We start from the raw sequence: 57,671 nt of genomic DNA on the forward strand, positions 1-57,671 counted from the left end.
TCGAGGTCCTCGACGAGGCGGTGATCCTCCCCGAACTCGCCGCCGCCTAGACTAGAACCACTGACCCGCATGGTGTTGAGAAATTCCACCACTCAGCGGGACGTGACCGCACCTGGTCACGTCCCGCTGAGTGGTGGAGTTTCTCGACACCGTGCAGGTCAGTTGTTTTAGTTTAAGCGGCAGCGAGTTCGGGGAGTATCACCGCCTCGTCGACGGCATCGGTTGGGTTGTTCATCGTGGTCAGCTCGTGCATCGAGGCTTCGGAGAAGTAGCGACGCTCGCCGGCTTCCCACTCGTCGTGCTGCTCGATCAGGAATGACCCTGCAAGGCGCAGTAGAGCGGCGGAGTTGGGGAAGACGCCGACGACGTCGGTGCGGCGTTTGATCTCCTTGTTGACCCGTTCCAACGGGTTTGTCGACCAGATCTGTCGCCAGTGACGCCGTGGGAACGCGGCGAAAGCGAGCGGATCGGGCTGGGCATCGGTGAGCATCGCCGCGACTTTGGGGTGGGATCGGCTGAGCATGGTGGTGACCTCACGAAACTGCTTCTCGATGTGCTCTCGGTCGGGCTGGGCGAAGATGGTGCGGATGATCGAGGCGACCATCTCCTGCGATCCTTTCGGCACGACGGCGAGGACGTTGCGCATGAAGTGGACCCGGCATCTCTGCCAGCCGGCGCCCTGGAACACGGTCCCGATGGCTTTCTTCAGTCCGGTGTGGGCGTCAGACATGACCAGCTTCACCCCATCCAGACCTCGAGTCTTCAACGACCGCAGGAAGCTGGTCCAGAAGCCTTCGTTCTCGCTGTCGCCGACGTCGAACCCGAGGACTTCCCGGCGGCCGTCGGCGGCGACACCGATCGCGACGACGACGGCCTGGGACACGATCCGGTGCCTGACGCGCGCTTTGCAGTACGTGGCGTCGAGGAACACATACGGGTAGTCCTGCGCGGCGAGGGTCCGGTCGCGGAAATCGGCCACTTCCGCGTCGAGGCCGGCGCAGATTCGGGACACTTCCGACTTGGAGATCCCCGTGTCAGCGCCGAGAGCTTTGACTTGGTCGTCGACTTTCCGGGTCGAGACGCCGTGAACGTAGGCCTCCATCACGACCGCGAACAGGGCTTGGTCCACCCGGCGGCGCCGCTCCAGCAGCGCGGGGAAGAACGACTCGGCGCGCAGCTTCGGGATCTTCAGATCGAGGTCCCCGGCGGTTGTCGACAAGGTCCTCGAGCGGGTGCCGTTTCGGTGCGTGGTGCGGTCGCTGGAGCGTTCGAACGGGGCGGCGCCGATGAAGGCGCTCGCTTCCGCATCGATCAGTTCTTGATACAGGGTTTCGGTCGCGACGCGGATGCGGTCGGTGACATCGGTGAGTTTGAGTTCTCCCAGCAGGTTGAGCAGGGCAGACTGGTTTAGAGCCATCGTGTGGTGTCCTTCGTGAGTTGCTTTAGTCGGTACTCACTGACCATCGCACGATGGCTCCTCACGTCGGCAAAGCAACGCTCAAAGCGGGGAAACCACACCACTCAATGGGACGTGACCCGCGTGGCTCACGCATCAATGTTGCCTAGCGATGCTGTTTGGCCCAGAAGGTGGAAAGATTTTCTTCGAGAACGAAGACGTCAGTATTGTCGGACTTACTAGCTGACGGGTCGCGTTTGGTTCGGCACACGGCAGTATCGGCGACTGAACGGTGTTTACCGCGTCGGCTGAGAATTTCGGCGAAGGGTCAGCCGATGCGGATGAGTTTCTTGTTCACGAATTCGCTTGTGCCGTAGCGTCCGAGTTCGCGTCCGAAGCCGCTTCTTTTCACGCCGCCGAACGGGAGCTCTGCGCTGCCTGCGGCGACGAGGTTGACGTAGACCATGCCGGCTTCGATACGGTCGGCGACTCGCAATGCCTGCTCGGGATCGGTCGTGAAGAGGTAGGAACCAAGCCCGAAGGGAGTGTCATTCGCGAGGGTGACGGCGTCATCCTCGGAGGCTGCTCGGTAGACGAATGCTACGGGTCCGAAGAACTCCTCGTGGTAGGTGTCGTTGTCCCGCGTGACATCGGTGAGCACGGTAGGCGGGTAGAAGGTGCCAGAGCGTGTGCCCGTAGTTGCCAGGGTGGCTCCTTGCGCGACTGCGCGTTCTACCTGCTCCTGGAGATTCTCGGCCGCGCCGAGGGACGAAAGGGGGCCGTAGTCTGCGCCGTGAACGGTCGGGTCACTGGGGGACATTGCCAGAATGGCGGCGGTGAACTTCTCCGTGAACTCATCGTAAAGTTCATCGATCACGATGAAGCGCTTAGCCGCGTCGCAGGCCTGCCCACCGTTGCGTAGACGGCCGGCGACAGCGGCGCTCACTGTCGCGGCCATGTCGTCGGTACTCAGCAGGATGAACGGGTCTGACCCACCAAGTTCCAGCACGACTTTTTTGAGGTGGCGACCGGCCACCTCAGCAACGGCCGCGCCGGCGCCCTCCGAACCGGTAAGAGAGACGCCTTGCACCCTTGGGTCGGCGATGACCGTGGCGACCTGCTCGCTGTCGGCATACACGTTCGTGTAGGCGCCGGCAGGGAATCCTGCATCATGGAAGATTTGCTCTATTGCCGCCGCCGATTCCGGGCACTGCGACGCATGCTTGAGAATGATCGTGTTCCCTGTCATGAGGTTCGGACCGGCGAAGCGCGCAACCTGGTAGTACGGGAAATTCCACGGCATGACGCCAATGAGCACCCCCAGTGAGGTGGAGCGCATGAACGCGGAACCCCCTCCGCCGCGCAGGGTGATTGGTTCGTCCTTCAGAAATTCCTGCGCGTTGTCGGCGTAGTACCGGTAAATGTTGGCGGCATAGTCGACCTCGCCGAGCGCTTCATCGACGGGCTTACCCATCTCGCGTACGATTACGGCCGCCAGCTCCTCGCGGCGTTCTTCATGCAAATCGCCGACCTTCCGAAGGAGTGCAGCTCGCTCGTCGGTCGAAGAGTTCCGAGACCAGCCTTGGTGGGCCTCATCAGCCGATGCGATGACCTGCTGGAGTTGATCATCGGAAATTTGGGGGTATGTTTTGATGGTCTCGCCGGTGGCGGGGTTGATCACGGCAGGGTGGCTCACGAGCCACCTCCTTTCACGGTCGAAATACTGTGCCGGAAATTGTCACGTAATACGAGCCAATCATGTTCGCTGAATTTGTCAAGACGAATCAGACCAGCGGTGTCGTTACGGGCCTTAAATGCACCGACCCACCAGCCCCGCGATGCATCGTTGATGCCGATTTCGCGGGCCACGGTCACTATCGCCCTGCCAGTGTTGATCACGAGCATTACGGCCTCGTCTTTGCACCCAGGAGTGAACTCCCTGCGTGTCCTTCCCATGTGAACATTCTCTCTTGTGAGGTGTCCACTCAATGGGGGCAGGGCCAACTGATCGGCCACGCGCGCGCATCGACGCGTCAGCAATCCACCGACCGACAGCAAGTCGATATCCTCGCCGCTGGCGTCTGGCGTCCGGCGTCTGGCGTCTGGCGTCTGGCGTCTGGCGTCTGGCGTCCGGCGTGATGACGTCTACGTCGACCATGGGTTCTCAGGAGCTCGCACATCACGGCCCTTCTTCGATCGTGCGCTTGACGCCCTCAAGGCGGGCGATACTCTCGTCATCACGGCTCTGGACCGGCTCGGGTGATCGACGCAGAACATGCTCGCTTTCGCCGAAGAGCTCTGCGCCCGCGGTGGCGGCCTGAGGGTGCTCAACCCGGGCGGCGACGACGTCGATACCGCGACACCGATGGGGTCCATGCTATTCACGATCATGGCGGCGCTCGGGCAAATGGAACACGAAATCAAGTGAGAGCGCGTAGTCGACTCGATCAACAAGCGCCGCGACGCCGGAAAAAATCTGGGCGGGCGACCTCGACTTATTACCGACAGTCAAATCCGAAACGCCCACCGGCTCATAAAAGGTGGAGAGACAGCGGCGCAGGTCGCGGTCGATCTTGGAATGTCCAGAGCGACCTTCTACCGCCGGGCGCGCGTCCTCGGGTTACTGCCAGATCAACCTACTGACGACACTCTGACACCTGCCCGCACTTGCGTTCTCTTGATCGTTTCGCATGGCCGGTAACAGGTGATGACAGAGTCTGACCTCCACGACATTCTGGATAAAACACAGTGGTCAGAGAGCGAGCAAGGGGTACGTTCGCACTAGCAGATCGAAAACTGCTGTGGGCGTACGGCCCGCCGGCGCTGAATGAAATGGAGCAGCACATGGCAACAATTCTCTGGATCATTGCGGTAGTCCTCGTTATTGCAGGCATTGTCGCGTTATTTCGACGCCAGATTCTCTGGGGTATTGTGCTCATCGTCTTGGGACTGTTGATTGGTCCAGGTGGCGTGAGCCTCTTCACCTGAGACTGCGGGTCGAGGAGCCGTTTCGGGGCGTGGCGGAACTCCGGAACGCTTTCGGCGTGAATGATCCACTGACGCTCTTTGCTGTCTGAGGGCTGCATAACGTCGAGGAGGCCAAAGCTTTTCCTGACACTTGCGATCGTCTCGCGGAACGGACCGGCATAGACGGGTCTAATCGAGCCTTCACCACACCCGGGGCTCGACAAAGCCAGATGGACGCGCGGGCGGGAGGGACTGCACCTTTACGAAATCAGAACCCCACTCACGACTTGAAGAAATCCATAGCACCCCCCCCTCAGGTCACAAAGATTTTTAGCGTTGCCCGAGACCCTGCTAGCGGACTCACTCACCACGTCTAGGAAGTGCCTTGTCTACACTTGTCATTCGATCATCCGGGACCGCACCATGACCGCTGCCGAGGCGGGGCCGCGTTCCCTGGGGGACAGTATCGGCGATCATCTGGTTCTCGAACGAGTGGCCACAGGTGACGCACTCGCCCTCAGCACCTTGTATGACGCCTTCACCGCCGAAACCTATGCAATCTGTTGGTTCAAGTTCGTGATGCCATCGTCGGCCGACAGAGCCGTGGTCTGAACGTGGATCTTCATATGGACCCACGCCGCCGCACTCAACAAACAAGCCGGCTCAACGAAATCCATCATCCTGTCCACTACGTGGGCCGTCACCTCGCAGCGCCGCAGAAACCTCTTTCAGATGATTACGCGTAGTGCCTGCTAGTCGACGTGTTCGGGCCGACCATACGCTTCGAGCAGGCGCAGCCAGACCTCGCTGAGTGTCGGATAGCTCGGCACCGCGTGCCATAGCCGGTCGATCGGGACCTCAGCAACGACCGCGATCGTCGCCGAATGCAGGAGCTCGGCGACGTCCTGGCCCACGAAGGTTGCGCCGATCAGCACCTCCCGATCGACATCGACAATCGCCCGGGCGTGACCCACGTAGTCGTCGGCGAGCACCGTGGAACCGCCGAGCGAACTGAGGTCGTAGTCGAGGATGCGCACCCGATACCCTGCCTTCACTGCCGCGGCAGCGGTCAGGCCGACGGATGCGACCTCCGGGTCGGTGAAGGTGACCTGCGGCACCGCGTTGTGGTCGGCTGTGGCAACGTGTGAGCCCCATGGCTTGTCGTCGACCGGGGTGCCTGCTGCGCGAGCGACGATCACGTCACCTACGGCCCGGGCCTGGTACTTGCCCTGGTGGGTGAGCAAGGCCCGGTGGTTGACATCGCCGGCCGCATACAGCCATCCACTGTCTGGTCGCTCGGTGCCGAGTGCGGAGACGGATGCGGGGGACTCACCGACTACCCGCAGGGTGTCGTCGACCGTGAGCCAGTCTCCGTCAATGAGCCCCACGGTGGCAAGCCCGAGACCGCCAGTGTTGGGGACCCGGCCGGTGGCCACCAAAACCTCGTTCGCGATCACGGTGCCGCCGCTGGCGAGGGTCAGCTCCACGTCGCCGGCATCGGTGCGGCGGGCGGCCGTGGGGGAGTCATTAAGGAGCAGTGTCGCGCCGGAATCGCGCAGCGCGGTCGCGACCAGTTCGCCGACGAACGGCTCCGAGCCGCCGAGCAGTCCGCTGCGGGCGATGAGGGTGACGTGTGAGCCGAGAGCCGTATACGCGGTGGCCATCTCGGCGGCAACGACTCCACCGGCGATGATGGCCAAGCTCGTCGGGATCTCCGTTACCGAGGTCGCTTCACGGCTGGTCCACGGTGCGACCTCGGCGAGGCCCGGAACCTCGGGCAGCAGGGCCGCTGACCCGGTGCTGATAACGACGGCGTGGCTCGCGGTCAGCACTCGCGCGCTGCCGTCGGCTGCGGTGACGGTGACCTCGCGCGGGGCGGTCAGGGTGCCGTGCCCGCGCACCAAGTCGATTCCCGCCGATTCGAGCCAGTTCGCCTGACCGGTGTCGGAGTAGTCGTTGACGATGGTGTCGCGGCGCTTCAGGGTCGCTCGCGGGTCGACTCCCGAGGTGACAGCTTCGGCGGCTCCGGGAACGCGCCGGGCGGCGGCGAGGGCGGCGCCGCTGCGCAGCAGCGCTTTCGACGGCATGCATGCCCAGTAGGAGCATTCACCGCCGATCAGGGATCTCTCGACGATCACCGTGCGCAGGCCGCCCTGAGCCGTTCGGTCTGCCACGTTCTCACCAACGGCGCCGGCCCCCAGTACGATGACGTCCCAGGTGTTTGCGTCGGTGGAAGGTGCGGGGGCCTGAATCGTCATCGAATCTCCAGCCGGGTCGGGATCCATGCCAACGGCACGGTTCGAGCAACCTATCCCGAGCGTTCCACAACTGCCACAGCCCGGCGATCAGCCGGCCATTGATCGGTCAAGAATCGAAAGTTAGGCCGCTCGTTTTTTTGAGGCGAACAAACGCGCGGTGAAACGAAACGCACGACGTTGGTAGCGGCAGTGAATCTGCCTACGCGCAAGCGCTGACAGACCGGCTACGCGAGCAAGTACACCAAGTACAGCCTTGCCTGCGTGCCAAGTACGCGATCACGGCACTCTCGCACCGCACAGTATTTTAAATACGTGGGTTGACACTGCCTCCACTAATTGAAACGCCAGTAATCGCGAATTACGGCGCCAAACCGAGCTGTTCGAGCATGCCCTGTTGGTCGCTGCTACCCCAACGCTCGATAAGTTTCCCGTTCTCAAACCGGCTAATTTGCATGCCACGAACCGACATCGTTTTGCCGCTGGCAGCGTGGCCCATCAAAGGTCCTTGATGGGTGCCGGTGAGGATATAAGCGAATGCGACGTCGGTATCGTTGGCCACGAGACGCTCAACTGTGATGTGCAGGTCTGGAAAAGCGGCAATCATCTCGCCAAAGAACGCTTTGTAGCCCTCAGGGCCAGGGCCTTGCCCAGGGGCAGGGTCGTTATCGACTGCATCTTTTGCTACGAGGTTGTCGAGAAGGTCGAGTTTTCCGCTGTTCACGACGTCACCAAACTTCTGCTGGGCTGCGATATTCATTTCTTGACTCATGTGTTTACTCGCTTCCTAAACATTTACCGCGGATGGGTTTGTATTGGCCACGGGTGATCATATGTCTGCAATTCTTAGAATGAAAAAGGCCGAACTGACCGCGTCCGATATCGAACACATGTCTGGGGTGGTTAGCTACGTGAAGCGGCACAGGGCACGGGGCACAGATTTCGACGCCGAGCACTCACGATGGCGATACTCGTGATGAACTAGGGGAATGACCCACTAAAAACGTAGCGGCAGGGGAACTGCGCGGTCTAGTTCTCCTGCCGCGCACGCCGTAATTTGGACCACAGAAGCTAGGTCACATGGGCCGCTAGGTGTGGCCTATTCGGGCTTGAGGATAACCTTGGTCCACCCGTCGGTGCGGTCGCCGAAGTTCTTGTAGGCATCCGCGGCGTCGCTGAGGGGAATCTCGTGGGAAACGATCCATGATGGCTTGGCTTTGCCCACGGCTATCAAGTCGCGCAATTGCCGATTATATTTTTTCACCGGGCATTGCCCACCGCCAATGTTTTGGCCCTTGAGCCACTGCATGCCATAGTCGATAGCAATCTTGCCCTGCTTGGCATTCTCGTCGAAGCCGCCAGGATCTGCGGGCAGGAAAACACCGACCACACCAATTCCCCCGGTGATGCGCACGGACTGAATCAGCCGATTCAGAGTCATGGCGGGATCTTCGGTGCCCTGTGCGTCGTGGGCCTGATAGCCCACGCATTCACAACCCCGGTCCGCGCCAATACCCTTGGTCTGGTCCAAAACGAACTGAACCGGGTCAGTCTTCGAGTCATCAACGGCGATTGCACCGATCTGCTCGGCGAGGGCAAGCCGGTCTGGGCGGCGATCCACAACCCAGATTTTACTTGCGCCTTTAATCGACGCGGACAGGGCTGCCATCAGCCCGACCGGACCCGCACCGTAAATCACTACTGTGTCACCGGGTATGACGCCAGCCATCTCCGTAGCGTGATAGCCCGTAGGGAAGATGTCCGACAGCATCACGTAATCGTTTTGCTTTTCTACGGCGTCTTCACCCAGGCGCAAGCAGTTGTTATCGCCGTAGGGCACACGCAGCATTTGGGCCTGCCCTCCAGGATACGGTCCCATTCCCGCGAAGCCGTAGGCGGCGCCCGCGCCGAGCGGGTCTGGCTGTGTCGTCATGCAATAGTTGGTGAAACCGCGTTCGCAATTCTTGCAAAACCCGCAAGAAATATTGAACGGCAGCACGACGCGTTCGCCGACTTTTACCTTGTCGACGCCGTTACCGATCTCGATGACCTCGCCCATATTTTCGTGGCCGAACGTGCGTCCAGTCTCAAAATTGGTGCGTCCCTCGTACATGTGTAAATCTGAACCGCAAATATTCGTGGCCGTGATGCGCACGAGAACGTCAGTGGGACGTTCAATCGTGGCATCCGGAACTTCTTCGACGTTGACCTCATTGGGGCCCTTATAAACGACTGCCTTCATTTCTTTTCACTCCCTGATTTTCATGACCGTAAACATGAACGGTCCGTCTTCTTTCGGAGGTGTACAAATTTCAGTGCCGGGGCAACCTCAAGCTGCCCGCAGATTGTACCTGGTTTGTGTCTATCACCGTTCCATGTGCACCACCTCACCGCCACAATGATCGCGACGCCCATACCGGACATCACAGGCCAGTGTCCGTCTCGTACGAACCGACCAGCAGTGTGCAGGCCGGATCAGAAGAAATTGACTGAGCCGAAAATCCTCATCACAAAAAAGCAAAAGCGCAGGGGGCATTACATTCCCAGCTGCTGCGTGCTGGGGAGAGTCAGAAACACGTTCTTCAGAGACGGACATTCTCCAGCGTCAAGGACCACCGCACCCGCACCGAAATTCTGACAAACGTGCTCGTTTGAACAGACTGTGCGGTTCACTTTCACAGAACATGTGCTCGCGATGGCCAACGGACTTGGAGTTTATGTCGCGACCGAGAGAGCCAGTATTTCCCAAACGGTTACCACGTGTTGTGATGTCACGCACCCGGCCGGCGCTGTGGCGAACTTCGGTGTGCGGTGTCCGGACCATTACAAGTCGTAAGCCGGTCTTCCAGCAGCGTCAGGCCTGCACATCTCCGCGCCATCCGACATCGTCGGATCCTTTCGCCTCGATGAACTCCTTAAAGTTCGTGAGGTCTTTCTTGATGGCGTGGTCATCCAGGCTGAGGGCGGCTCCAGCTTTCTCAAACAGCCCTTTGGCCTCCCAATCAAGCTGCACCGTCATACGCGTCTCATTCGCGGCCAACTTATGGAACGTGACAACTCCCGCGTGGTCGACCTGGCCGCCAGTGCTGTTCCAGGCAACACGCTCGTCGGGGTGCTGCTCAGTTATCCGAGCCTCAAACGTGCGCTCCACTCCGCCGATTTTAACCGTCCACTCGGTGAGAGTGTCGGTTACTTGCGTGATGGATTCAACAAAACTCAAAAACTTTGGAAACTCCTCGAATTTTGTCCATTGGTTGTACGCGACGGTAACGGGAACGTTCACATCGACAGTCTCGATGGCGTTGGGCATAATGACCTCCTAATGCGAATTCAACAGATGAAATAGCTTCTGCAACCCCCCTCACCGTACCGAAGGCTAATCCAAGGTCAACTCGGGTAGGGAAAAACTCGCAGGAACGTGCAGGTACCTGTGCGCGGAACCTCAGCAGCGTAAATAAGCGACGGGGCGGGCTAACCGACGGGCGTGGGAGACCCTTCAGAATCTCTCTCGGTCCCCGGGCGAAGGGCGACCAAAATGCGCTGTAGATCGATGACGATCGCGGCCGTGGGGCTGAGCGATGTCGCCTCGGCACCCAACTCTTGCATGCCGTGCAGAATCGCCTCGACTGCTGCTATGGCGGCATCAAAAGGTGCGCCATCATGCGGGCCGTCGTCCGTGGCGCGCAAAGTTACCGCTACCGCGTGCAGGGCATCGCTTAGAACCGGCCGCAGTTCGGGCGGCAGCTCAAGGGGAATCGGTTTACCCCAGATCATGCCCGCAAAAACCTCTGTCAGGTTGCGCACGTGAAAGGTGACGTTCTCCAGAGCCGCAAGGTCCTCATAGTCAACAACAAAATTTCTGCGATTGAACCGAGCGCGGGGGTTACCCTTACGACTCTCGTCGGCGTATTGCACAGCCGACCTGACGTCTCGTGCCGCGTCGGTGAGTGCGGTGCCCCTGGTCGCCCAGAGTTCACGCTCTGGAGGCCAACTCTCGACCAAGGCCACGCCAATATCGCTGAGATGTGTGGCGAGGGTGCCTCGAAAACTGGTCAACCGATCGACAGCCGTGCCGATGGCAAGCGGCGGAAAAATTAGCAGGTTGACTAAAAGCCCGACCACAATTCCCAGACAGACTTGAGCGAGATAACCGACCGAGTAGTCATCGGCCTCCGGGCCGCCGATGATGAGAACGAAAAGAGCAGTCAGGGGTACTTGTTCTCCGCCCACACCCAGCCATCGCATTCCTCCAATAAGAGAGCCGAGACCGATGACCAGCGAGATCGTCCACACGGTGGGCTCGCTCAAGATGAGCACGGCCCCGGCGAGGGCGATTCCTACAGCGAGCCCAGCAAGAGTTTGCAAAGCGCTACGGAGCGAACGCATAAGCGTGGGGTGCATGCTCAGAAGAGCGCCCAACGGCGCGTAATACCGCAATTCCTGAGCATCTCCGGGGAGCAAAGGGGACAGCGTCCAGGCAATCGCCACAGCAACAGCGATCTTGGTGACCTGGAGGAATCGCAGAGGTTGAAGACGACGGCGAACCGACGCCAACCGTGATGCGTTCCACGGAAAAATCGTTCTCGGCATCGTCTGATTCTCTCCTAAAGCAACGGAGAGTTGGAATCCGCTCGCCCGCAGGTTAAGCGCGGATGCTGGCGAGGCGATGGGAAACATCCGACAAGAGAAACACTCCCGCAGCAGGCCGGTACGGAGCTGTGGGATGTTCGGATGAGGTGTCCACTTTTGTTCATGCCGTGTCCGACGCTGCAGCCGTCGCGCGTCTTTCCCCTGGTGTCTTTTTGGGCCGCAACAACGCTGAGATCTCATTTGGTTCATCCGCGGCATTCGTGCAGCGCCGGTCAGTGAGCTGCCGCGGGCATTTTGGACAGCGGAATAAGCAGACTCTTTCAGGCTTTCGCGCGGAGATAGACGTAAACGGTTTCGCGGCTGATCCCAAACTCCCGAGCAAGCACAGACTTCGGCACACCCGCGGCAGCCTTCTCGCGCAGCTCAGCCGCGCGGACCGTGTCCAGCGACGCGGTACGACCGCGGTAGACGCCACGCTTCTTCGCCAGGGCAATTCCCTCGCGCTGGCGTTCACGGATCAAAGACCGCTCAAACTCAGCAAACGCCCCCATAACGTTCAAAAGCAGGTTCGCCATCGCGTTGTCATCGCCCGTGAAGGTGAGCTGCTCTTTCACGAACTCAACCCGGACCTTTTTCGCCGTGAGCCGGCGCACGATCAAGCGAAGGTCATCGAGGTTGCGGGCCAACCGGTCCATGGAGTGCACGAGAACGGTATCGCCGTCGCGAACGAACTTGATCATCTCCTCCAGCTCGGGCCGGTTCTGATTCTTCCCCGACGCCTTATCCTCAAACACCCGATCAACTTCGACGCCAGCAAGCTGACGGATGGTGTTCTGATCTAAAGCGCTCACTCGCACATATCCAACTCGCTGACCCGCCATGAGAATCTCTTACCTGTTCTGTCAGGTTAAAGTCTAAAACCCGGCCACGAGTAGTGTCAACCAATCAGAATTGGACCCTATCCTGACAACATTTGTGGAATTTGGCGCTGTTTGGCGGTGTTCTGCGATCGCTTCGTGTCGCTAGTTGGCGCTGGCCGAGATGCTCTTCCTTCGGGCGGCAATCGCGCGAATAAGAATCGGCACGACCGAAAGGATGACGATCCCGATCAGAACGACGTCGATGTACTTAGCGGCGAAGTCGGTGACGCCGGGAATGTGCGCCAGGCCGAAGCCGAGCAGGATCACCAGAGTCGACCAGATGACACCGCCCAGGACGTTGAAGGTGGTGAACAACCGCCTTGGCATCTTCCCCACTCCCGCTGCCACGGGCGCGAAGGTACGTACGACCGGAACAAAGCGGGCGACTGTCACTGCAGCTGGCCCGAACCTGTCGAAGAAACCCTGAGTTCGCTCCACACTCTTGATGCTGAAGAGCCCGGATTCTCGGCGTTCGAAAATTCGCGGACCGGACTTTCGCCCGATGAAATATCCCATCTGGTCGCCGAGCACTGCAGAGAGCACAATCGCCGGGATGACGAGCCAGAGCGGTTGGCTGATCACGCCGCTGAACGCGAGGACTCCGGTGAAGAAGAGAAGTGTGTCACCGGGGAGGAAGAACCCGATGAGCAGCCCGGTCTCGGCAAAGACGATCGCGCAGACGACGACAAGTCCCCACGCTCCTGCGCCGGCGATAACTGACTGAGGGTCGAGCAAGCCCGACATGGAGAAGGCTGAATGCAACATGATTCCCATGCTCGCCGCCGCACTCTAAGGAAGAGCAAAGAAACTGCCGCGCTTCTGTGAAGAGTCTTAGACAGCTACGTGTTCGCTAGTGCCGACCACTCTTACAGAAGGAGCTCAGCCCATGAACCAGACTGCTCTCGGTGTCGAGCCGATCACACGCCGCATGCTCAATAAAGTGCCCGAGGTCACTCTCATCTTTTGGGTGATCAAGGTCCTCGCCACGACCGTCGGCGAGACCGCCGCAGACTTCCTCAACGTCGACCTCGGACTCGGACTCGCAGTGACGTCGATCATCATGGCCGTGCTGCTCGTCGCCGCGCTGATCGCACAGTTCGAGCTGCGTCGGTATGTACCCGCGGTCTACTGGCTCTCCGTCGTGCTCATCAGCGTCGTCGGCACCCTCATCACCGATAATCTGACCGACAACCTCGGCGTACCGCTGTGGATCACCACCGTTGTGTTCGCCGTGGCGCTCGCCATCACCTTCGTCGTCTGGTTCACCTCGGAGAAGACCCTGTCGATCCACTCGATCTTCACCACCCGACGCGAGACTTTCTACTGGCTCGCAGTGCTGTTCACCTTCGCCCTAGGTACCGCCGCCGAAGACCTGGTCGTCGAGAGCCTGAACCTCGGGTTCCTCGTCGCTCTGCTCGTATTCGCCGGAGCGATCGCGCTCGTCGCCGTGGCCTATTTCGTCTTCCACCTCAACGCAGTCCTGGCGTTCTGGATCGCCTACATCCTCACCCGTCCGCTCGGCGCATCAACCGGCGACCTTCTCTCGCAGCCAACTGCAGACGGCGGCCTCGGCCTCGGCACGACCGGCACGAGCGCACTGTTCCTCGCGGTCATTCTCGCGCTGGTCATCGTGCTGTCGGTCCGGAACAAGAGGTCAGATGATGCGGTCGTAACGAGCGCGTAGTCGGTGGAGAGTGTCCGGGCTACGTTCGTTGCGTGCGGACACTACCCGACTGTGCCGGGCAGCACGTATTCCTGGATCTCGCTGCGGTGTGTACCGTACTCGGCGACCGCCATGTAACCGAGCGTCTCGAGGGCGAGCGCGTCGGCGTCGTGTGCGCCGGCGGGACCGGCGTACTCGACGAGCCATACCCGTTCGACACCGTCGAGCCTGCCGTGGGCGGCGGCGTCGTGCACGTCGTAGGCGGTGTCGTACCAGCTGGTTCCTGCGTCGTAGGCGAAGTCGAGCGTGACGTCTCGCAGACCGGCGAAATCGGCGGGGTAGAGGTGCATCGCGAGCCGAGGGCGCCTAGACGGACGCACTGACTCGTCGAACGCGATCGCGTCGCCCGGCGAAGCATGGGCAGCGATCGTGGCACCAATATCGGCGAAGTCGCTGTTGTTCTTGGCATTCGACCCGCGTTGAGAGATCCAGACCGGAGCCGCGCAGAGCACAACGGCGAGCAGTAGGGCGGCCAGCGGCCTTGTGCGTCCGCGCACTGCCCGGTCGAGTCCGATAGCCATTAGGATCGCTGCCGCGGGGGCGGAGCAGGAGAGGTAGCGGGCCGCGTAGACGGGTACGACCGGGTTGCTGCCGATGAGGATGACGGCGGGGACGATCAGCCAGGATGCGGCGACGACGTCGAGCCGCGGCTTCCGGAATTGTCCTTTCAAGCCGGCCAGTGTGTTGGAGCGCCAGACGACGACTGCTGCGGCGAGGGCGCAGCCGATGAGTGCCCACGCGGCCGTAGCGAAGAGGGGCTGCCCGAACCAGAGCGACACGGCGAGCTTCGGGAACGTGATTTCGTCGCGGTGGCCCAGGAAGGCAATTTGTTTGCGCTCGAGCAACGCCCAGATGAAGACTGGTGTGGCGGCGATGAGCGCGGCCGCCACGCTCCCGACCCAGCGTGTCAGGAAAGCCTTGTCGGTGCGGACGGTCAGAAGGATCACGGCATGAGCGACCACGATCAAGGCCACGTAGAGAAACAGATATATGCCGACCGCGAGAAGAGCGGCATACGCGATCCACCAGCGCCGGCCCGGGTTGTGACGGTGCACGAGGTCGAGAAGAAGTGCGGTGAGCCAGGCCACGACCGCTGCGGCGAAGGCCGACGAACGGGCTTCGGCACCCATGTAGGTGACGCGGGGGACGACCGCGCAGATGATCCCGGCGGCGATCGCGATGCGAGTGGAGGCTAGCCTTCGGGCGATCAGCATGACCGCGGCGACCGTGGCTCCGACGGCGAGTGCGCTCGGCAGCCGCACTGAGAACGGTGAGGCGCCGAACAGGCCGAGCCAGAAGTGCAGGCCGACGTAGTAGGTGCCGTGCACGGCATCGACAGTGCCGAGCATGGCGATCAGGCTGGGCAGGCTGCGTGTGGCGGACATGACGCTCGCCGCCTCGTCGCCCCAGAGCGATGGAATCCAGGATCCCGCGAGGGAGACGATCGCAGCGGCGGACGCGACGAGAGCGACGACCCGCACGAACCCGTGGGATTGCGGCGCGGGCGTCCCGATGACGGGGCGGGACGTGGGCAGTTGCTTCGCCATGGGACCAGCCCACATCCACCGCTCTCAGATGCGGCTAAGAATCGGCGCTGTCTCACCCGCGGGACGGTGAACGAAATCGCTGTGCCGGCGTCAGAGCTGTCGACGACGTCGACCGACCCGCCGTAGCGCACAGCGATTTCGCGCACGAGTGCCAAGCCGATTCCGAAACCCGTCTTCGCATCGCCGCCTCCGTCGACGGCCGCCCCAGAATGGGCGAACCGGTCGAACACGTGGGCGGGATCGATGCCCTGGATTCCGGGCCCGTGATCGCGAACCACGACCGTGACGCTTTTGTGAGTCGCCACGACCTGAACGGACACCGTGGATCCGGGCGGTGAGAACCGGAGGGCATTATCGACCAGCGCCACCGTGCACCGAGTGATGCTGGAAGGGGGCACGTAGGAGTGCGCGGAGGCGGGCGCGTCGAGTTCGACCGAGATCTGCTTCGCGGAGGCGATGAGCGACATCCGGTGCACCGCCAGGTCGACCGCGGCGACGACGTCGGCGGACTGGTCCTCGGTCGGCGCGATCCCGCCGACTTCGGCCGACTCCAGCAGGTCGTTGACGATCTGGATCAACGACTTCGCATCCTGCCGCAGTTCAGCCACGAGTTGCGTCGACGGGTCATTTTCGGGAAGCGCCCGTTGCAGGATTTGGATTCTCGCGTCGAGGACAGCGAGCGGTGTTCTCAGTTCGTGGCTCGCGTCGGCGACGAACGCCCGTTGGATCCGCAGCGCCTCGCCAAGAGGCTGCACGGCCCGGCGGGTGACGAGCCAACTCATCACGCCAGCGAGCACGATCAGCACGACCCCGAGAGCGGACGCCGCACGCAGAAGATCCACGGCATAACTCGACAAGGCTCTCCTCTCGGCCGACCGGACCGGCGATCAGCTCGTCGTGACTAAACTCGACCGGCTCGGCAGGTCGCTGGAAAACCTCATCGATCTATCGAACACCCTCCAGGAGCGCGGCGTTGATCTGGTGGTCTTGGATCAGGGCATCGACACGTCCAGCATCACCGGGCGGATGTTCTTCCAGATCCTTGGCTCGATTGCCGAGTTTGAACATGCCCTGATGTCTGAACGCACCCGCGATGGGCTGGCCGCGGCCCGTGCCCGGGGACGGACCGGCGGGCAGAAACCCAAGCTCGGGCCTCGCCAGGTCAGACTGGCCCGCGACATGTATGAGGAGAAAGACGCCGACGGCAAACGGGCCCACACCGTCCAGCACATCGCCGAGGAATTCGGAGTCACTCGCCCCACGATCTACCGGCACCTGGCCAAGCCATGAGCCTCGAACGTCCGATGCGGCACGAGTTAGCAGCTCATCAATCTTGAGCAGCGACATGCCCGTTGGGGCGTAGTTCTTCCTGCGTTGTCAACCGCTTCTGCTCAAGGACGTTGAGATGTTGTGCAGAGGAGTATGAAAAACCAGTGTTCACACTCGCCTGCACAACCTTGAAATCTCAAGGGCTGGTGTGCAGACGACTTCGAAAAATGACAGGAACCCGCCGCGGTGAGAATGCTTATCTCGATGTCAGGGGCGCGGGCGCGTCCCCATTGGGGCTCGTCGATCACCGGTGGTGATCTGGCGGTTCGGCGGGGGAGGGACGATGATGGGCGGACGGGCCCTGGGGGAGGGTGATGGGTTTCCTCGTGATGCGGCTGTGTGTGATCAACTCTTTGTAGGCCGTTTCAGCACAGGAAACCGGCCAAGTTAGCGGCAGGTTTCCTGCCAAAAGAGCGATAAAAATCAGGCCAGGCAATCCCCCCTCCACGACGGTGGTTTTTGGGGATGGCGCAGAGATTGAGATCACCGGTGGCCGCGGCCCTCTTCAGCGAGCTGGAGACAGGGGCCCGCCACCCCAGATAGGTTCCTAAAAGGCGTGTCTACTGCCAAGCGGTCGCGCCGGAAGGAACCAGGAAGCAGATGACGGTACCCATGTCCGTGCAAGAAAATATCAGAACACTCGATGCCCACGGAATCGCGGCCCGGGAAATCGCCCGCCGGTTGGGGATCAACCGCGACGCGGTGGTCAAGTACACCAAGCAACAGGATTTTTCGCCAAAGCCACCGGCGCGCGTGTCCCGGCCCGCTGGTTCGGTCTTGACCGGGTTCGAAGACACCATTGAGCTGTGGCTGGGCGAGGACCAGCGCCGGCCGCGCAAGCAACGCCACACCGCCAAACGGGTCTTTGACCGCCTCGTCGTCGAGGAGCGCTACACCGGCAGCTACTCCCCGGTGCAACGCTTCGTCAGGAAATGGAATGCCCAACACCGCCAGGCCGGGGAAGGCTTCACCGAACTGGTCTGGCCGGCCGGGACCGCGCAGGTCGATTTCGGCCAGGCCGAGGCCATCATCGCCGGGGTCCGGCAGATCCTGCACATCTTCGTCGTCACGTTCCCGTTCTCGAACATGCGCTTCGTGCAGGCCTACCGCGGCGAAACGGCCGAGTGTGTCTGCCACGGCTTGCGCACAGTGTTCGACCTCATCGGCGCAGCTCCCCGGCATCTGGTGACCGAATATGTTCCGCGGAACATATTCGGGCAGGACGTAGGTCGGGGCGCCCTCGATGATGCGGAACGTGCGTTCCAACGCGGCGAACACCGTTGGAGCCGTTCGGTCCCGCAACGCGATCACGACCCGAAACCGGGACCAGGCCAACCAGGCGATGAACAACACCGTCTTCTTCCCCTCGATGACGGGGCCGTCGCCGAAGTCGTGCTGCAACCACATGCCTGGTTCCGTGATCCACGGCCGGTGCACCCGCACCCGGCCGAACCGATACGCGACCCGCACCTGCGCGACCGCGCGCCGCGTCGAGCGTTCCGCGCCCGTGTAACCCAGCCCGCGGAGCTTGTCGTGCGCGATATCGGCGCGGATCTTCCCGAGGGACTTCTCCATCCATTCCTCGATCTTGGGCAGGAACGCGTCGGTGACGCGGCCCCGATACGTCGGGTCCGCGACCGGTTTACCCGCGTCGCGCGCGGCGACATGCCGGGCGACGGTGTGGTGCGAGCAGCCGGTGAGCTCGGCCGTGGCGCGCAATGACTCGGTCAGATCGTAAGCAGCGAGTATTTCCACGATTTCTCCGTCAAACTTCATTCAGGGCCTCTTCCTGGGCGAATTGATGCGTCTTAGACACCGCAATCAAACCCCAGGAGGAGGCTCGCGCCGCTTAAGCGGTCGGGTTCAGAAAAGGAAGTGGGCAGATCTCATGGCCACCAACGGGCAGTTCTGCTGGCCGTCAGTGGGCAGTTCCATGGCCGCTTGGGTTCTAGTGATCGTCGCAACACTCACCATTCTGAGAGTTGCAACGCCCATGCTCGAGACCCCGAACCCGCCGTTACCGCGCAGGACCTACCGCGAAGCCGAGAGGACCGCGTTCCTCGACGCGTTCGAACGCCTCGGCAAGGTCAGCCTCGCAGCCCGAGAGGTCGGGCTTCATCCCGCCAGCTGTTACAAGTGGCTTGTCGATGCCGGCTTTGACGCTAAGAAACACAGCCGGGCCCGACGCGCGGAGTACTTCCGACTCCGTCAGCCCGGCACCGCCCGCGCCGACGCAGCCCGACAGACCGGGCTGAACATTCGCACCGCGATCGACTGGGACCAGGGAATCGAACACGCCAGCAACCGTCGGGTGTACCCCGACGGCCGCGTCGTCGACTACAACAAGGAAGTGCCTGTTCTCAGCGAAGCCCGTCAACGTCTGCTGCTTCCCCTGGTCGAGAGGCAGCTGGACCCGCGGTACCTGTCGCTCGTCGACCGGGAAAAGATCCGCGACCTCGCGGCCACCGGGGCATCGATCCGATCCATCGCACAGAGCATGCTCAGGGCGCCTTCGACGATCAGTCGGGAGCTGCGCCGTAACCGCACCGACACGGGCAGCTACGAGCCCTACGCAGCCCACCGCGCGGCCGCTGAGCGCCGAACCCGCCCCAAGGACATCAAGCTGGTCGAAGGCTCACGATTGCGCGACTGCGTGCAGAAAAAAAGCTACAGACCCGCTGGTCTCCCGAGCAAATCTGCCACGCTTTGATCAAGGAGTATCCCGATGATCAGGAGATGCGAGTGTCACCCGAGACGGTCTACCAAGCCCTATACCTGCAATCCCGGGGCGGGCTGAAGAAGGAAGTCCAGGCTGCGCTGCGCACCGGACGCACCCGCCGGAAAGCGCAGAACACCGGACAAGCCCGCAGGAATAGATTCGCCGATCCCATGATCATGATCGCTGACCGGCCACCCGAAATTGAAGACCGCGCCGTTCCCGGCCACTGGGAAGGAGACCTCATCACCGGCATGCTGAACCAGTCCGCGATCGGCACCCTGGTCGAGCGGACCACCCGGTATGTGATGCTGGTGCACCTGCCCGACAACCACGCCGCCGAAGCCGTCAGAGACGGCCTCGTGGCCGCCATCGGCACCCTCCCGGAACACCTCCGCGGCTCGCTGACCTGGGACCAAGGATCCGAGATGGCGACCCACAGATCGTTCACCACAGCCACGGACATGCCCGTGTATTTCTGCGACCCGGCGAGCCCCTGGCAACGCGGCTCCAACGAAAACGCCAACGGTCTACTCCGGCAATATTTCCCGAAAAGCACCGACCTCTCCGCCTACGGACTGGAAGATCTGGAGCACGTAGCCCAGGAACTCAACAGTCGTCCTCGCAAAACACTCGCTTGGGACACCCCAGCCGAGCGAATCCGTGATCTACTAATCCCGGCCTAATCCACCGCAGTGTTGCAACGACTGCTAGAAACCGCCCCCGGAGTGGGGAATTTCAGTGAGCAGAACTGAGGAATTTCAGTGAGCGCCGTCACGGCGGTGACGTCGACACGGCAACGCCTATGGGTTCCATGCTGTTCACGATCATGGCCGCACTCGGTCAGATGGAACATGAAATCAAGCGAGAACGTGTAATCGACTCGATCGTCAAACGCCGGGACGCCGGGAAGAACCTAGGCGGCCGTCCGCGCTCCATCACCGACAGCCAAATCCGCCACGCCCGCAGCCTCATAGGGCACGGTGAGATAGCGGCCGAGGTCGCGCGCAATCTCGGCATGTCTAGAGCGACCTTCTATCGCCGGGCGCGCGCCCTGGGTCTCCTGCCGGATTAGGAAGCGCCTGACGCTCGATAGCGCCAACCGGCCCGCGTGGACGTCGATCAGGGCCGCTCAGGCTCCAATCGAGACAGGCCGGCCTGGCCCGCGCTCTCGCTGCGTCACTCGATCGCGGAACTAGCAGAGCTGTTCACGGTCGGTCGAGCGACGGTCTACCGGGCGATTAAGCGTAGGGCTGCCGTTGACGTTTCGCGAGGCGCATAACCCCCGGCTATGTACGCTGAGCGCGTCAGGAACGGCTGGGATGGCCATGACCCACCCTCAACCTCGAGACCCCAGCCAACCGGCTGAACCAACTGCTACTCGCAGCATAAAACCCCGCGTTGCCCCGACCGCTTGACTTTGCCGCCTGGCTACTCCTGCCAAGTCTCAGCGAGGGCGGATGCGGGCACGGGTCGTCCGAGGAAATAGCCCTGGACCTGGTCGCATCCGAGGCGTCGAAGGTGCTCGAGCTGCTCGGCGGTCTCCACTCCCTCGGCGACGCAGGTCATATCTAGTGCGTGCGCGAGTGCGATAACTGCCGAGACAAGGACTTCGTCACGGGCATTCGTTGTGAGACCGGCAACGAAGGATCGGTCGATTTTGAGCTCTTTTGCCGGAAGATAGCGAAGATAGGCCAGGGACGAATAGCCGGTTCCAAAATCGTCGATGGACAGCCCGACTCCGGCGGCAGCAAGTCCTTTAACTGTGGCTTGCATGCGCGACTCGTCCGCCATGAATGCCGTTTCGGTCATCTCCAGCAGGAGATCGGACGGCGCGAGATGATGTTTGGTCAGAAGCTGTCGCACGAGACCGACGAGGTTTGGGTTAGCCAGCTGGAAGGGTGAAACGTTGACGGAGACGGTGAGCTTGGCAGGAAACCGGTTCGATTGCCTCCATTCACTTAATTGCCGCAATGCCTCGTCTATCACCCAGTCTCCGATTCGGAGTATCAGTCCCGTGCTTTCGGCAGCCGGAATGAACTCATCCGGGGGGACCATTCCGCGACCAGGTCGGTTCCACCGAACGAGGGCTTCGAATCCATGGAGGGCGCCGTCGAAGGCGTTGTAGATAGGTTGGAAATTGAGTATAAATTCCTCACGATCCAGAGCCTTGCGCAGAGCCTGCTCCAATTCGAGGAAGTGCAATGCCCGGCTGCTGTATCCCTGCTCGAAGAGGGAGGCTTGGTTCCCTCCCTGGCTCTTTGCGCGCTGCATGGCGGAGTCGACTTCGTGCATTATGTCGATCGAGTTCTGCCGGCGGGTGACGCTGGTGATGCCTACGGAAACGGACAACTGCAGCTCGACCCCGTTCAGGACGGCGGGTCTGTCGAAGGACTGCACGATGCGGTCGCCGATCGCGATGGCGCTTTGGGCATCGTTTGCATCCATGCACAGGATAAGGAATTCATCGCTGCCCACCCTGGCGGCGGTGTCTTCGGGCTGAAGGGCCGCGGTGATTTGCTGCGCTGCATACCGTAAGACCTCATCTCCGACGTCATGGCCCAGGGAGTTGTTCACGACGCTGAATCGGTCCAGATCGACGAGGAGCAAGGCTGACTCGTGCCCGATTTCTTGCCGATAAAACAGCTCTTCAGCGCGCTTCATGAACTGGGAGCTGTTTAACAGCCCCGTCACAGAATCGTTCACCAGGAAGGCTGAGGCGTTAGCGCCGTGTCGGGCAGCATCGTTGCCCATTATTGGGTGCCCATCAGATTTGGTTCCGTTTCGTCTACGGGGGCCTTGTCCTGGTGGCGGCGGGATGGGGTTTGCTTCGTCCAGTGGTAGACGGTTTCTCGAGTGTCGCGATTCAGCCACATTCCGGCGACGGCCGTGCCGCTGTCGTCAAGTGGGTCGACGAGCAGGACGGGGAGTTCACCGGTCTGGTTCAGTCGCAGCGTGATGCGTTCGACGGCCGCGGAATCTGCGGGATGCAATTCAACCTGAATCAGTTTGCTGGAATTCATCGATTGCCTTCAATCTTCAATGTAGGGATGCACCGGCCTTTTTGGTGCTTCAGCATCTAGCGCCGGCGTTGGCGTCGCGCCCACATCATCGTGACAAACGTGAGGAAGACGAGGATGCCTAGCGAGACGACCACGACTGGCCACATGTTGAGACCGTTTCCGGTCGCGAGAGTGACTGTTTGGCCGGCCCGGGGGAAGGTGATTTCGGCAGTCGCTTCATGCTCGATCAACCCGCTTTGGAGTGTGAGCACGGCCTGCCAGGGCCCTGCCGGGAAGCCTTCCTCAAGTGTCACCACCACCTGTCCTTGATCCCCCGGTGCCAAGGTCGTGGCGTTCTCAGTTGGAAACGGGCCCGCTGAGAGACCGCTTGGGCCCTCGGTTAGGGTAAGCGAGCCGACGACGTCCAGGGCGCGTCCGCCAGTGTTTGTCAGTGTCGCGGTGACTTGTGGCAGCCCCTCCGGTGTCCGGCTTGCTTCCACAGTCCCAATCGAGAAGTCTGTGGCTTCACCATTGCCGGCGCCGACGGAGACGTACATGCGAATGCCGACTCGACTAGCGTTGATGATGGTGGTGTCTTCGTCGCTGGGGGCACGTACTTCAGCCCACACGGCCGCGTATCTCTCACCGCTTGAGGCATCGCCGGGGACCGCCACGGTTATCGTCACATCCGCTGTGGCGCGGGCCTGAAGCGTGAGTTGGGATTCGCTAAGTGTGGTCCAGGTCGTCAGCTCGTTGACGGTATCTCCTTCATCGCCGATGAAGGAACCGGATTCGATGCGGGCAGATCCGGCATACACCGTCACGGATAGCGGGGAAGCTGAGTGGTTAGCCAGCTGTGCTCGACGATCGATGGTGGTTCCGGGGGGCAGGTTGTCGACTATGTATGAACGGGCACGCGGGTCGTTCTGGGCGGCCTTGGGAACATCGAGCAGTCGGATCCCGATGCCCTCGTCAGCCGTGGCTGTCCGTTCCTGGGTTGTGAAGCCACTTGTCGAGCCCGCGGCGGGCACCGAGGTTGCCGCAAAAATATTCAACAGAACGATCGTGAATACTGTGAGTAATAGACGCAATGTGACATGCCTCTTTCGTGGTTCCACGGACAGAGCGCCCGTCGTCGATTCGCAAAGCGAAGCGAAGGGGCGGCGCGCACGCCACCCCTTCGAGACAACCTAGAGAAGCGAGTGAGTCAGAGTGCCTGTGTAGTCACCAGCAAGGGCGTTCGCCGGGATGGTCAGGGCGACCTCGGCGGTCCACGTCGCGGCGTTGTTTCCCGCGGCAGTTGCGGTTTGCACGGTTGAGGACGCGCCGCCCGTCACCGTACCAGATCCAGTCACTACGCCTTGGCCGGCTCCAGTCGGTGTCGCTGCGCTGGCCGTGTAGCTGAATGCTGTGGCAGGAATCACCGGCGAATTTGCAACCAGGGACGTGAAGTCAGAGACGGTGATGCTGGCAGTCCAGCCGACGGTGCTTGCTGTGGCGTCTGTCACGGTGACCGTTCCCAGAGACCCGGTTGCTGGTGCGCCTGGGCCGGTCGAGTTGAGAGTCAGCGCTGCGGGCACATCGAGGGTAAGGTCGCCTCCCTGAACGGTCACGGTTGCGTCGGTGTCCTTGGGAGGGTCCGTGGCGGCGGTAGCTGAGAGGGCGGTGGTTCCGGTCAATGCAATGGCGCCGATAAGGGCGATGGAGGCACGGGTGATCGTACGCATGATGAGTGGGGTTCTCTCGGTTCGGTAGCCCGGCTAACCCTGAGGGGGTCCCGTAGCTTTGCGTCCCCGGCTTGCACCGAGTTTGCCTTTTTCGATGAGGCCTGCCGCGAATGCGGGAGCGAGAAAATCTCGCTTGTACCTCAACCCCAGTGTGGGGATTTTTGTGTTGATCTGCTAATCCACTCCACCCCCAGTTAGGGGGGCTTATGTGCTTGTCAAGCGGCGAGTTGGTGGTCGGCTTGGTAGAGGGTGCCGTCGCGGAGCATGGCGTAGAGGACGTCGCGGCACCTGCGGGCGAGGGTGACGAGGGCTTGATTGTGGCGTTTGCCTTGGGCGATTTTGCGGTCGTAGTAGGCGCGTGAGGTGGGAACGGGGAGCGCTGCGAAGGCCGAGAGGAACAGCGCTCGTTTGAGAATCTTGGTTCCGCGTCGGGACGGGTGTTCACTGCGGATGGAGCTGCCCGAGTGGCGGGTTCCAGCCCGCTAAACTGAGCGCAGCCACTTCGGCGTGACGTCTTCGAGTCACACGCAGCAGGACACCAGCTGTGAGGACAGACACCCCATGAAAAAGAAGACCGCCATTATCGCATCCGCTGCCGGCCTAGTGCTGGTACTCGGTACAGTTGGCATCACCTATGCCGTCACTGAGATGGGCGATGACACGCTCACTGGCAATATACTCGAGCGCACCAGCAATGCTGCGCTAGCCGAGGTTGGGCCCGGCACTGTGACAACGGCCGAGCGCAACGATGATGGCGGCTCGGCCTATGACCTGTCTGTGCGGCTCGACAATGGCGGCGAGGTCGATGTTGAACTCAACGAGTCCTTCGACGTCGTCTGGGTCGGCGACTTCGACAACGATGATGACGGAAGCTATGTTCCGAGCGCTTCCGCTGCACCGAGCGCTGCAGCCACGACCGCGTCCACTGCGGAGCAGGCTGCGGCCGAGCAGGCCAGCGCCGAAGCGGCCGCGCTGGCCGCAGTCGGCAGCGGACGCGTTACGGAATTCGATCGCAGCGATGACGCTAACCACCTCTACGAGGTCGAGGTCACCCTGGATAACGGCCAGGACGTCGACGTCGAACTCGCCGCCTCATTCGTCGTCCTCACTCTGGACAACGGGCGTCAGTAACCCGCACTCCTGCTTCAGGCCTCTCGGGTATCCGAGGAAAGCACAGAAGCCTTCCCACCAGGAGCCTCGACCGTGAGGTGCAGAGGCCTAGCGTTCGAACCCAGGCCATCTCATGGCGATCATGACCGGATCGGACAGCGGACGACCGAAGCGCGTCCCGTTCTGCCGGGCGGCGGCAATCCCGGCATTGACGCGTTCGACGATAAGTTCGCGCTCGTACTCGGCGAGGGTGGCGAGCATGTTCAGCATCAGCCTGCCCGTCGACGTCGCCGGGTCGATGCCATCCGAAATGGATCGCACCTGGACGCCGCGCTCGCGCAGCAGGTTCACCGTGTTCAGGACGTCGATGAGGGAGCGGCCGAGCCGGTCGATTCGCCACACGACGACCGTGTCACCAGGTTCCGCGTACCCGAGGAGCTTCTTCATCCCGGGCCGCTCGATCGCGGTCTTGCTTCCTGACGTGACGTCAGCGAACACGTCGCGTTTCTGCACGCCAGCATTGACGAGCGCGTCGAGCTGCAGCTGCGCATCCTGGCTCGATGTGCTCACACGCGTGTACCCAATAGGCCTCATTCTTCCATTGTGACTCACAAACCCAGTCTCTCCAGTCGCCTGAGACGTTTTACGGCGAGACACATTTATGGGACATCGAGCGGCCCGCCACCTTGTGGGTGGGGACCATGGGGGGATCGAGTGTCTCGGAAATCTTAGGCGGCTTCAAGGGGTCGTAGCAACACCTCACTCATACGGTGTTGCTACGACCCCTTGAAGCCGCCCCAGGGTTTCGAGACAGAAGGATGGGGTGCTCGTCCATATGTTCACGACGTCCCGCGTCAGGCCTAAAGACTGGACAGCCGACCGCCCCTTTGGAGCTACGGGCTCACGGTGGAACCGCTGCTCGCGGATGTGGCCCTACCCCATTTCAATCTGATGGGTCGCCTTAGGACGAAGCTGAACCGTCGAGTGCCTGGGACGAAGGCAGCAGCCCGTTTCGGTACGCGTGGGCCACAATCTGTGACCGAGAAGTAAATCCGAGCTTGCTGAGGATGCTGCTGAGGTGGGTTTTCACCGTCGACTCGCCGATGTGAGCGCTCTGGGCGATGTCACTATTGCTCAGCCCGCGGGCAGCGAGGAGGAAAATCTCCCGTTCGCGTGACGACAGTGCGCCAATCGAGTTCATGTCGCCTAACGCCGGGCTCTGGGTTTCGGAATCGATAACGGCCGTGCGGGTCTTGTCTCCGGCAGCATCCGGAAGAACCTCGCCGGACAATTCCGGCCCTGGCTTGGTAGTTCGTGATCGAATGCGCGACCCGACGTGCCAGGCACCCACAGTCAGGAGAATCCCCACGGCTGTCCAGCTGAGAAAGCCTTGGACAACTTCGACGGATGCGCCCTCCTTGCCGTTGATTGTCCCGAACACACCGGATAACGACAGGAACGGGAAGTTGAGCAACGCACTGACAACAACGCTTCCCAGAATCGAAAGTCCAAGCAGCGACCGACGCATCACGGCCTTGCCAGACGCGCTGATTCCAATCACCAGAAGAACAAGCGCGAGATAGGCAACCCAGCTTGTCTGGCTGAAACGTGTTGGCCAGAACAGCAGCTGCACGACAAGCAGGCCACCGGTGAGAGATAGCGCGGCACCGGGCCTCACCCGACAAAGCGCAATAGCCAATGCGAATCCCAGCGCGATCAACACGGCGTAGGGGTTCGTGATGAACGTCTCCGACCGCAGGGGCACGTCGCCGACAATCTGACTGGACGATCGCGCTACCCAGGCCGCAAAGAACACCGCCCCGAGCAATGGCTCCAGAATATGACGAAGGTGCGAGCGGGACTTTGGCATGGTCCAACGTTAGGTGTCGCGGCACCGATTGCGCGGTCGATAACGAGGGATTCCTCCCTTTGGGGGATGCCTCTCCGACGAAGGACCGAGGATCCTTTTTTTGACCGCGGCGGGCGCCGCGAACCGCTTTCCCGTGGCTGCGTTGGAGGTTCCTCGTCGGGGCCTGCCGCCGCTCCCTTGTAAGTGAACTGTCTCCAAACCTGAGCGTCTCGTATCCCATGGGATATGCGGCAGGGAGGCATTTGCCATCTTCTGCCGCAAGACCGCTGCGGAACAACGAGGTGCAGAAGAGATCGACACGAGAAGAACGCCTAGGCGCGTTCACGGCGGTAGGGTTACCGCAAGAATCGGACCGAGCAGGTACACCAATTGGCCGCGAAGGGGGGGCGTACTGCCCGAAAAAGAAGCATGGTTCGGTCCGAAGAAGATCGGCTTCGGCTGGGGACCTCGAACATGGCAAGGATGGCTGGTCATGGCACTCATCACCGCAACGGTGATTGGCATAGCAATCTTCGGAGCCACCCAGAGCGGATAGATTTGCGCCAGTCCACACGAAACTACTGGCCGCTGCGTTACACAATCAGCCTCATTGAGAGAAAGCGCCTCATCGTGAATACACGCAAAGCGGGGCAAGCGGGCATTCGTGATGTCGTCGCGGCGTCCACGCTCTGGGCGCCCCTGGTCGTTGTCGCCACAACGTGGGCAGCGTGGCGGGACTTACTCCCGACCAACTTGCCCCGTCAGTGGGGTAGCGATGGCGTGAGCTCGACGTGGCCGACGTGGGTCGCGATCGCCCTCGTCGCGCTAATCTGCCTCGGTTCGGCGGTCACGGCAACGGTCGCGCTTCGTCCGGGCGCAGCCCGGAGCCGTCGGACAACATTCCTGTGGGCCGGGTTCGCCGCCGGACTGGCGTGCGGCGCCTGGCTGCTGGTTGCGGGTTCAACGTTCTCCGCCGGCGCGAATGCCGAGCCCGAGGTGGGTGCGTGGCCCCTGCTCCTCATGTTGCTGATGGGATACGGCCTAATCCCTTTCCTGATCGCACATCGGTGGGTGGACGATGCACCCAAGCCGCCCGCTGTGGTGGTCACTTTTGTACCTGCTGAAACTGGCGCGTGGATCACAACCGTAACGGTGCCACTGTTCGCTCTAACTAGCCTTGCGCTCCTAGTCACCGCAGCAGTTCTGTTCTTCCTCGCAGTGCGCGACGGCACAGCGGGAGAAGATCTCTGGGGCGCAGCGGTCCTGGCAGTCCTCTCCGTACCGATGCTGGCGTTCGCGCGGCTGCGGATCAGTGCGGACTGGCGCGGTCTCAAAGTCGTTACAGGGATATTGGGTATCTCGCTGAAGACAATTCCGTTGATCGCCATCGAGTCTGTTCGCACCGAGACTCTGGAACCGATGCACTGGGGCGGCTGGGGCTACCGATTCATGCCAGGCCGATCGGCAATCATCCTCCGTGCCGGACCCGGGATCATCGTCAACCTCACCAACGGCAAGCAATTCGCCCTCTCGCTGAAGGCCCCCGAGATCCCTGCCGCAGTCCTGTCAACGATGATCGCTTCCGACGCCTAGCGGCGGCGGGTGTCGCACAACCTCAGAGTGTCGAAACCCATGGGATACAAGACACTGACACCTGCTCCGAAGCGGCGCACGCAATGAGTTGGATGCGCCAAATAGCGATCACTGAACGCCGCCACATATCGCCGAAAGTCACATCGAACGCTTTCGCGGTGTTCGTGATGTTCACTAGGACCTTGACCCAAGCTAGGCGTGAACCATGCCTGTTTGGGTTATTGACTCGAGCCGTCCCAGCCCAACGCTGCGGTTAGTTCGTCAGCGTCAGGGAGGGCGTCCTGTTCAGTCGAGGGGAGCGCATCGTAGGTGTACGTGGAGACTGCCATTGGTGATCCGCTCCGGCTGAGTGCGTAGCGAACCGTGTGGTCGTTTCGGTCTCCGCAAATCAGTATGCCGACGGTGGGGGCATGTGTTAACGCCAACTGAAAACAGGGCCAGAAACGCCAACTGAAAATAGGGCCACCAACCACTATGGAAGGTGATCAAATTGGATGATTGGGCAGAGATTCGCCACCTGCATTCGACAGGGAGGCGCTCGAAGAGAGAGATAGCCCGACTTGTCGGAGTGTCTCGGGGGACGGTTGATCGGGCGTTGGCCGTGGACCGGGCGCCGACGTATCAACGAGAGCCGACCGGGTCGAGTTTCGACGCGTTCGCCGCTCAGGTGAGGGTGTTGCTCGCGGCAACACCGAACATGCCGGCCGCGACAGCGGCCGAACGCGTGGGCTGGTCCGGGTCGCCGTCGTTGTTTCGGGCGAAGGTCGCCGAGCTCCGGCCCGAGTACCGGGTGCCTGACCCCGCGGATCGGCTCGTTCACCCGCCCGGGTTCCAGGTCCAGTGCGACCTCTGGTTCCCGCACTGTTAGCGGCCATGACAAACTGCCCATAGGCGGCCACGGAACTGCCCACTGACGGCCAGTAGAACTGCCCGCTGGTGGCCATGAGATCTGCCCACTTCTATTTCTGAACCCCCGCCCGGTTACACGGCGGGAGCCCCTTCCTGGGTTTTGATGACGGTGTCTAGTCGCATCAAAGTCGCCCAGGAAGAGGCCCTGAATGAAGTTTGACGGAGAAATCATGGAAATACTCGCTGCCTACGACCTGACCGGGTCGTTGCGCGCCACAGCCGAGCTCACCGGCTGCTCGCACCACACTGTTGCCCGGCACGTCGCTGCCCGCGACGCCGGCCGGCCCATCGCGGAACCCGCGTTCCGGGGCCGGGTCACGGACCCGTTTATGCCCAAGATCGAGGAATGGGTCGAGAAGTCCAAAGGCAAGATCCGCGCCGACAAAGCCCACGAGAAGCTCCGGGCCCTCGGCTATGACGGGTCGGAGCGGTCGACCCGGCGGGCGGTCGCGCAGGTTCGCGCCGCGTTCCGGCTGGGCCAGGTGCGAGTGCACCGGCCCTGGATTACCGAGCCGGGCATGTGGTTGCAGTACGACTTCGGCGACGGCCCCGTCATCGACGGGAAGAAGACCGTGTTGTTCGTCGCCTGGCTGGCCTGGGCCAGGTTCCGCATCGTGATCGCGCTGCGCGACCGGACGGCGCCGAGCGTGTTCGCAGCGTTGGATCGCTCCTTCCGGATTCTCGGCGGAGCACCGACCTACGTCCTCACCGACAACGAGAAAACCGTCACCATCTCGCATGTTGCGGGCGTTCCGGTGCGCAATCCACAGACGGTCGAGTTCGCTCGGCACTACGGCGTGACCGTGCTCACCTGCCAGCCCGCGGACCCGGCTTCCAAGGGTGGGGTGGAGTCGTCGGTGAAGCTAGCCAAGGCTGACATCGTGCCCAAAGACACCAACCTGCGCCCCGAATATGCCTCGTTCGCTGAGGTCGAAGCGGCCTGCGAGGCGTTCATGGTCGAGGTCAACAACCGGGAGCACCGCGCCACCAAGCGGAAGCCCGCGGTGATGCTCGAGGAGGAACGGCCCCGGCTGCACCGGGTTCCCGACACCGCGCACACCGTCGCGCTGGGCCTGACCCGGGCCGTTCCGGAGAACACGCCGATGGTCACGTTCGAGACCGGCCAGTACTCCGTTCCGGCGCACCTGCTCGGCGCCCGGGTGTTCGTCCGCAGCCACGGCGTTGGGGCCGACGAGCAGGTCGTCATCGTCCACGTCGGCAGCGACGGCCCCGTCGAGGTCGCCCGGCACCACCGGGCCCGGCCCGGCAGCCCACGCCTCGACGAGGCCCACTTCCCGGGCCACAAGGAGAAGGTCCCGGGTGACTACACGATCACCCCGCGCAGCACCGCAGAGACCGAGTTCTTGGCCATCGGCGCCGGCGCTCACGCCTGGCTCCTCGAGGCCGCCGCGGCCGGCACCGCGCGGATGAACGTGAAAATGGCTGAGGCCGTCGCCTTAGCTAAGATCAGCGGCACCGCCCGAGTCGACGAGGCCCTCGGCCAAGCGGCCACTTACGGTCGGTTCGCGACCGGTGATCTCGCCTCGCTACTCAGCGCGGGCGGCACCCGTCCGCCGGCACGCTCAGCGGCGGAGACCAGTTCGCTGGCGCAGGGCACCGCCGGGTGGGCAGCCATCGGACAGCCCGCCGAGGACGAGCTGGAGCAGAGCGCATGAGCGTCACCCAGGCCGCCGCACCGGCCCTGCCAGCGGAGCTGGAAGCGTTGATGCGGCAGCTGAAGATGCCCTACGCCCGAGCCCTGGCCCCTGAGCTCATCGCGACCGCCCGGGCGCAACGATGGGAACCCACCGAGATCATCAAGGCCCTTTTCGTCGAGGAAGTTACCGGCCGGTCCCGGTCAATGCTCGCGACCCGGCGGCGGGCGGCGGGGTTCCCGACCGGGAAGACGTTCGATACCTGGGACGAGTCGGCGTCCTCGATCCCGGTGCCCACGCAACAAGCTTTGCGGACGTTGGAGTGGATCGGCCGGAAGGAGAACGTCGTCGTTTGCGGCCCGTCAGGGACCGGGAAGACGTTCTTCCTCGAGGCCCTCGGCCAGCAAGTCGTCGAGGCCGGCATGCGAGTCGCGTGGTTCCGCCTCGAAGATCTCGGCGCCCTGGTTAGGGCGCACCGGGCTGACGACTCCGTCGGCCGGGTCGTGGCCAGGATCCTGCGCTCTGACCTGATCGTGATCGACGACATCGGCCTGCTTGAAGTCGGTGCCGATGCCGCCGAGGGCCTCTATCGACTCGTCGATGCTGCTTACGAAAAACGGTCCATCGCGATCTCGTCGAACCTGCACCCGGCGGGCTTTGACGAGCTCATGCCCAAGACACTCGCGACGGCGACCGTTGACCGGCTCCTGCACCACGCCCACGTCTGCCAAACCTCGGGCGACTCGATCCGCCTCACCCAGGCCCTCGCCGGGAAGGGCGTCACAAAGATGAGCTAAACCACCCACGACCGCGCATGGCCAACGCCACCAACACCCAGGTGGGCAGATCTGTTGGCCATGAGTGGGCAGTTTCCCTGGCCACCAGCGGGCAATTCTGCTGGCCGCCTACGGGCAGTTCCTAATGGCCATTGACACCGCACGAGGCCCTGCCGCTGGGTCATGACCAGGCCGGCACGCCTCCGGTGCTGGTGATGACGTCCACGTTCTCCGGGTTCATCCAAGGCCGCATGCTCCCGACGCGGACGACACCGGATCTACTCGGCGGAATGTGGTCGATGGTCGAGGAAGCCGGCGCGGTGCCGACCCGGCTGACCTGGGACAACGAAGCGGGCATCGGCCGCGGGAAACTCACCGAGCCAGCCGCCGCGTTCGCCGGCACGCTGGGCACCCAGATCAAACTGCTCAAGGCCCGCGACCCCGAGTCCAAGGGAATGGTCGAGCGGATGAACCAGTTCTTCCGCAGCCGCTTCATGTCTGGTCGCACGTTCACCTCGCCCGACGACTTCAACGAACAGCTCACCGACTGGCTGCCGATCGCGAACAACCGGCTCTCCCGGTCCCGGCGCGGCCGGCCCAACGATCTGGTCAGCATCGACCGGGCCGCGATGCGCGGGCTCCCACCGATGGCACCGGAGGTGATGTTCCGCAACAGCGTCCGGTTGCCCCGCGATTACTACGTTCGGGCGTTCAGCAACGACTACTCCGTGGACCCGAGCATGATCGGCCGGGTCGTGGACGTCACGGTGAGCCTGGACACCGTCTCCGTTCATCACGATGGGATTCTTATCGCCCAGCACCGGCGGAAATGGGCGCGGCAGCTGACCGTGACCGACCCCGAACCTGTTGCCCGAGCGGCCGAGCTCCGCGCCCAGTTCCAAGCCCAACGCGCCCACCGGCCCGCCGTGACACCGGTCGTTGAGACGGCGTCGCTGGCCCGCTACGACGAACTGTTCAGCGTTGACATCGACGCCGCGCCTGTCGTCTTGGCGGTCGCGTCGTGATCGGCCCGGAGGCGGTCTCGCAGATCGAGTACTACTCCCGCGCGCTGCGGGCGCCGCGGATCAGTGAAGCGTTCCGCCGCCTGGGCGACCAGGCCCGCGACGCGGGTTGGTCTCACGAGGAGTACTTGGCCGCGGTGCTCTCCAAAGAAGTCGCTGAACGCGAAGCCTCCGGTGCCAATCTGCGGATCAAGGCCGCCCGGTTCCCCGGCCACAAGATCCTCGAAGACTTCAACTTCGACCACCAACCGTCAGCAGACCGGAACCTGATCGCGCACCTGGGCACCAGCGTGTTCCTGACCGAAGCGAAGAACGTTGTCCTGCTCGGCCCGCCCGGGACCGGAAAAACGCACCTCGCCGTCGGAATTGGCATCAAGGCCGCTAAAGCGGGCCACCGGGTCCTCTTCGACACCGCGACCGGCTGGGTCAGCCGCCTCCAAGACGCTCATTCTCGGGGCAAGCTCCCCGCCGAACTGGCCCGGCTCCGCCGATACAGCCTGCTCATCGTCGATGAAGTCGGCTACATCCCGTTCGACCAAGACGCCGCGAACCTGTTCTTCCAACTCGTCTCGAGCCGCTACGAACACGCGTCGCTGGTCATGACGAGCAACTTACCCTTCGCCCGCTGGGGCGACGTGTTCGGCGACTTGACCATCGCTTCCGCGATGATCGACCGCATCGTCCACCACGCCGACGTGATCAGCCTCAAAGGCAACAGCTACCGGCTCAAGCAACACCAACCCACCGCGACTACGGCACACTAGAACCACACGACGGTGGCCCTGTTTTCAGTTGGCAGAAGTGGCCCTATTTTCAGTCGGCGTTAACAGGCATGGGCTGCCCTGCGGAGTTTGTCGTCGACGAGGGAGATGTAGAAGCCGAGCTGGCCGGCGTGCTCGGGTTGGAATTTCCCGGTTTTGAGTTCGATGACGACGTAGCGCAGCTGCTCTACGTGGAAGAAGAGCAGATCGAGGTAGAAGTCGTCGCCGCCGACGTCGAAATGTACTTGCCGGCCGACGAAGGCGAACCCCGTTCCCAGCTCGCGGAGTGTGTCGACGATGCGGTCCATGAGCGCTTGTTCGAGGTCACGTTCGGCGGCATCCTCAGTGAGTTCCAGGAAGTCGAATACGTACGGGTCTTTGGCGATCTGGCGGGCGAGATCCGAGTCAGCGGGTGTCAGCTCCGCCGTGAAGTTCGAGGGGGCCGAGCCTGTGCGCTCGACGGTGCGGTTCATGATCTGGTTGAGCAGCACGTTGCGGGACCAACCGTTCTTGACTGCCGCACTCGCGTACCATTCGCGGCTTTCAGAGCTGTCCAACTTGTCGAGCAGTACGGTGATGTGGCCCCACGGCAATCCTGCAACAGCCTGTTGCACAATTGGGTCGGTCTCCGGCCAGGCCACGGCGAAGGCTCTCATGTACTGGTGGTTTCTCGACGAGAAGCCTTTCATCTGGGGGAACTCGCTTCTCAGATCCCCGGCCAGGCGGACCAGCACCCCAGTGCCCCAGTGCCCCAGTGCCCCAGTGCCCCAGTGCCCCAGTGCCCCAGTGCCCCAGCCTTGTCTGGCCTGCTGGCTGATAATTTCGCGACCAATGGTCCAGTACAGCTCGATGAGTTGGGTGTTCACCGTGCGCTGAGCGCGAAGTTGAGTCTCGTGCACTCGGCGCTTAAGAGAACCGAGTAATTTCTGGGTAGCCGTCGGGGAGAACAACATCGCTATGGGCCATAACCCTATTGTCCTGGGCGCGGGTCGAGTGGGGGACCTACCACCGTCGCAGCGAGTCCAGCGACCTAGAGTGCGCGGCCATCGTCCCGGGTGCGCTGATCCTCGGGTCGCTGCGTCGCTTGGTCGCCTCGGGTCACTTGCCGTGCCGTGACGGTGAGGCCGGCGGCCCGCTGCGCCTCGCGCTGTCTGTCGGCTGTGGCCCGGTTCGCCGCTCGCATCGCCTCGAGCGCGGTAGAGGGCTTCTGCCGGCCAGCGTCTGTGGTGTTCGACTGGGTGCTCGGGGTCTGCGCCTGGTGCTGCGCCGCCACGCGGGCAGCGAGCTCCGCACCCACAGCACGCTCCCGGTATGCCGCGGGTATGGCGTCGGCTTGGGCAGGGTCGACCCGGTAGCGGTCGCGGAACACGGCGACCTCGGCAGCGAGCCGCACCCATTCTTCGCGCGGCGCCCCTTCGGCCGGGACGTCGCCGAGCTGCTGCGCCCAGGTAGGCCGTTCGGCGACGATGGAGGTTCCGCGTTCTTCGAACCGTACGGCCAGGTACTCGTAGCGTTCGGCGAGATGTTCACGCCAGGCGGGGTCCGTGCCGGGGGAGTCGAGCGTACGCCGGTCCGCGATCCACGCCGGGACGGACGGTCGGTTAGGTTTCGAGGCCTGGTCGATGGCGCGGGTCGTTTCGAGGCGTCGTTCCATCCGGTAGGACAGAACGGCACCGACATCGTCGGCCGTTCCGCGTTCTCGTTCGTTCCACGATTCCCGCAGCACGATGGCTGCGTCGAGGCCCTGTGTTTCGGCGCGGGTCAGGGCGGCGTTGACAGCGACCCAGCTTTCGGAGCTGGTGAGGCTGGTGGCCTCTGCGCCCGGGAGGGTGCGATGTACGAGTTGGTCGAATCGGACCGTGTTTGCGCGCTCGGCGACGTCGCCGTACTGGTCGATGAGAGTAACCAGGTCATCGACCCGGGCTTGTTCGGCGCGGATGGTTTCGGTCGCGGAGAGCAAGCCGGCACTGTGGCGGGCGATGCTCTCCAGAACGTCACTCACAGGCTGGGCATCCTCAGTCTCGACGTACAGGTGATTCGTTTCCTTGCCACGGGTCAGCCCGACGTAGACAAGTTCCCGCGACGTCGACGCGTCCGCCAGGACGTGGGCAGTGTCGGCGGTCAGGCCCTGCGCGCGGTGGATGGTGGATGCGTAGCCCAGCTCAACGCTTCGCTGCACGTACTCGGCCGGCAACGTAATGCGCCCGCCATGCCCGGCGTGGATGACGGTAAGTGCTCCGTCGCCGTGCACCTTTCGAACTGTCCAGACGTCGCCGTTCTTGACCCGGTCCGTGCCGCGGCCGGTGCGGAGGGTGGCATCGTTCAGCCGGGTGACGATCCGGTCGCCCTGGTACGCGGCCAGACCGTCGCGTAGCTGCGAGAACGTCCGCCCGGCAACTTGGCCGGCACCCATCCGGTACGCCTGCGCCCTCGTGTTGAGGTCGGTGACGGTCACGTTCTGCTGAGCCAGCATGACCGTATCCTTGCCGGCTTCGTCGTCGTGCTGCCAGGCCGCGAACACGTTGTCGCTCATCCGGTCGATGCTGCCGCCGGTGACGCGGTCGTTGTCGACATACCACCGGAACGGGTCACCGACCGTGGCCGGGTCGCGCAACTGGCGGGATGCTTCTGCTTCAGCCTGAGAGGCGAACCGGTGGATCTGCTCGAGTTGGACCGAGCCAACTTCACGTTCCAGCAGGCGCAGCGCCCCACCGGATTCGACGGCGGCGAGCTGCCGATCGTCACCAATCAGGCGCACGTGGGCGCCGTGACGTTCAGCGATGCTGGTGACCTTCGCCAGGTTGACCGTGCCGGCCATGCCCGCCTCGTCGACCACGACGATATCGCCCGGCCGCAGCTTCAACTCGTTTGGGTGACGGCTGTCAGGTGTGGCGTCGCCGTGGGTTTCGTAGGCGCCGACGAACGAGTGGATCGTCGCCGCCGGCACACCCACAGCGTCACGGAACACGGTGGCTGCAGTCGCGGACGGGGCCAACCCGATCAGCCGGCCACCGGCGTGCTCGGTAGCGCGGGCAGCCAACGCCAGCGCGGTTGTCTTACCCGCACCTGCAGGACCAGTCCCAACGACCAGCAGCGTGCCCGACGTCGTGAACTCCCGAGCGAGGGCCCGCTGGCCGGCGTCAAGTGGGCCGCTGTGCGCAGCGGCGGTCCGGTCGAACTCGGCCAGGGTCACCGGTGCGATTGACCGGGTTCGGGCAGCCGCAAGCAGGGTGTCTTCGGCGGCCAGTAGCCCGGTGGAGGTGAAGAGCATGCGGCCCTTGTGCTCGTAAATGCTCACCCCGTCCCGACGGGTCAGCGGCTGGAACGCACCGTGCGGGGCCGGCGGGGTGACCGCGATCGAGTCCGTCTCCAACGCTCGCCGAGTGATCTGCTCCACGGTGCCGGCGGGCACGGAGCCGTGGCTGGTTTCGTTCTGGACCCAGCGGCGGGCTTCGGCTTCGATCATGTGCGGACCCCAGACCGCGTGGTGCTCCGACACCGTCGCGACGACCTCGCGAGCAGCACGGTCGAGGTCGACCAGGCACGGCCCGGTCCTCGCCTCCTCCGTGGCACGTGCTGCGGCACGGGCGTCCGGCAGGAGGTTTCGGATGGTGGCTGCGCCGACGCGTTCAGTGCCCTTCGCCGCCCACTCAGTGCGCAGTGCAGCGAGGGACCGGGCGTGGAGCTTTTGCGGGCGGGTGTCGAGGGTGGCCTGCTGGGCGAGCTTGATGCGTGCGGTCGCGTCGGGGGAACGGCCGTGGCTGGCCCGGTAGTCCTTCTCGAGCTGACCAACAGCCTTCTTGATATCCGCAGACCGGGTCGAGAACTGCGACGTGAGGCGCTCGTCGATACCCGCGATCTCGACCACGGGACGCTTGCCCGGGGTAACTTCACGCAACTCCGTGGCCAGGCCCAGGGTGCCGGTGACCTCATCCATGACGCGTTGATTGTAGAACTCAGAAGCGGCAACACCCTGACGATGGAGAAGCTTGGAATCAAGCGTCCGCCACTTGCCATCGACGCCCCTGACCTTGTTCGCGACGACCAAGTGATCGTGCAGCTGCGGGTCGCCGTTGCGGGAATCGTAATGGCGGAACAGGGTTGCGATAAGACCGCCCTCGACGTCGATCTGTGCGACGCCGTTCGCGCCGGCGCGGGTGGCGACAGCCTCCCGCTCGAGGTACTTCACCGTGTCAGCGATAGCGACAGCCTGCGCGGCCTCGATCGCCTTCCGGGTGGGCTCGTCACCCAGCCCCCAGAGCACAGACACGCTCTTCGCAGGGGAGAAGACCAGGTCGAATCCGGCGACGGCTTGCTGCGTCGGCCGGGTCGCCGCAGTGATGAATCGGCCGAGCTCTTCCTTGTCCGCGGCTGGACGTCCCTTGGCCTCGCGGAACGCCAGGGCGCCCTCGCGGGCCCGGATCACGCGCCGCTCGGCGACGTTAGGTTCACGTCGTTCCGCTTTCTCGAACGCGGCGCAACCGGCGTCGATCTTGTCCTTCAAGTCTGTGCCGCCGGTGCTATAGCCGTAGTACGACCGCCCCAGCTTGGCCTCCGCGATAGCCCCGGTCGCTGTCTTCCCCTGCGCCTGAGCGGCGGCGATGATCCGTTCGGCGTCCGGGTGCAACCCTTCACCGTAGAGCGCCTTCATCTGCTCCTCGGTGACCGTCCCGGACACACCCAACGCGGCCAGCCCGCCACCGACCCAAACACCAGGAGGGTTGCCATCCTCGGTGTAGTAATCACCCAGCTCACGGCCATTCTCGCGCTTCACGTCACCGGTCACGGTCTCGCTCGTGTAGTACACATACCCGTCTCCCGCGGAGAGGATATGCATGGTCATCACACGCTCACTTTACCTCGTTGATTACTAATGCCAGAGGTGTGACAGATTGATTGACGAAGAATGAGGAATGAAAGTGGCCAGGCTCGAAGAGACTGCGGCTGTGCTTTGAGACCGCTGGGAGTGCACGGAGCCGACGAGGAACGAGGAGAGCACAGTAAACGCGGTCGAAAAGCAACGGCCGGGCACTCTGCGGTTGGTGACCTCATTTTGTGTCTTAGCTACTCCCTACCGGGCGGCTTTTGCGGCCGCGGGCCTTGCCTGCATAATGGAAAACTGACCAACTGAGGGGGACCCCATCGCCGAAGCACGCAAGTCCTCAAAACTGACCGCCGCCCGGCAGCTCGCCCGCGAGAAGTCCGCGCAGTTCCGTGAGCGCGAGGACAAACTAGAATCTCTGGCCGTCGATTACTTCACCTACCTCGAGCAGATCGAAGAAGTGAACGCGCTGGCGGAGAAGGAAATCGTGCGTATCCGTGCGCAGTCCGAGAAGAACACCGCCGACCGGCGGGCCAGTGCGGCCCGAACCATTGGCGAGATGCTGACCGCTGGTGCGTCCCGCACCGAAGTTGCGGGGCGTCTCGGCATCGCCACACGCGACGTCAAGCGAGCCGCGCCAGTCCTCGCAAATCCTGTGGGCACTGTTCCGGCCGGCAGCGGGCTCGGTGACGGGTCGGACCAGGCGCGGGTGTGACCCGACCGGGCAGGTATGCTCCGACTAATGTCTGACAACTCACTTGCACCTGATGACTATCGGCTCGTCCTCGAGGAACTCAAAATTCGTGTCCGCGCCGCCCGCCGGCGGGCACAACGCCGCGTCAACACAGACCTGCTCGAGCTGTACTGGAACATCGGCAACACCCTTTCCCTCCGCCAGGCACATGGCGGCTGGGGCACCGGCGTGCTCAATCAACTAGCTGACGACCTGCGAGCCGAATTCAAAGGAATGAAGGGTTTCTCGCGCTCCAACCTGAAGTACATGCGGGCATTCGCGCAAGCCTGGAACGACCAGCGCCCAATTGGCCAACAAGCTGTTGGCCAATTGCCCTGGGGCCACGTCACCGTCCTCCTCGACAAACTCGATGCGCACGAAGACCGCGAATGGTACGCAGCTGCGGCAGCCGAACACGGCTGGTCTCGCAACGTGCTGATGAACCAGATCATGAATCAGACCCGCGCGCGGATCGGCTCCTCACCCTCGAACTTCAGCACCCAACTCGCACCAGCAGACTCCGACCTGGCCCACCAACTCGCTAAAGACCCCTACGTCTTCGACTTCCTCGACCTCACCGCAGATGTCGCCGAACGTGAACTCGAACAAGCGCTCATGGACCGCATCGTCGACACCCTCCGCGAACTCGGCGCCGGATTCGCCTTCGTCGGCCGACAAGTCCACTTCGACGTCGACGGCGACGACTTCTACCTCGACCTCCTGTTCTTCCACGTCGAACAACTGCGATACGTCGTCATCGAACTCAAGACAGGAAAGTTCCTCCCCGAACACGCCGGGCAGCTCGGGTTCTACGTCGCCCTGGTCGACGACCGACTCCGCCGCAGCGCTCACGCACCAACAGTCGGGATCCTGATCTGCGGCAGCCGCAACGAACACACCGTGAGGTACTCCCTGGGCAGCGCCACCTCGCCGATGGCCGTTTCGACGTACTCCTACGACACCCTCCCCGCCGCCGAACGCAATGCCCTTCCCGCCGCTGAACAGCTCGCGGCCGCCCTAGACTGGGTTCCCGACGAGCCCTGAGGACGTCAACCGCGGACACTCAATCCAGACATGGAGAAGGCTGTTCCAAGCCTCAACGCGTAGGGCCGAAAGTCTGAGTCGCACCGCTCATCCAAGGCCTCAGATTTGAGACTGAGACGGTCTGTGCCGCTTGGGGAATGAGGGGGAATGGGCTATGGCGGATCACGACCGTACTCTTGGCTCATGAGTATCGAGAATCGTTTCGGCCTCGCTGACTCGAGCGGGCCGCTGCTAACCGTGATTCAGGCCACCGGGGTAGCGATACCGCCTGGTTGTTTAGCGCCATCGCCCTGGTCGCGGTTGCGAACGGCGCGTTGCTGACCACTGGCGACGTAAAGCGAGTCGCACTAATCCCCTCAAAACCTGCGGGCACTGTTTCGGCTGGCGGGGACCCAGTGACGGGTCAAACCAGGCTCGGAAGTGACCCCACAGGGCAGGTATGCTCCGACTAATGTCTGACAACTCACTTGCACCTGATGGCTACCGGCTCGTCCTCGAGGAGCTCAAGACCAGCGCCCGCGGCGCCCGCCTGCGCACCCAACGCCGCGTCAATACAGACCTATTAGAGCTGTACTGGAACATCGGCAACGCCCTTTCCCTTGCCAAGCACAAGGCGGCTGGGCACAGGCGTGCTTGACCAACTAGCTGACGACCTGCGAGCCGAATTCCAAGGAATGAAAGGCTTTTCGCGCTTCAACCTCAAGTACATGCCAGCGTTCGCGCAGGCAGGTTACCGGCGTGAAACATGAGAGGTAGGAAGTGTCCCGCAACGGATACAAGAATGCTCCCTCTTGGAGACGTAACGCGAGTTATGGAACGACCAGAAGCGCACCGACCGGAGACGCCGGCGGCGTGGGTCCCGGTCGTGACGTCTCCGGTCGCTGCGGTGAGTTGGAACCCTTCTTGGTCGGCTCTGTCGCGTAGCGAGAGACCAATCCGACTTCGATACGCCTCTCATCCGCGGCGCAGCGCTAGACTCCTTGCTGATTTCGCTGATCGAGCGCCCCCGGGTGAATGATCAAGATTCGATGATCCGGCGAGGTGTAGAGATTTGCCCTACGATCGGCGAATGACTGCCTCTTCATGTGGTGTCCGTAGGGTAGTCCACCATTCGAGGCCAGTCGCCGAAACCCGTCGCGAGCCGGACCAGGTACGCTCAGCGCCAACGCGCAAAGGGGAGTTGCCCTTGATCCTTGATGAAAGATAGCCATGTTAAATGTCGCCATTGTTGATGACGATGCGAGCGCTGTAGAACTGCTGCGTGCCTCGCTTAGCACCTACTCGGCCCGTACGGGCGAGAATTTTGAGATCACCGCCTTTCCCGAGGCAACTCGATTTCTTGATGGGTACCGTGCGCGCTTCGATATCGTTTTTATGGACATCGAAATGCCGACAATGGACGGAATGACTGCGGCAGCGCACCTGCGGGCGGTAGATGCTCAGGTCGCGCTGATCTTTGTGACGAACATAGTTCAGCTGGCCGCGAAGGGCTACGAAGTCGATGCACTTGACTACATAATCAAGCCTTTCGCCTATCCGGATTTTGAACGCAAGTTGCGGCGCGCTGTTCGTGCCTGCCAGCACTTCACAGGGGCACTTGTAGTTGCACAGCAAGGGGGGACACGTAGGGTGCTCCTCCGAGATATTCAATTTATCGAGGTGCGCGGTCATAGTCTCTTGCTGCATACCGAGGACGGCATAATCCATGGGTCGGGCACACTGCAGGACACCGAACGAAAGCTCTCGGGGGAGGGGTTTCTTCGTTGCTCTAAAGCCTATTTGGTCAATCAAAAGCACGTAACCGTCGTCAAAGGAATGATCCTGACCATGAGCAGTGGCGAGCGACTGAGTATCGGCCGCAGCTACCGAAAGACGTTCATGAGCGAACTCGCGGAGTTCTTAGGCGAGGCTTATGTTATCTGAGCTGGATTGGAGTTTCGCTGGCTTCTTCGAGGCTAACGGTCTGATCTTCGAGCTACTGATTTCCGTCGCGATGCTCACTTTGGGGCTCACCCGTCGTGATCGCTTTGAGAAGCGGGTCACCGTCAGCAGTTTGACACTGGTGGCTATGTCATCTGTATGGGGCGGGTTGGTCCCCGACGGCATGTGGGCGAATATGGCGCGGTTTCTGCTGCTGATTGCGTGCTCGGGGTTCGCAATCATGATGTGCTGGCGTGTCACGGCGCGCCAAGCGATGTTCTACCTAGCTGCTGCGGCAATGATGCAACACTTCGCCTTTCGCGGGGCAAGTATCGTAACCGTGCTGGTCGAGTACGCTGCCCCAAACGTCACGTGGTCTGCAATGGTGGTGTATCCCCTTGCGCTGCTACCGTTTTTCGTGGTCGGCTATCTGCTGTTCGCACGCCCCATAAATCGCCACAGCACAGAGGAAATGCGCAGCGGTTCCGTCCTCATGTTGCTCATCGCGATGCTCGCCAGCGTGAACGTCTTCACTCATCTCTTCGATGAATTCGGCACGGAGCACTCGATCAGCCTGGCCGCCGTCTACTTCCCCCTGGACCTTGTCACTTGCGCGTTCCTGCTCGCCCTGACCACAGCGATCGTGCAGCGACAATCCGCAGAGCACGATTCTGAGATCCTTCGGCACCTGCTGCATCAGCAGAAGACGCAGATGGAAGGCTCAAAGGAAACCATCGATCTCATCAACCTCAAGACGCATGACCTGAAGAAACAGATCGGGAGGCTCGGCGACCGCATTCCGCAGGACGAGATCGATGAACTACGCGCACTGGTCAGCATCTACGACGCGGCCGCCCGCACTGGGAACGAAACTTTGGACGTCTTGCTGGCGGAGAAACTCCTGCTCTGCGAGCTTCGCGGCATCCATTTCGACCGCATCGTGGACGGCGGACTGCTGGGTTTCATGCGACCCGGAGACGTCTATTCACTTTTCGGGAATGCGTTGGATAACGCGATGGAAGCGGTTGCTAACGTTGCTGACCCCGCTCACCGCTATATCGCTCTGCGTGTCCGCCAGCGCAAGGGGCTCATCGCCGTCCAGGTTGAGAACGCATACCTAGGGGAGCGTAGCTTCAAGAACGGACTTCCCGTCACGACGAAGAGCGACACACGGTATCACGGCTTCGGGATGCGGTCTGTGCGAATGATCACAGATAAGTACGGTGGCACGATGGCCGTGACCGCCAAAGATGGAGTGTTCACGCTCACCCTCCTGCTGCCCGTCGCCGAGAGCCAGAACACACCGATGACGAATACCGTCTGAGCTCGACCAGACACAGATAGTCGTTCGATGCGTAAAAACGACCTGTCATGATCCCGCAGCCGAGAATCCTCCGGCTCCTGCATATCGTGAAGCGATAAGAACGCCGATCATCGGCGCTATCCGACCGCGGGCGTCGATGTTGCCCGAGGAATTTCGGCATCGTTAAGGAGAACAAAGATGTTCCGGACCGTGAACAAATGGCGTGGTTTCGTAGCCATAGGGGTGATCCTCGTAATGCTCGCTTCAGTGACGGGGCAAGTGCTGGAGACGTACCGCTCTGCTGTTGACCAGTTCTTCGGCACTCGCAGTCAGATCACCGAATCAGACAAACTGGCAAACGACAAGGACTCCTGGATCTACGAGTCCGAGTTCAAGAGCGCTGAGCAGGCTTACGAGGGTCTAAGCGCGTTCGCGCAGGAGGAAGCGAACGAAACGTTCTCCTTGCTTAAGAACGAAAGTGGCGTGCTCCCACTTGCAGAAAAATCAAAGATCACAATGCTGGGGGTTCGTAGCTACGCCCCGATCTACGGCAGCTCGGGTGGGAGCATCACCGATGGATTCTCCGTCGTAAAAATCTCCGACGCGTTCGCGGAAAAGGGCTTGAAGCTCAACCCATCCATGCTGACTACATACGAGTCGTACTTCGCCGACAAAAAGTGGGTGGAATCTCGATACGGCTCGGGAATCACGCCCGAGTACGCCGAGATCACGGCATACGATGACCCGCATGAGTTCTCTCTAGACGATCTTTCGGCGCTCAACCCGGATTACCGCGCGGATTTTGAAGAGTATTCGGATGCGGCGATCGTCGTAGTTGGGCGGTCCGCAGGCGAAAACGGTCAGGGCTATGTCGCCGGCGACGGAGGTCTCGCAGACGGCGTCAGCACGACCACCGGCAACATTCTCTCCCTCTCAGTCGAAGAGCGTGAGATTGTGGAAGAGGCAAAAGCCAACTTCGACAAAGTTGTTGTCTTGGTGAACTCGGTGAACCCTATGGAGATCGCAGAGCTCCAGGATGACCCCGAGATCGATTCGATCCTGTGGATCGGCTTCCCCGGCGCCTACGGGTTTTACAGCGTCGCGGACGTTCTGACTGGTGCAGTTGCGCCGTCGGCGCATCTCGGCGACGCGATGGCCAAGAACACAGCTCTTGCTCCCGCTATGGCGAATTATGGCGACATTCCGTGGGCCAATGCGAGCGACTTCGCAGAAGAGGACAGCGTCAACTCGTACCTGATCCAGGCCGAGGGAATCTATACCGGATATCGCTACTACGAGACGCGCTATGCGGACATCGTGATGGGCAACGGTGGCACGGAGGCATCAGCCGGAACTTATGCGAACGCCGATGGGACCGTCGCAGAAACCGACGGCACCTGGAACTACTCGAACGAGATGGTCTATCCCTTTGGATATGGTCTGAGCTACACCGAGTTCGAGCAATCCCTCGACGAGGTGAACGTGCAGGGCGACAAGCGCTCCGCGACGGCCACAGTAACGGTCACCAACACCGGCGACGTGGCCGCGAAGGACGTGGTGCAAGTGTATGGAGCGGCCCCCTACACGGACTACGACATCGAGAACGGCGTTGAGAAGTCAGCGATCCAGCTTCTGGACTTCGAGAAGACAACGACCCTCGAACCGGGCGAATCTCAAACCATAAAGATCAATCTCGACCTGAACAATCTCGCCAGCTATGACTCTAAGTCGGCGGCTACCTACATCGTCGACCCGGGGCAATACATCATCTCAATCGGAGATGATGCGCACGAAGCGCTCAACAATAAGCTCGCGGCTCAGGGCTACTCGACTGCCGACGGCATGACCGCTGACGGTGACGAAGCGAAGGCTTACAGCTGGACGTGGGACGGCGAGGTTGATGCCGACACTTTCTCTGTGAGCTCAACAGGCGTAGAGATCACGAACAGCCTGAGCGAGGGCGATTCGGCGATGGACTACAACTCCTTTGAGCCTGGTGCCGTGACCTACCTGACGCGCAGCGACTGGAATGGCACGTTCCCCGAGACCTACGCCGCAATCGAGGCCAACGAGGCGGTCTCGCGTGTACTTCGCAACGACATCATCCCGCTGAAGACGAATGAAGACACGTCAGACATCATCTTCAATGACACCACCAGCGATCTCGAGCTCAACGACCTGAAGGGCGCGAGCTTCGATGATCCGCGCTGGGACGAGCTCCTGAACAAGCTGGACGTGCAGGAGTTTCTCGACCACGCAGCGAACGCGTTCCACAACGTGGACGCAATCGAATCGGTCGGGCTGCTACAGACGGGTTTTGACGATGGACCCGGTGGCTCCGACTCCCATTATCTGAAGGAGGGGCAATACCAGGGCGACCCCTGGGAAGACGCCGACGAGTACGACACCGGCATGCGTGTTGCGCCATCAGCCGTCAACCTCGCTTACGCCTGGAACAAAGAGCTGTCCTATCGCTACGGGGAGTTGATTCTCGGCGAGAGCACACTGTCTCTCAACTTGCCAGTCATGGGGGGTCCGGGCATGAATCTACACCGCCACGCGTATAACTCTCGCGGGGTGGAGTACTACTCCGAAGACCCGATCCTCTCGGGCTTTATCGGTTCTGCCGTCGTTCAGGGTGCTCAGTCGAAGGGCACGCTAGTCAACATCAAGCACGTCGCTTTCAACGATCAGGAGATCAACCGGAAGGGCGTCGCGGTGTTCATGTCTGAGCAGAAAGCGCGCGAGCTCGAATTGCGCAACGTACAGCAGGCGGTGGAGGCGAAGGGTAAGCCGGCGTCTTTCGTCGCCGACCCTGAAAGGGACGGTACCTACCTCGATAAGGCACGTGGCATCATGACTTCGTACAACCGCATTGGAGCCATTGCAGCCAGCGCTAACACGGGCGTTATGGTCGATATTCTCCGAAACGAATGGGGCTTTCTGGGCTACAACGTTACGGACTTCACCGGTGTCACTCCGTTGGCGGCTCCCAAAGAATCGTTGCTGGCCGGAACAACCGCGTTTTGTGGCTTCAAAGTCGAGGGCATTGACTACTGGACTGCCGACGCGATCGCAGGAGATCGAGATCTGCTGCTGGCGGTGAAAGATGCCGCGCATAACACGCTATATGCCTTGGCGAATTCCGCCGCAATGAACGGTGTCAACTCGACGACACGCACCGTTGATGTCATGACGGGGTGGCGTGTGGCGTATGGGTCCACGATCGGTCTAGGCGTACTCATTCTGCTGATCGGTGCCGGCGGCTACACGGTGACGGCAGTGCGCTCGTCCCGAGGGATGAAGGGAGCAAACTGAAATGTCAAAACTGACTCGAGGCACCGCACTTGGTACTCTGATCGCTCTGATCGCAGGCGGACTCATTTTCTACATCGTCACCTCTACGACCGGGTATCTGGTCGGGAGCGTCATCGATCCTCTGCCGATCGTGCTCACGGCGATTGCGATTCTGTTGCTCGGTGCCGAAATATGGCTAGGCGGACGCATCCGACCGTTTCTCCGTGACCTAGCGCTCATCGCGTCGATCGCGTTGCTCGCGTTGAGTTTCGCAACCTTCTTGCTCGCGCGTGTTCCGCTGGCGGGAGATGTGTACTTCATCCCGGTTAACTACCCCGAGGCGGAAGCGGTAACCCTCCACCTGTCCTTCGTCGGTCTCGGGTTATACGCGGTTGCCATCGTCGTGCTCACCGTGGCCGCGTTCAGCGCAAAAAGGACCTCCCGACTGCCGCAGCCAATCGTTGTGAACTGACGTCCGCAGGCAAATAAAACCTGCTGTGCCCGCTGCCCGATCACTCGGGCAGCGGGCACAGCAGCCAGAGCAAAAGAAGGATCCATGAAAGCGATCGACTTCAACAGCGGATGGAGCTGGCGTCACTTCCCCGCAGCCCCGACGGATGAGGTGGAACCCTTGACCTCTGTCGTGCTCCCGCACGACGCGATGCTTAGCGAGCCCCGCTCTCCTGAGGCCAGCGGCGGACAGAACACTGGTTGGTTTGCTGGCCGAGACTACGAGTACGTGAAGAGCTTCTATGCTGACACCGACTTCGAAGACAAGGTAGCAATACTCCAATTCGAGGGAGTCTATAGAAAAGCTGAAGTTTGGGTCAATGGGCAGCAAGTCGCGTATCGCCCCAATGGGTACACCGATTTCCTCGTCGACATCACTTCTGCGTTGCGGATCGGACAAGCCAACGAAATCGTCGTAATCGCGCGGAACGCAGATCAACCGAATAGCCGTTGGTACTCAGGAGCAGGCATCTACCGTCCCGTCACGATGTGGCTTGGAGAGCGGCAACACATACTTCTGGGGGGCATCGTCGTTCGCACGGTGTCCATCGATCCCCCGACCGTTGATGTAATCGTTAGATCTTCTGGTGGCGGTGCGGTGACAATCAACATCACCGACGAGACGAGCGGAACTTCGTTGCATCGGGAGTCCGGTATGAGCGACGGCGAAACGCGGTTTCGTGTGGAACTGCCCACTGCGTCACTATGGAACCCCGGCTCACCTGCGCTCTATAGGTGCGCCGCTGAGCTGGCTGTCGATGGTCGCACCGACCAAGCCGATTCCACCTTCGGGATACGCACCCTCGAGTGGAACGAACGAGGGTTTCTCGTCAATGGAGAGCGCATAATTCTGCAGGGTGCATGCGTCCATCACGACAACGGAATCCTCGGCGCGCGCGCCTACGCCGATGCCGAGGAGCGAAAGGTACGCCTGCTCCAAGAAAACGGCTATAACGCCATCCGGAGCGCGCACAATCCTTGTTCCGATGCACTTCTGGACGCTTGTGACCGCTTAGGAATTCTCGTCGTCGATGAATATATCGACCATTGGTATACACACAAAACCCGCTTCGATCTCGCCGAGACGTTTGACGAGTGGTGGGAGCAGGACCTCAAAGACATGGTGAGGAAGGATCGTAACCACCCGAGCGTGATCATGTATTCGATCGGCAACGAAGTGGGTGAGACGGCAGAGGCCCGCGGAATCGACCTGGCCGATCAAATGACCCGGTTTTTGCACGCGCTGGACGATAGCCGGCCCGTTACATGTGGCGTCAACATCTTCTTCAACTATCTCTCCTCGATTGGTCTCGGAGTGTACTCAGACCAGAAATCAAATCGGACGCCGAAGAAGGAAAAGCCCGTCGGCAGTGAGTTTTTCAACAATATGGCTGGGCTGCTCGGTGCGAACTTCATGAAATGGGGCGCGACCCTGCGTGGAAGCGACCTGAAGACGCGGGACGCTTTTGCTCGACTCGACATCGCCGGATATAACTACGGCATCCGACGCTATGAGCGTGATCTGAAAAAGTACCCCAATCGGCTTATCCTCGGCACCGAGACATTTTGTGCCGACGCCTTCCATTTCCGCGAGCTCGCTAAAGCTCATCCCCGACTGATAGGTGACTTCGTCTGGTCAGGTATCGACTACCTGGGCGAAACCGGTATCGGTGCATGGGAGTACCGCGACTACGCGCCGGAATTCAGTGGGTTCGGATGGCTAACTGCGGGTTCGGGGCGCCTCGACATCACCGGCAAGGCGCTCGGTGAGGCGCTCTATACTCGGGTCGCCTTGGAACAGCATGCTGGGCCACTTATCGCAGTCCGTCCGGTGAACTACACCGGACAGAAACACTCTCCCTCGGCGTGGAAAATGAGCAATGCGATCGAATCGTGGAGCTGGAACGGATGTGAGGGTCGTCGCGCGCAAGTCGAGGTATACGCACGAGCCCACAGGGTCGAACTTCATCTCAATGGGCGCCGTGTTGCTAGCGCGAGATTGAGGGACGATTGCATCGCACGTCTGGAATGCAACTGGGAACCAGGCATTCTCGAGGCGATTGCTTACGACAGTTCCGGCCGCGAAACTGGTCGTCACGAGTTGCGCAGCGCGGGCGAGGAGACCGAGCTGAGGGTAGAGCCTGAACAGGCGACCGTAACGCGGGGCGGTCTGAGTTTCATTCGGGTGCGGTACACGGACGCGCAGGGCACCGGTAAACCGCAGGAACGCGGGACACTGCAGGTTAAAGTGACGGGTGGCACTCTACTGGGTCTTGGCAGTGGCGCGCCCTACAACAGGGTCGGCTATGCGGGCGAACTAACGGACACGTACTACGGCGAGGCGCTCGCGGTGGTGCAAGCCGCCGATCCCGGTGCGAAGGAGATCGCCGTTGAGGTCGAGGACGGGACCCTCCGCTCGCGAGCACTCATTTCGGTGATGGAAGCGCAGGATCCGATCGTCATGGACTCGATGTGAGCGTCGTACGATTCCGATCCACTGTCATGTCTTGGTGGGCCCGCCTGGGGCAACGGCACGTGCTCCTCAGGCAATTTGCACTCTTCTATGCTTTCTCATTATTCGTCACCGTCTTGCAATACCTGCTGCTGACTTTTCTCCCCGGGTTGATATACCGCCACACTGACTGGTCGACAATTCCGGCTCAGTACATTCAACTCCAGCTTGGACCAGTGAACACTTATGTCTTCGACTACCCCGTCACTGGTGACGAGACCGGAGGTATCGGCTACTTCGTCGCCGTGGCTGTCACACTCTTGGTGGCTCAGTGCGTTAACTTCCCCATGCAACGCAACATCGTTTTCAAGTCGAAGGGCAACATCTGGTACCAAGTGTTTTGGTATGTAGTCGCGTTCGTGATCATCACACTTGTTTGCAGCTTTCTGATGGGTCTATACGTACCTTGGTGCAAGGCGAACTTTTCACCGCAGGTATACAACATTCTCATCACGGTGATCAACGGGGGAGTTCAGATGGTCATCTACTTTCCGATCTACAAGATTATCTTTCCATCGTCTCCCCGCGTCCCGGCGTCGACGAGCACATGATGACGACGCAGGTCTTTGGCCGGCCGCTGAAGACCCCGCGCGACCGACCGCCGGTGCTCGGACCGACGATCAGGTAAGAGCGATGCAATACACCCACGGTGGTTTTGCTTCCGCAATGGGGCGGTTACTGGTCATCCGTCATGCCCGCGAAACGGGGGCGCGCGGTCTGGATCTGAGCACTACATCTCTCTGCCGGATTGGCTGCCCGACCTTGAGGAAGCCAGTGTCACCGCACAAACACCTCGGCGTGGCCGCGAAATTCCACCGCAAATACGCCGCTTTACCCTGCTTGTGATTGACGACTGGTTGTTGGACCGGCCCTGGAATCGATCGCAACGACAACAGGTCACAGATGCGGGCCAGGCCAGTGAGACCCCATAACCGAACGGTTCGACCTGGTCCTCAGCTGGGCACACACACGACTAGAAAGCAGCGGAGCATGATCGAGAACCTGACCTTGCTGGAAAAAGCCGCGATGCTGAGCGGCAAGAACATCTGGGAGAGTCGCCCCATTCCGCGCTACGGCGTGCCCTCTTTCTTCATGTCGGATGGCCCGCACGGTGTGCGCAAGCAGCTTGGCTCCTCCGACCACTTGGGCATCAATGCCTCACAGCAGGCCACCTGCTTTCCCACAGCAGCCACGGTCGCCAATAGCTGGGACCCGGTGCTCGCCGAGCTGATCGGTGAAGCCCTAGGCGAGGAGGCGGCCAGCCTCGACGTGGACGTGCTGCTCGGTCCCGGTCTTAACATCAAGCGCAGCCCGCTCTGCGGCCGTAACTTCGAGTACTTTTCCGAAGACCCCTACCTGGCCGGCAAGATGGCCGCCGGCTACGTGCGCGGCATCCAGTCCCAAGGCGTCGCGGCCACCCCCAAGCATTTTGCGGTGAACAGTCAAGAGTCGCGCCGCATGACCACCGACTCGGTGCTGGATGAACGTACGTTACGGGAAATTTTCCTCACCGCGTTCGAGATCGTGGTGCGCGAGGCAGAACCCCGTGCCTTGATGACCAGTTACAACCTCGTGAACGGGGTGTACGCCAACGAGAACGCGTTCCTGCTACAGAAGGTACTACGTGACGAGTGGGGCTTCGACGGCGCCGTGATCACCGACTGGGGTGGCGGAAACGACGCTGTCGAGGGAGCACGCAACGGCAGCGCGCTTGAAATGCCCTCGCCCGGCCTGGACTCCGTTCGCCAGCTCGTCGCTGCTGTCGAAAACGGCGCCCTTCCAGAAGCCGAGCTGGATGCTCGGGTGCGCGAGGTCATCGAGCTCGGCTTGGCCTTCCGCTCGCCGCTCGACCCCGTGGCACCGCTGGATGTGCAGGGCCACCACCAGCTCGCTCAGCGAGCGGCCGAACAGAGTATCGTGCTGCTCAAGAACGATGGGCACTTGTTGCCGTTGGCCCCCGGCACTCGAGTGGCGGTGATCGGCGATTTCGCCGAGACGCCACGCTACCAGGGCGCCGGCTCGTCCCTGGTGAACCCCACCCAGCTCACCACCACCCTGCAGGCGATCGGGACCGCCGACCTGAAACTAGTGGACTTCGCCCGCGGCTTCGACCGGCACGGCGCCGCCGACGAAGAGCTCGCCGCCGAGGCGGTACTCGCCGCCAGGTCCTCCGACGTCGTGCTGCTCTACCTGGGACTCGACGAGATCAGCGAATCAGAGGGTCTGGACCGCAGCGACATGCGGATGGCCCCCAACCAGCTGGCGCTGCTCACCCGGCTGCATGCGGCGAATCCCAACATTGTCGTGGTGCTCAGTGCCGGCAGCGCCGTGGAGATCCCCTGGCTGGACGACTGCGCGGCCCTGGTGCACGGCTACCTAGCCGGCCAGGCCGGCGCCGCCGCGCTACTCAACGTGATCACCGGCGCGGTCAACCCGTCGGGCAAGCTCGCCGAGACTTACCCAGTCCGGCACGAAGACACCCCAGCGTTCCACTACTTTCCCGGCACCGAGCGCACCGCCGAGTACCGCGAAGGCCCGTACGTGGGCTACCGCTACTACGACACCGCCAACGTCCCGGTGCGTTTCCCCTTCGGCTTCGGCCTGAGCTACACCGAGTTTGCTTACAGCGACCTCACCGTCACCGATACCGCCGTATGTTTCACAGTGAAGAACACCGGCGCCGTCGACGGGGCGGAGATCGCGCAGCTCTACATCGGCCGCAACGGCACCGGCGTTCACCGCCCCACAAAAGAGCTCAAAGGCTTCATCAAGGTGCCCCTGGCCGCGGGCGAGAAACGGGCCGTAACGATCCCGCTGGATGACAAGGCCTTCCGCCACTTCGACGTTGCGAGCGGCGCCTGGCAGGTGGAGTCCGCCGAGTACACGGTGCACGTCGGAGCGAGTCTGTCCGACATTCGTCTGACCGGCATTCTTGCCGTTCAGGGCACCATCGCCCCAGTCGCGCCTACGGTGCCGGGTCCCTATGACACCGGGCTGATCACTGATGTCTCCGACGCCCACTTCGCCGCCCTGCTGGGACATGAGATTCCCGCGGCCCGCTGGACCCCGGGGCCGCTCGGCCTCAATGACGCCCTTTGCCAGATGCGCGATGCCGAGAGCGTGCTGGCCCGGCTGGCCTTTCGTATCCTCAATCGGCTGCTCAGAAAGAGCGAGGCCGCGCACAAGCCCGACCTCAACCTGCTCTTCCTGTACAATATGCCGTTCCGTGCCATCGCGAAGATGACGAACGGTGCCGTCAGCCTGCAGATGGTGGAGTCCATGCTGCTGATCGTGAACGGCCACTTCGCCCGCGGTGCCGGCGCTCTGATCCGTGGTTATCTGCATAACCGCCGCGCCAATACCCAGACCCGCAAGGCGCTCCGGGCCGGTGCCTGAGTTGCCGTCGCCCGAGGCGTCACCCACCTTTAGCATCCCAATAGAGAGATTCTGATGATCACCCGCATCAAGGCCAGTTGGTCAGCCTTCGTCGAGAAGCGTCCCGCCATCGCTCAATTCATCGTCTTCACCGTGCTCAGCATTGGTATGACCGTACTGCAGCTCATTATGATGCCGGTCATCAAGTGGATCTTCGGTATGACCAGCCTCGTTGACACCGGATTCCAGGTTCTGCCGGTCGCCACGAACTTCGACGGCAGCACCTACTACCTCTTTGACTACGCCGCGGGCGCCCTCCCGCTCGGCGGCGGCGGCCTGGCCTACTTCCTGGCGGTTCAGATCACCCTGGCCATCGCCCAGGTGATCAACTTCTTTGCCCAGCGCAACATCACCTTCAAGTCCAACAGCAGCCCGTGGGTGGCGGCGTTCTGGTACTCCGCCGCGTATATCGTCATCAGCTTCGGCGCTGCGGCGCTGCAGGGCCTCTATAAGGCGCCGGTCTACGAGCTGCTGATCTCTACCTGGGGCCTCGGCGCCAGCGGTGAGGCGCTCGCTGACGTGATCACTATGCTCATTAACGCAATCATCTCGTTCTGGGTGTTCTTCCCCATTTTCAAGGTGATCTTCAAGCGCGAGCCCGACTTGGAAGACGGCCCCACCGGCGCAGCTCGGCACGTCGAGATCGGGAGCGCACAGCGGTGACACTGAGATGAAGACCCTTTCTGTCGTGGTGCCCTGCTACAACTCGGCCGACTACATGCGGCGGTGCCTGGATTCCCTAGTAATCGGGGGAACCGATGTCGAGATACTCGTGATCAACGACGGCTCCACCGACCGGACCGGTGAGATCGCCGACGACTACCAAGCCAGGTTCCCTGGCATCGTGCGGGCCATCCACAAGCCGAATGGCGGGCACGGTTCGGCCATCAACACAGGCATCGACGAGGCTACCGGCCAACACATTAAGGTCGTCGACAGCGATGACTGGGTGGATGCGGATTCCTACGCAGCCATCCTGGCAACCCTGAACGGCTTCGCCGACGACGGCGACGAGCTCGACATGATGCTGAGCAACTTCGTCTACGAAAAGGTGGGCAAGCGCATCACCCACGTGGTGCGCTACCGCAGCGCCCTCCCGCGGGGCCGCCTGTTCGGCTGGGACGAAGTGGGCCGGTTCCGGCCGACCCAGTACATTCTGATGCACGCTCTGATCTACCGCACCCAACTACTCCGTGACTGCGGACTGCGCCTGCCAGAACACACCTTCTACGTCGACAACCTGTACGCATTCGTTCCGCTGCCGCACGTCCGCACCCTGTTCTATCTCGACGTGGACTTCTATCGGTATTTCATCGGCCGGGAAGGGCAGTCGGTGAACGAGACGGTAATGATCCGCCGCATCGACCAGCAGATCCGGGTGAACCGTCTGATGCAGCAGAATCTGCCTGCCATCGACGAGGTGCCGCCGCCGCTGCACGCTTACATGCTGCACTACTTCTCGATCATCTGCGGGGTCACGTCGATGATGCTGATCCGATCGGGCACTGCCGAGAGCTTCGCGAAAAAGAAAGAGTTCTGGAGCGCTCTGCGGCAGGAGCAACCCCGGCTGCACCGGCGGATGCGACGCCGCCCGGTCGCGCAGATCACCAACCTCCCCGGCCGCGCCGGTCGTGGTGTGTCGGTGTGCGCCTACCTCTTGATGCGGCGGGTGGTCGGCTTCAATTGAGCCGGGGACTGTGCCTTCAACTAGCAGGGAGGCGGCCTTGCGGGTCAGCACCCGCAGCACGAATCAGTTGTCTTCGGCGTGGACGGTGGCCGAGCCGCCGTAATGCTCGGCTGCGTGGCGGCGAGTGCGTTGAGCATGGGTGGGAAGTCGCGCTACTTCGGGCGTACTTGAAGACCGTCGGTAAGGAGACTTGGCTGCACGTCAGTTAGACCACCCCCGCGCTACAAATGCCAAACGGTTCGATGCTGAGATTGCCGTGGCGAACATCGCGCATCTCATATCGGTATTCACGGTGGTGATGCTGCGAGATCACAGCGGAGCGCCGAAACGCTGTGTCGCGTGCGGCTCTTATCTAGCCGGCGGTGGGACCTGCGCTCGATGTGGATGGCTGGATGAGTCCCACGTCCCGCATGATCCGCTACCTGAGCTATCACCTGAAGAGATGGCCACAAGGATTGGAACGCCTCACACACTGAGCTCCGACGTCAGCACCCTCGTATCGCCACAGCATTTGTCTAGCTGAATGGGATTACAACTAGGACTACCTCGGTTAATTTGATCGAATCGTGCGCGAAAAAAAAGTTATGCGATAGTGTTGACTATATCGAACGGAGCAGACATGGCAGAGGCAGAAGATCCGCGCAGCTGGATCGAGAATGAGTTCACGCCCGATATCGCCGCGTACATGCGGCGCGAGTTGCCGCAGGCGCTCATACGCGCGCAGCGTCAGGCTTCCAACGCGCATGACGGCTTCGACCCGGAGGGCATTGAGCTGTACGTCTACGGCACGGCGATGTCGCGTGCGGATTACGATCAGATTCGCTCCTGCCTTGCATCGTTGGATACCTTCTCCGTGGTCCGACCAGAGGGTGCCAAGCGTGATGTCCTGCTGGTCAATGGGAAGGTTATCCTCCCGCTGCGCGTCGGTACGAAAATGCCGAAGCGGATCGACCAGGTCCGCCTCAAACGGGTTTCCCCATACCGACAGGGGCTCCTCACTGCGACTTCGATGAAGAAGTACGACCACGTCTTTGAGATGTTCAAAGACGAGCCCGCGGACGAGGACGTCGAACACAACGTTGAGGAAGGTGAGCTGGACTTCCTGAAGTCCGCGGCCGCCCGAAATTCGCTCATCGCCATCTACTACAGCAGCACACCGTCCGGGCTGGGCTCGATGTTCTGGGCGCCGGCAATCTTTGGTGAGAAGAACTACCTCCGTTTCACTGACCCGCGCCGCCTAACCATCGACGACCCCTCGACCACGCCGCTGGCCCGCCCGAAGCCAATGCCCGCTGACCCCGACGCCTTCGGTGCGGGGGAGCGGCCCCAGACCCCCGCCCGTCTGCGCAAGCCGCCGCAGCCTGCAGAGGGGTAAGCAATGCGTCGAATAGAGACGACGCCAATCTCGGATGAAACCCTGCAGCAGGTGGCTAGGGCATTCGATCCGGCGCGCCTCGTGCAAGCGAGGCAGCTGGCGAAGGCCACGAAGGCGAAGTTACAGGAGAGTGTGGGCGTGACAGCCACCGCGATAGGCCAATATGAACGTGGTGAGGTGCGCCCGCGTGCCGACACCGTCGCGCAACTAGCCATGGCCTTGGCGGTCCCGGTTGGCTTCTTCGCGTACGGGCGCCCTCGGGTTCCACTTGAGATTGCCCAGGCATCGTTCCGGCGACTGCGGGCGACGTCGGTTTTGCAGCAACAGCAGGCCGTTGCATACGCGGAACAGGTTTGGGAGTTGAGCGCTTACCTCGAGGAGCATGTGGAGTTCCCCGAACTCGATCTGCCACCGTGGGCGTGGGCCGACGAGACGGAATTACCGGCGTCAATTGATCCAGTCTCGGCGGCACGCTCGCTGCGGGAGCACTGGGGCCTAGGCATGAAGCCGATTCGTCACCTGGTGGCGGAGATCGAGCGGCACGGGATATTGGTTGTGCTGTTCAGCTTGCGCGAAGAAGGGGACGACCAGAAGCGTCATATTGATGCGTTCTCGACAATTGCGACCCCGCGGCCGATGATCGTCCTCACGCCGGACAAGGCCGACGATGTGATGCGCCATCGTTTTTCTGCTGCGCACGAACTGGGGCATATTGTGCTCCACCGTTGGCACCAGACCCGTGACGCACACATGGAGCGTGAGGCCGATGCGTTTGCGGCGGAGTTCCTGACTCCCCGTGACGAGATCGGTCGTGAACTTCCGCGCCGATTCAACTTGTCGAGGTTGCAGGAGATCGGTCTGCGTTGGGGAGTCTCGGTGAAGTCGCTGGTGTTCCGGTCCAAAGAGCTCGAGCTGATATCGGAAGCCACCGCTCGGCGCGCATATCTGACCTTGACCGCTCTTACCCGCGACGGGATCATCCGGTCGGAGTCGATTGCCCGTTATGCGGGCGAAGTGCCGGATCTGCTGAAGAACGCTGTCGCCCTGTTGGAGTCCGTCGGGATCACCGTCGCTGAGATCGCTCGCGCGTTGCAGTGGTCGCCGGCGCACGTCAGAAAGATTGCAGGCATCGACGACCCGAAGCCCCGCCTGTCGTTGGTGCCTCCGCTCCCAAGCAACGACGAAT

44 protein-coding genes, 7 pseudogenes and 1 riboswitch (1 of these 52 running past the window's edge) are annotated in these 57,671 nt (G+C 61.8%); of the genes and pseudogenes, 29 read left to right on the top strand and 22 right to left on the bottom strand.

Going from position 1 to position 57,671, the window contains the following annotated elements:
• Window positions 1-172 precede the first annotated feature (172 nt).
• The 3 genes from E3T61_RS20840 to E3T61_RS20850 form a co-directional block, all read right to left on the bottom strand.
• On the bottom strand, window positions 173-1,417 hold the full coding sequence (locus tag E3T61_RS20840) for an IS256 family transposase (protein WP_134642753.1): 1,245 nt from the start codon (window positions 1,415-1,417) through the stop codon (window positions 173-175).
• 307 nt (window positions 1,418-1,724) lie between these two features.
• Entirely contained in the window at window positions 1,725-3,092 is a 1,368-nt protein-coding gene (locus E3T61_RS20845; RefSeq protein ID WP_134642754.1) for an NAD-dependent succinate-semialdehyde dehydrogenase, read from the bottom strand.
• Window positions 3,089-3,352, bottom strand: coding sequence for a transposase (locus E3T61_RS20850; protein ID WP_134642755.1), 264 nt, complete (start codon window positions 3,350-3,352; stop codon window positions 3,089-3,091). Before E3T61_RS20850 ends, E3T61_RS20845 begins: the two co-directional genes overlap by 4 nt.
• 21 nt (window positions 3,353-3,373) lie before the next feature.
• On the opposite strand from E3T61_RS20850, the pseudogene E3T61_RS22435 reads away from it, so the two are divergent.
• The 3 genes and pseudogenes from E3T61_RS22435 (at window position 3,374) to E3T61_RS20860 (ending at window position 4,975) form a co-directional block, all read left to right on the top strand.
• Window positions 3,374-4,097, top strand: a pseudogene (locus E3T61_RS22435) (recombinase family protein).
• Between the two features lie 143 nt (window positions 4,098-4,240).
• Window positions 4,241-4,384 (top strand): GPGG-motif small membrane protein, encoded by a 144-nt coding sequence (locus E3T61_RS22030; protein WP_166793346.1) that lies wholly within the window; start codon window positions 4,241-4,243, stop codon window positions 4,382-4,384.
• Window positions 4,385-4,786: 402 nt separating this feature from the next.
• Window positions 4,787-4,975 (top strand): hypothetical protein, encoded by a 189-nt coding sequence (locus E3T61_RS20860; RefSeq protein WP_134642756.1) that lies wholly within the window; start codon window positions 4,787-4,789, stop codon window positions 4,973-4,975.
• A 140-nt stretch (window positions 4,976-5,115) separates the two neighbouring features.
• On the opposite strand, the gene E3T61_RS20865 is transcribed toward E3T61_RS20860, so the two are convergent.
• Both E3T61_RS20865 and E3T61_RS20870 read right to left on the bottom strand, forming a co-directional pair.
• Window positions 5,116-6,621: a dihydrolipoyl dehydrogenase family protein gene (locus E3T61_RS20865; RefSeq protein ID WP_134642757.1), complete on the bottom strand. Its 1,506-nt coding sequence runs from the start codon at window positions 6,619-6,621 to the stop codon at window positions 5,116-5,118.
• A 358-nt stretch (window positions 6,622-6,979) separates the two neighbouring features.
• Entirely contained in the window at window positions 6,980-7,378 is a 399-nt protein-coding gene (locus tag E3T61_RS20870; protein WP_198418741.1) for an ester cyclase, read from the bottom strand.
• A 55-nt stretch (window positions 7,379-7,433) separates the two neighbouring features.
• On the opposite strand from E3T61_RS20870, the gene E3T61_RS22740 reads away from it, so the two are divergent.
• On the top strand, window positions 7,434-7,595 hold the full coding sequence (locus tag E3T61_RS22740; RefSeq protein ID WP_420898511.1) for a DUF3140 domain-containing protein: 162 nt from the start codon (window positions 7,434-7,436) through the stop codon (window positions 7,593-7,595).
• Between the two features lie 122 nt (window positions 7,596-7,717).
• Here the strand turns inward: E3T61_RS22740 and E3T61_RS20880 are convergent, their stop codons facing one another.
• The 5 genes from E3T61_RS20880 to E3T61_RS20900 all read right to left on the bottom strand — a co-directional run bounded on the left by E3T61_RS20880 (window position 7,718) and on the right by E3T61_RS20900 (window position 12,893).
• The gene (locus E3T61_RS20880; protein ID WP_134642760.1) at window positions 7,718-8,860 is read right to left on the bottom strand and encodes a glutathione-independent formaldehyde dehydrogenase; all 1,143 of its coding nucleotides are present in this window, start codon (window positions 8,858-8,860) and stop codon (window positions 7,718-7,720) included.
• A 612-nt stretch (window positions 8,861-9,472) separates the two neighbouring features.
• Window positions 9,473-9,928: an SRPBCC family protein gene (locus E3T61_RS20885; RefSeq protein WP_134642761.1), complete on the bottom strand. Its 456-nt coding sequence runs from the start codon at window positions 9,926-9,928 to the stop codon at window positions 9,473-9,475.
• A gap of 161 nt (window positions 9,929-10,089) precedes the next feature.
• Window positions 10,090-11,295, bottom strand: coding sequence for an FUSC family protein (locus tag E3T61_RS20890; RefSeq protein ID WP_241992730.1), 1,206 nt, complete (start codon window positions 11,293-11,295; stop codon window positions 10,090-10,092).
• Window positions 11,296-11,528: 233 nt separating this feature from the next.
• Window positions 11,529-12,089 (bottom strand): recombinase family protein, encoded by a 561-nt coding sequence (locus tag E3T61_RS20895; RefSeq protein WP_134642762.1) that lies wholly within the window; start codon window positions 12,087-12,089, stop codon window positions 11,529-11,531.
• A gap of 141 nt (window positions 12,090-12,230) precedes the next feature.
• On the bottom strand, window positions 12,231-12,893 hold the full coding sequence (locus tag E3T61_RS20900) for a DedA family protein (RefSeq protein WP_166793347.1): 663 nt from the start codon (window positions 12,891-12,893) through the stop codon (window positions 12,231-12,233).
• 121 nt (window positions 12,894-13,014) lie between these two features.
• Between E3T61_RS20900 and E3T61_RS20905 the strand changes: the two genes are divergently transcribed.
• A complete protein-coding gene (locus E3T61_RS20905; RefSeq protein ID WP_134642764.1) occupies window positions 13,015-13,812 on the top strand; it encodes a COG4705 family protein in 798 nt (265 codons plus the stop codon).
• Between the two features lie 41 nt (window positions 13,813-13,853).
• Here E3T61_RS20905 and E3T61_RS20910 read toward each other — a convergent pair whose 3' ends face one another.
• The gene (locus E3T61_RS20910; protein WP_166793348.1) at window positions 13,854-15,236 is read right to left on the bottom strand and encodes a glycosyltransferase family 39 protein; all 1,383 of its coding nucleotides are present in this window, start codon (window positions 15,234-15,236) and stop codon (window positions 13,854-13,856) included.
• On the bottom strand, window positions 15,206-16,204 hold the full coding sequence (locus E3T61_RS20915) for a sensor histidine kinase (RefSeq protein ID WP_134642766.1): 999 nt from the start codon (window positions 16,202-16,204) through the stop codon (window positions 15,206-15,208). The genes E3T61_RS20910 and E3T61_RS20915 overlap by 31 nt, the downstream gene beginning before the upstream one ends.
• A gap of 67 nt (window positions 16,205-16,271) precedes the next feature.
• Here E3T61_RS20915 and E3T61_RS22610 point away from each other — a divergent pair.
• A pseudogene (locus tag E3T61_RS22610) lies at window positions 16,272-16,688 on the top strand (recombinase family protein); the annotation flags it as partial.
• 1,251 nt (window positions 16,689-17,939) lie between these two features.
• On the opposite strand, the pseudogene E3T61_RS22615 reads toward E3T61_RS22610, so the two are convergent.
• Window positions 17,940-18,503, bottom strand: a pseudogene (locus tag E3T61_RS22615) (transposase); the annotation flags it as partial.
• Window positions 18,504-18,978: 475 nt separating this feature from the next.
• Here E3T61_RS22615 and E3T61_RS20930 point away from each other — a divergent pair.
• Together E3T61_RS20930 and E3T61_RS20935 are read left to right on the top strand one after the other, a co-directional pair.
• A pseudogene (locus tag E3T61_RS20930) lies at window positions 18,979-20,129 on the top strand (IS30 family transposase).
• Between the two features lie 92 nt (window positions 20,130-20,221).
• Window positions 20,222-20,518 (top strand): annotated as a pseudogene (locus E3T61_RS20935) (helix-turn-helix domain-containing protein); the annotation flags it as partial.
• A 356-nt stretch (window positions 20,519-20,874) separates the two neighbouring features.
• On the opposite strand, the gene E3T61_RS20940 reads toward E3T61_RS20935, so the two are convergent.
• The 5 genes and pseudogenes from E3T61_RS20940 to E3T61_RS20960 all read right to left on the bottom strand — a co-directional run.
• A complete protein-coding gene (locus E3T61_RS20940; RefSeq protein WP_134642768.1) occupies window positions 20,875-22,197 on the bottom strand; it encodes a putative bifunctional diguanylate cyclase/phosphodiesterase in 1,323 nt (440 codons plus the stop codon).
• Complete coding sequence (locus E3T61_RS20945; protein ID WP_134642769.1) at window positions 22,197-22,466, bottom strand: hypothetical protein; 270 nt, start codon at window positions 22,464-22,466, stop codon at window positions 22,197-22,199. The genes E3T61_RS20940 and E3T61_RS20945 overlap by 1 nt, the downstream gene beginning before the upstream one ends.
• A gap of 56 nt (window positions 22,467-22,522) precedes the next feature.
• Window positions 22,523-23,563, bottom strand: a complete 1,041-nt coding sequence (locus E3T61_RS20950) for a COG1361 family protein (RefSeq protein WP_134642770.1) — start codon at window positions 23,561-23,563, stop codon at window positions 22,523-22,525.
• Window positions 23,564-23,635: 72 nt separating this feature from the next.
• Window positions 23,636-24,172 (bottom strand): hypothetical protein, encoded by a 537-nt coding sequence (locus E3T61_RS20955; RefSeq protein WP_134642771.1) that lies wholly within the window; start codon window positions 24,170-24,172, stop codon window positions 23,636-23,638.
• 20 nt (window positions 24,173-24,192) lie between these two features.
• A riboswitch (cyclic di-GMP riboswitch) is annotated at window positions 24,193-24,269 on the bottom strand.
• Between the two features lie 118 nt (window positions 24,270-24,387).
• Window positions 24,388-24,645: pseudogene (locus tag E3T61_RS20960) on the bottom strand (IS110 family transposase); the annotation flags it as partial.
• A gap of 88 nt (window positions 24,646-24,733) precedes the next feature.
• Between E3T61_RS20960 and E3T61_RS20965 the strand changes: the two are divergent.
• Window positions 24,734-25,303, top strand: a complete 570-nt coding sequence (locus tag E3T61_RS20965; RefSeq protein WP_134642772.1) for a PepSY domain-containing protein — start codon at window positions 24,734-24,736, stop codon at window positions 25,301-25,303.
• 114 nt (window positions 25,304-25,417) lie between these two features.
• On the opposite strand, the pseudogene E3T61_RS20970 reads toward E3T61_RS20965, so the two are convergent.
• Both E3T61_RS20970 and E3T61_RS22440 read right to left on the bottom strand, forming a co-directional pair.
• Window positions 25,418-25,876, bottom strand: a pseudogene (locus tag E3T61_RS20970) (recombinase family protein); the annotation flags it as partial.
• A 367-nt stretch (window positions 25,877-26,243) separates the two neighbouring features.
• Window positions 26,244-27,152, bottom strand: coding sequence for a helix-turn-helix transcriptional regulator (locus E3T61_RS22440; RefSeq protein WP_241992732.1), 909 nt, complete (start codon window positions 27,150-27,152; stop codon window positions 26,244-26,246).
• A gap of 537 nt (window positions 27,153-27,689) precedes the next feature.
• Here E3T61_RS22440 and E3T61_RS20980 point away from each other — a divergent pair.
• From E3T61_RS20980 to istB (E3T61_RS21010), 6 genes are all read left to right on the top strand, one after another.
• On the top strand, window positions 27,690-28,724 hold the full coding sequence (locus E3T61_RS20980; protein ID WP_134642773.1) for a hypothetical protein: 1,035 nt from the start codon (window positions 27,690-27,692) through the stop codon (window positions 28,722-28,724).
• A gap of 481 nt (window positions 28,725-29,205) precedes the next feature.
• Entirely contained in the window at window positions 29,206-29,592 is a 387-nt protein-coding gene (locus E3T61_RS20990; protein WP_134642774.1) for a helix-turn-helix domain-containing protein, read from the top strand.
• Between the two features lie 190 nt (window positions 29,593-29,782).
• Window positions 29,783-31,309, top strand: coding sequence for an IS21 family transposase (istA, locus tag E3T61_RS20995; protein ID WP_134642775.1), 1,527 nt, complete (start codon window positions 29,783-29,785; stop codon window positions 31,307-31,309).
• Entirely contained in the window at window positions 31,306-32,085 is a 780-nt protein-coding gene (gene istB / locus E3T61_RS21000; protein WP_134642776.1) for an IS21-like element helper ATPase IstB, read from the top strand. Before istA ends, istB (E3T61_RS21000) begins: the two co-directional genes overlap by 4 nt.
• 131 nt (window positions 32,086-32,216) lie before the next feature.
• Window positions 32,217-33,089, top strand: coding sequence for a Mu transposase domain-containing protein (locus E3T61_RS21005; protein WP_134642777.1), 873 nt, complete (start codon window positions 32,217-32,219; stop codon window positions 33,087-33,089).
• Window positions 33,086-33,850 (top strand): IS21-like element helper ATPase IstB, encoded by a 765-nt coding sequence (gene istB, locus E3T61_RS21010; RefSeq protein ID WP_134642778.1) that lies wholly within the window; start codon window positions 33,086-33,088, stop codon window positions 33,848-33,850. The genes E3T61_RS21005 and istB (E3T61_RS21010) overlap by 4 nt, the downstream gene beginning before the upstream one ends.
• Window positions 33,851-33,909: 59 nt before the next feature.
• Here istB (E3T61_RS21010) and E3T61_RS21015 read toward each other — a convergent pair whose 3' ends face one another.
• Both E3T61_RS21015 and mobF read right to left on the bottom strand, forming a co-directional pair.
• A complete protein-coding gene (locus tag E3T61_RS21015; protein WP_338145554.1) occupies window positions 33,910-34,713 on the bottom strand; it encodes a PDDEXK nuclease domain-containing protein in 804 nt (267 codons plus the stop codon).
• A gap of 164 nt (window positions 34,714-34,877) precedes the next feature.
• The gene (gene mobF, locus E3T61_RS21020; protein ID WP_241992737.1) at window positions 34,878-38,690 is read right to left on the bottom strand and encodes a MobF family relaxase; all 3,813 of its coding nucleotides are present in this window, start codon (window positions 38,688-38,690) and stop codon (window positions 34,878-34,880) included.
• Window positions 38,691-39,129: 439 nt separating this feature from the next.
• Between mobF and E3T61_RS21025 the strand changes: the two genes are divergently transcribed.
• The 14 genes from E3T61_RS21025 to E3T61_RS21090 form a co-directional block, all read left to right on the top strand.
• Complete coding sequence (locus E3T61_RS21025; protein WP_134642781.1) at window positions 39,130-39,384, top strand: hypothetical protein; 255 nt, start codon at window positions 39,130-39,132, stop codon at window positions 39,382-39,384.
• Window positions 39,385-39,411: 27 nt separating this feature from the next.
• Window positions 39,412-40,446, top strand: a complete 1,035-nt coding sequence (locus E3T61_RS21030) for a PDDEXK nuclease domain-containing protein (RefSeq protein ID WP_134642782.1) — start codon at window positions 39,412-39,414, stop codon at window positions 40,444-40,446.
• A gap of 451 nt (window positions 40,447-40,897) precedes the next feature.
• A complete protein-coding gene (locus E3T61_RS22035; RefSeq protein ID WP_166793351.1) occupies window positions 40,898-41,083 on the top strand; it encodes a DUF1016 domain-containing protein in 186 nt (61 codons plus the stop codon).
• Window positions 41,084-41,655: 572 nt separating this feature from the next.
• Window positions 41,656-42,369 carry a LytR/AlgR family response regulator transcription factor gene (locus E3T61_RS21040; RefSeq protein WP_134642784.1) on the top strand — a complete coding sequence of 238 codons (714 nt, stop codon included), beginning with the start codon at window positions 41,656-41,658 and terminating at the stop codon, window positions 42,367-42,369.
• Window positions 42,359-43,690 carry an ATP-binding protein gene (locus E3T61_RS21045; RefSeq protein WP_134642785.1) on the top strand — a complete coding sequence of 444 codons (1,332 nt, stop codon included), beginning with the start codon at window positions 42,359-42,361 and terminating at the stop codon, window positions 43,688-43,690. Before E3T61_RS21040 ends, E3T61_RS21045 begins: the two co-directional genes overlap by 11 nt.
• A 177-nt stretch (window positions 43,691-43,867) precedes the next feature.
• Window positions 43,868-46,987 (top strand): glycoside hydrolase family 3 protein, encoded by a 3,120-nt coding sequence (locus E3T61_RS21050; RefSeq protein ID WP_134642786.1) that lies wholly within the window; start codon window positions 43,868-43,870, stop codon window positions 46,985-46,987.
• A 1-nt stretch (window position 46,988) separates the two neighbouring features.
• The gene (locus E3T61_RS21055) at window positions 46,989-47,438 is read left to right on the top strand and encodes a sodium:proton antiporter (RefSeq protein ID WP_134642787.1); all 450 of its coding nucleotides are present in this window, start codon (window positions 46,989-46,991) and stop codon (window positions 47,436-47,438) included.
• An 84-nt stretch (window positions 47,439-47,522) separates the two neighbouring features.
• Entirely contained in the window at window positions 47,523-49,952 is a 2,430-nt protein-coding gene (locus E3T61_RS21060; protein WP_134642788.1) for a glycoside hydrolase family 2 TIM barrel-domain containing protein, read from the top strand.
• A 26-nt stretch (window positions 49,953-49,978) separates the two neighbouring features.
• Window positions 49,979-50,539 (top strand): hypothetical protein, encoded by a 561-nt coding sequence (locus E3T61_RS21065; RefSeq protein ID WP_134642789.1) that lies wholly within the window; start codon window positions 49,979-49,981, stop codon window positions 50,537-50,539.
• Window positions 50,540-50,978: 439 nt separating this feature from the next.
• Window positions 50,979-53,384 carry a glycoside hydrolase family 3 C-terminal domain-containing protein gene (locus tag E3T61_RS21070; RefSeq protein ID WP_134642790.1) on the top strand — a complete coding sequence of 802 codons (2,406 nt, stop codon included), beginning with the start codon at window positions 50,979-50,981 and terminating at the stop codon, window positions 53,382-53,384.
• A 54-nt stretch (window positions 53,385-53,438) separates the two neighbouring features.
• A complete protein-coding gene (locus E3T61_RS21075) occupies window positions 53,439-54,086 on the top strand; it encodes a hypothetical protein (RefSeq protein ID WP_134642791.1) in 648 nt (215 codons plus the stop codon).
• 7 nt (window positions 54,087-54,093) lie between these two features.
• Entirely contained in the window at window positions 54,094-55,110 is a 1,017-nt protein-coding gene (locus tag E3T61_RS21080) for a glycosyltransferase family 2 protein (protein WP_134642792.1), read from the top strand.
• A gap of 619 nt (window positions 55,111-55,729) precedes the next feature.
• Window positions 55,730-56,485, top strand: coding sequence for a hypothetical protein (locus E3T61_RS21085; RefSeq protein WP_134642793.1), 756 nt, complete (start codon window positions 55,730-55,732; stop codon window positions 56,483-56,485).
• Between the two features lie 3 nt (window positions 56,486-56,488).
• Window positions 56,489-57,671, top strand: partial view of a helix-turn-helix domain-containing protein gene (locus E3T61_RS21090; protein WP_198418744.1) — the 5' portion only. Its footprint extends 2 nt past the window's final position; the window shows 1,183 of its 1,185 coding nt (coding positions 1-1,183); its start codon is at window positions 56,489-56,491; only part of the stop codon is in view: it crosses the right edge, with 1 base visible at window position 57,671.

Source organism: Cryobacterium lactosi (assembly GCF_004403945.1).
GTDB classification, from domain to species: Bacteria; Actinomycetota; Actinomycetes; order Actinomycetales; family Microbacteriaceae; genus Cryobacterium; species Cryobacterium lactosi.

Bases quoted from the DNA above. Each gene is read 5' to 3' on its own strand.
- E3T61_RS20840 (WP_134642753.1), bottom strand. From the start codon at position 1,417: ATGGCTCTAAACCAGTCTGCCCTGCTCAACCTGCTGGGAGAACTCAAA.
- E3T61_RS20850 (WP_134642755.1), bottom strand. From the start codon at position 3,352: ATGGGAAGGACACGCAGGGAGTTCACTCCTGGGTGCAAAGACGAGGCC.
- E3T61_RS22030 (WP_166793346.1), top strand. From the start codon at position 4,241: ATGGCAACAATTCTCTGGATCATTGCGGTAGTCCTCGTTATTGCAGGC.
- E3T61_RS20860 (WP_134642756.1), top strand. From the start codon at position 4,787: ATGACCGCTGCCGAGGCGGGGCCGCGTTCCCTGGGGGACAGTATCGGC.
- E3T61_RS20865 (WP_134642757.1), bottom strand. From the start codon at position 6,621: ATGACGATTCAGGCCCCCGCACCTTCCACCGACGCAAACACCTGGGAC.
- E3T61_RS20870 (WP_198418741.1), bottom strand. From the start codon at position 7,378: ATGAATATCGCAGCCCAGCAGAAGTTTGGTGACGTCGTGAACAGCGGA.
- E3T61_RS20880 (WP_134642760.1), bottom strand. From the start codon at position 8,860: ATGAAGGCAGTCGTTTATAAGGGCCCCAATGAGGTCAACGTCGAAGAA.
- E3T61_RS20885 (WP_134642761.1), bottom strand. From the start codon at position 9,928: ATGCCCAACGCCATCGAGACTGTCGATGTGAACGTTCCCGTTACCGTC.
- E3T61_RS20890 (WP_241992730.1), bottom strand. From the start codon at position 11,295: ATGTTTCCCATCGCCTCGCCAGCATCCGCGCTTAACCTGCGGGCGAGC.
- E3T61_RS20895 (WP_134642762.1), bottom strand. From the start codon at position 12,089: ATGGCGGGTCAGCGAGTTGGATATGTGCGAGTGAGCGCTTTAGATCAG.
- E3T61_RS20900 (WP_166793347.1), bottom strand. From the start codon at position 12,893: ATGTTGCATTCAGCCTTCTCCATGTCGGGCTTGCTCGACCCTCAGTCA.
- E3T61_RS20905 (WP_134642764.1), top strand. From the start codon at position 13,015: ATGAACCAGACTGCTCTCGGTGTCGAGCCGATCACACGCCGCATGCTC.
- E3T61_RS20910 (WP_166793348.1), bottom strand. From the start codon at position 15,236: ATGTCCGCCACACGCAGCCTGCCCAGCCTGATCGCCATGCTCGGCACT.
- E3T61_RS20940 (WP_134642768.1), bottom strand. From the start codon at position 22,197: ATGGGCAACGATGCTGCCCGACACGGCGCTAACGCCTCAGCCTTCCTG.
- E3T61_RS20945 (WP_134642769.1), bottom strand. From the start codon at position 22,466: ATGAATTCCAGCAAACTGATTCAGGTTGAATTGCATCCCGCAGATTCC.
- E3T61_RS20955 (WP_134642771.1), bottom strand. From the start codon at position 24,172: ATGCGTACGATCACCCGTGCCTCCATCGCCCTTATCGGCGCCATTGCA.
- E3T61_RS20965 (WP_134642772.1), top strand. From the start codon at position 24,734: ATGAAAAAGAAGACCGCCATTATCGCATCCGCTGCCGGCCTAGTGCTG.
- E3T61_RS22440 (WP_241992732.1), bottom strand. From the start codon at position 27,152: ATGCCAAAGTCCCGCTCGCACCTTCGTCATATTCTGGAGCCATTGCTC.
- istA (WP_134642775.1), top strand. From the start codon at position 29,783: ATGAAGTTTGACGGAGAAATCATGGAAATACTCGCTGCCTACGACCTG.
- istB (WP_134642776.1), top strand. From the start codon at position 31,306: ATGAGCGTCACCCAGGCCGCCGCACCGGCCCTGCCAGCGGAGCTGGAA.
- mobF (WP_241992737.1), bottom strand. From the start codon at position 38,690: ATGACCATGCATATCCTCTCCGCGGGAGACGGGTATGTGTACTACACG.
- E3T61_RS21030 (WP_134642782.1), top strand. From the start codon at position 39,412: ATGTCTGACAACTCACTTGCACCTGATGACTATCGGCTCGTCCTCGAG.
- E3T61_RS22035 (WP_166793351.1), top strand. From the start codon at position 40,898: ATGTCTGACAACTCACTTGCACCTGATGGCTACCGGCTCGTCCTCGAG.
- E3T61_RS21040 (WP_134642784.1), top strand. From the start codon at position 41,656: ATGTTAAATGTCGCCATTGTTGATGACGATGCGAGCGCTGTAGAACTG.
- E3T61_RS21045 (WP_134642785.1), top strand. From the start codon at position 42,359: ATGTTATCTGAGCTGGATTGGAGTTTCGCTGGCTTCTTCGAGGCTAAC.
- E3T61_RS21050 (WP_134642786.1), top strand. From the start codon at position 43,868: ATGTTCCGGACCGTGAACAAATGGCGTGGTTTCGTAGCCATAGGGGTG.
- E3T61_RS21055 (WP_134642787.1), top strand. From the start codon at position 46,989: ATGTCAAAACTGACTCGAGGCACCGCACTTGGTACTCTGATCGCTCTG.
- E3T61_RS21060 (WP_134642788.1), top strand. From the start codon at position 47,523: ATGAAAGCGATCGACTTCAACAGCGGATGGAGCTGGCGTCACTTCCCC.
- E3T61_RS21065 (WP_134642789.1), top strand. From the start codon at position 49,979: ATGTCTTGGTGGGCCCGCCTGGGGCAACGGCACGTGCTCCTCAGGCAA.
- E3T61_RS21070 (WP_134642790.1), top strand. From the start codon at position 50,979: ATGATCGAGAACCTGACCTTGCTGGAAAAAGCCGCGATGCTGAGCGGC.
- E3T61_RS21075 (WP_134642791.1), top strand. From the start codon at position 53,439: ATGATCACCCGCATCAAGGCCAGTTGGTCAGCCTTCGTCGAGAAGCGT.
- E3T61_RS21080 (WP_134642792.1), top strand. From the start codon at position 54,094: ATGAAGACCCTTTCTGTCGTGGTGCCCTGCTACAACTCGGCCGACTAC.
- E3T61_RS21085 (WP_134642793.1), top strand. From the start codon at position 55,730: ATGGCAGAGGCAGAAGATCCGCGCAGCTGGATCGAGAATGAGTTCACG.